Annotated in this window: 43 protein-coding genes, 3 rRNA genes and 1 pseudogene (2 of these 47 only partly in view); 29 read left to right on the plus strand and 18 right to left on the minus strand. The window is 71.6% G+C overall.

Annotation, left to right across the window (positions count from 1 at the left end):
* Positions 1 to 93, minus strand: the 5' portion of a protein-coding gene (locus ACV7NM_RS26670; RefSeq protein WP_463412647.1) for a hypothetical protein. The gene continues 36 nt to the left of window position 1, outside the view; only the first 93 of its 129 coding nucleotides appear in the window; the start codon lies at positions 91 to 93; its stop codon lies off the left edge, out of view.
* On the minus strand, positions 77 to 802 hold the full coding sequence (locus tag ACV7NM_RS26675) for a class I SAM-dependent methyltransferase (RefSeq protein ID WP_463412648.1): 726 nt from the start codon (positions 800 to 802) through the stop codon (positions 77 to 79). Before ACV7NM_RS26675 ends, ACV7NM_RS26670 begins: the two co-directional genes overlap by 17 nt.
* Positions 803 to 1007: 205 nt before the next feature.
* On the opposite strand from ACV7NM_RS26675, the gene ACV7NM_RS26680 reads away from it, so the two are divergent.
* Together ACV7NM_RS26680 and ACV7NM_RS26685 are read left to right on the plus strand one after the other, a co-directional pair.
* Entirely contained in the window at positions 1008 to 2141 is a 1134-nt protein-coding gene (locus tag ACV7NM_RS26680; RefSeq protein ID WP_463412649.1) for a hypothetical protein, read from the plus strand.
* Between the two features lie 75 nt (positions 2142 to 2216).
* Positions 2217 to 3323 (plus strand): phosphotransferase family protein, encoded by a 1107-nt coding sequence (locus ACV7NM_RS26685; RefSeq protein WP_463412650.1) that lies wholly within the window; start codon positions 2217 to 2219, stop codon positions 3321 to 3323.
* 18 nt (positions 3324 to 3341) lie between these two features.
* Here ACV7NM_RS26685 and ACV7NM_RS26690 read toward each other — a convergent pair whose 3' ends face one another.
* Complete coding sequence (locus tag ACV7NM_RS26690; protein ID WP_463412651.1) at positions 3342 to 3764, minus strand: hypothetical protein; 423 nt, start codon at positions 3762 to 3764, stop codon at positions 3342 to 3344.
* 217 nt (positions 3765 to 3981) lie between these two features.
* On the opposite strand from ACV7NM_RS26690, the gene ACV7NM_RS26695 reads away from it, so the two are divergent.
* The 4 genes from ACV7NM_RS26695 (at position 3982) to fxsA (ending at position 7958) form a co-directional block, all read left to right on the plus strand.
* Positions 3982 to 4422 (plus strand): Lrp/AsnC family transcriptional regulator, encoded by a 441-nt coding sequence (locus ACV7NM_RS26695; protein WP_030774701.1) that lies wholly within the window; start codon positions 3982 to 3984, stop codon positions 4420 to 4422.
* A gap of 113 nt (positions 4423 to 4535) precedes the next feature.
* Positions 4536 to 6158, plus strand: a complete 1623-nt coding sequence (locus ACV7NM_RS26700) for an amidohydrolase (protein WP_463412652.1) — start codon at positions 4536 to 4538, stop codon at positions 6156 to 6158.
* 322 nt (positions 6159 to 6480) lie between these two features.
* Complete coding sequence (locus ACV7NM_RS26705; RefSeq protein ID WP_463412653.1) at positions 6481 to 7263, plus strand: polyprenol monophosphomannose synthase; 783 nt, start codon at positions 6481 to 6483, stop codon at positions 7261 to 7263.
* A gap of 119 nt (positions 7264 to 7382) precedes the next feature.
* A complete protein-coding gene (gene fxsA / locus ACV7NM_RS26710) occupies positions 7383 to 7958 on the plus strand; it encodes an FxsA family membrane protein (protein ID WP_463412654.1) in 576 nt (191 codons plus the stop codon).
* 215 nt (positions 7959 to 8173) lie between these two features.
* Here the strand turns inward: fxsA and ACV7NM_RS26715 are convergent, their stop codons facing one another.
* The 3 genes from ACV7NM_RS26715 to ACV7NM_RS26725 all read right to left on the minus strand — a co-directional run bounded on the left by ACV7NM_RS26715 (position 8174) and on the right by ACV7NM_RS26725 (position 11035).
* Positions 8174 to 8548 (minus strand): RNA polymerase-binding protein RbpA, encoded by a 375-nt coding sequence (locus ACV7NM_RS26715; RefSeq protein ID WP_007262928.1) that lies wholly within the window; start codon positions 8546 to 8548, stop codon positions 8174 to 8176.
* Between the two features lie 278 nt (positions 8549 to 8826).
* On the minus strand, positions 8827 to 10197 hold the full coding sequence (locus ACV7NM_RS26720; protein WP_463412655.1) for an MFS transporter: 1371 nt from the start codon (positions 10195 to 10197) through the stop codon (positions 8827 to 8829).
* A gap of 67 nt (positions 10198 to 10264) precedes the next feature.
* Positions 10265 to 11035 (minus strand): glycerophosphodiester phosphodiesterase, encoded by a 771-nt coding sequence (locus ACV7NM_RS26725; RefSeq protein WP_463412656.1) that lies wholly within the window; start codon positions 11033 to 11035, stop codon positions 10265 to 10267.
* Between the two features lie 182 nt (positions 11036 to 11217).
* Here ACV7NM_RS26725 and ACV7NM_RS26730 point away from each other — a divergent pair, with 182 nt between their 5' ends.
* Positions 11218 to 12720: an SCO1417 family PLP biosynthesis transcription factor gene (locus tag ACV7NM_RS26730; RefSeq protein ID WP_463412657.1), complete on the plus strand. Its 1503-nt coding sequence runs from the start codon at positions 11218 to 11220 to the stop codon at positions 12718 to 12720.
* Between the two features lie 48 nt (positions 12721 to 12768).
* Here the strand turns inward: ACV7NM_RS26730 and ACV7NM_RS26735 are convergent, their stop codons facing one another.
* Both ACV7NM_RS26735 and ACV7NM_RS26740 read right to left on the minus strand, forming a co-directional pair.
* A complete protein-coding gene (locus ACV7NM_RS26735) occupies positions 12769 to 14493 on the minus strand; it encodes an ATP-binding protein (protein WP_463412658.1) in 1725 nt (574 codons plus the stop codon).
* 185 nt (positions 14494 to 14678) lie between these two features.
* The gene (locus tag ACV7NM_RS26740) at positions 14679 to 14873 is read right to left on the minus strand and encodes a hypothetical protein (RefSeq protein WP_136210723.1); all 195 of its coding nucleotides are present in this window, start codon (positions 14871 to 14873) and stop codon (positions 14679 to 14681) included.
* 366 nt (positions 14874 to 15239) lie between these two features.
* Between ACV7NM_RS26740 and ACV7NM_RS26745 the strand changes: the two genes are divergently transcribed.
* The gene (locus ACV7NM_RS26745; protein WP_463412659.1) at positions 15240 to 15662 is read left to right on the plus strand and encodes an ankyrin repeat domain-containing protein; all 423 of its coding nucleotides are present in this window, start codon (positions 15240 to 15242) and stop codon (positions 15660 to 15662) included.
* Positions 15663 to 16003: 341 nt separating this feature from the next.
* On the plus strand, positions 16004 to 17401 hold the full coding sequence (locus tag ACV7NM_RS26750; protein WP_463412660.1) for a HEAT repeat domain-containing protein: 1398 nt from the start codon (positions 16004 to 16006) through the stop codon (positions 17399 to 17401).
* Positions 17402 to 17919: 518 nt separating this feature from the next.
* Here the strand turns inward: ACV7NM_RS26750 and ACV7NM_RS26755 are convergent.
* The 3 genes from ACV7NM_RS26755 to ACV7NM_RS26765 are packed head-to-tail and all read right to left on the minus strand — an operon-like array spanning position 17920 to position 20167.
* Entirely contained in the window at positions 17920 to 18783 is an 864-nt protein-coding gene (locus ACV7NM_RS26755) for a 5-oxoprolinase subunit C family protein (RefSeq protein ID WP_463412661.1), read from the minus strand.
* The gene (locus ACV7NM_RS26760) at positions 18780 to 19391 is read right to left on the minus strand and encodes a 5-oxoprolinase subunit B family protein (RefSeq protein ID WP_463412662.1); all 612 of its coding nucleotides are present in this window, start codon (positions 19389 to 19391) and stop codon (positions 18780 to 18782) included. Before ACV7NM_RS26760 ends, ACV7NM_RS26755 begins: the two co-directional genes overlap by 4 nt.
* Entirely contained in the window at positions 19388 to 20167 is a 780-nt protein-coding gene (locus ACV7NM_RS26765) for a LamB/YcsF family protein (RefSeq protein WP_463412663.1), read from the minus strand. The genes ACV7NM_RS26760 and ACV7NM_RS26765 overlap by 4 nt, the downstream gene beginning before the upstream one ends.
* A 107-nt stretch (positions 20168 to 20274) precedes the next feature.
* Between ACV7NM_RS26765 and ACV7NM_RS26770 the strand changes: the two genes are divergently transcribed.
* The 3 genes from ACV7NM_RS26770 to ACV7NM_RS26780 all read left to right on the plus strand — a co-directional run bounded on the left by ACV7NM_RS26770 (position 20275) and on the right by ACV7NM_RS26780 (position 28542).
* On the plus strand, positions 20275 to 21831 hold the full coding sequence (locus tag ACV7NM_RS26770) for a hypothetical protein (protein WP_463414079.1): 1557 nt from the start codon (positions 20275 to 20277) through the stop codon (positions 21829 to 21831).
* A 994-nt stretch (positions 21832 to 22825) separates the two neighbouring features.
* Positions 22826 to 23728 carry a hypothetical protein gene (locus tag ACV7NM_RS26775; RefSeq protein WP_463412664.1) on the plus strand — a complete coding sequence of 301 codons (903 nt, stop codon included), beginning with the start codon at positions 22826 to 22828 and terminating at the stop codon, positions 23726 to 23728.
* Between the two features lie 86 nt (positions 23729 to 23814).
* Positions 23815 to 28542, plus strand: a complete 4728-nt coding sequence (locus ACV7NM_RS26780) for a hypothetical protein (RefSeq protein WP_463412665.1) — start codon at positions 23815 to 23817, stop codon at positions 28540 to 28542.
* A 102-nt stretch (positions 28543 to 28644) separates the two neighbouring features.
* Here the strand turns inward: ACV7NM_RS26780 and ACV7NM_RS26785 are convergent, their stop codons facing one another.
* On the minus strand, positions 28645 to 29124 hold the full coding sequence (locus ACV7NM_RS26785; protein WP_463412666.1) for a hypothetical protein: 480 nt from the start codon (positions 29122 to 29124) through the stop codon (positions 28645 to 28647).
* Positions 29125 to 29522: 398 nt separating this feature from the next.
* Here ACV7NM_RS26785 and ACV7NM_RS26790 point away from each other — a divergent pair, with 398 nt between their 5' ends.
* From ACV7NM_RS26790 to ACV7NM_RS26805, 4 genes are read left to right on the plus strand one after another with little or no spacing between them, the layout of a single operon-like run.
* On the plus strand, positions 29523 to 32384 hold the full coding sequence (locus ACV7NM_RS26790) for a sensor histidine kinase (protein WP_463412667.1): 2862 nt from the start codon (positions 29523 to 29525) through the stop codon (positions 32382 to 32384).
* Complete coding sequence (locus ACV7NM_RS26795; RefSeq protein ID WP_136210705.1) at positions 32381 to 32818, plus strand: roadblock/LC7 domain-containing protein; 438 nt, start codon at positions 32381 to 32383, stop codon at positions 32816 to 32818. The genes ACV7NM_RS26790 and ACV7NM_RS26795 overlap by 4 nt, the downstream gene beginning before the upstream one ends.
* 10 nt (positions 32819 to 32828) lie before the next feature.
* A complete protein-coding gene (locus ACV7NM_RS26800; RefSeq protein ID WP_463412668.1) occupies positions 32829 to 33263 on the plus strand; it encodes a DUF742 domain-containing protein in 435 nt (144 codons plus the stop codon).
* A complete protein-coding gene (locus tag ACV7NM_RS26805; protein ID WP_463412669.1) occupies positions 33244 to 33870 on the plus strand; it encodes a GTP-binding protein in 627 nt (208 codons plus the stop codon). The genes ACV7NM_RS26800 and ACV7NM_RS26805 overlap by 20 nt, the downstream gene beginning before the upstream one ends.
* 169 nt (positions 33871 to 34039) lie before the next feature.
* Here ACV7NM_RS26805 and ACV7NM_RS26810 read toward each other — a convergent pair whose 3' ends face one another.
* The 3 genes from ACV7NM_RS26810 to ACV7NM_RS26820 form a co-directional block, all read right to left on the minus strand.
* Entirely contained in the window at positions 34040 to 35230 is a 1191-nt protein-coding gene (locus ACV7NM_RS26810) for a lipid-transfer protein (protein ID WP_463412670.1), read from the minus strand.
* Entirely contained in the window at positions 35227 to 35691 is a 465-nt protein-coding gene (locus ACV7NM_RS26815; protein WP_463412671.1) for a Zn-ribbon domain-containing OB-fold protein, read from the minus strand. The genes ACV7NM_RS26810 and ACV7NM_RS26815 overlap by 4 nt, the downstream gene beginning before the upstream one ends.
* 154 nt (positions 35692 to 35845) lie before the next feature.
* Positions 35846 to 36529 carry a M15 family metallopeptidase gene (locus tag ACV7NM_RS26820; protein WP_463412672.1) on the minus strand — a complete coding sequence of 228 codons (684 nt, stop codon included), beginning with the start codon at positions 36527 to 36529 and terminating at the stop codon, positions 35846 to 35848.
* 29 nt (positions 36530 to 36558) lie between these two features.
* Between ACV7NM_RS26820 and ACV7NM_RS26825 the strand changes: the two genes are divergently transcribed.
* Complete coding sequence (locus ACV7NM_RS26825) at positions 36559 to 37068, plus strand: NUDIX domain-containing protein (protein ID WP_463412673.1); 510 nt, start codon at positions 36559 to 36561, stop codon at positions 37066 to 37068.
* 48 nt (positions 37069 to 37116) lie between these two features.
* Here ACV7NM_RS26825 and ACV7NM_RS26830 read toward each other — a convergent pair whose 3' ends face one another.
* Positions 37117 to 39462 carry a glycoside hydrolase family 31 protein gene (locus ACV7NM_RS26830; RefSeq protein ID WP_463414080.1) on the minus strand — a complete coding sequence of 782 codons (2346 nt, stop codon included), beginning with the start codon at positions 39460 to 39462 and terminating at the stop codon, positions 37117 to 37119.
* A gap of 221 nt (positions 39463 to 39683) precedes the next feature.
* Between ACV7NM_RS26830 and ACV7NM_RS26835 the strand changes: the two genes are divergently transcribed.
* The gene (locus tag ACV7NM_RS26835) at positions 39684 to 41660 is read left to right on the plus strand and encodes an acetoacetate--CoA ligase (protein WP_463412674.1); all 1977 of its coding nucleotides are present in this window, start codon (positions 39684 to 39686) and stop codon (positions 41658 to 41660) included.
* A 58-nt stretch (positions 41661 to 41718) separates the two neighbouring features.
* Positions 41719 to 42702, plus strand: a complete 984-nt coding sequence (locus tag ACV7NM_RS26840) for a hypothetical protein (RefSeq protein ID WP_463412675.1) — start codon at positions 41719 to 41721, stop codon at positions 42700 to 42702.
* Positions 42703 to 42808: 106 nt separating this feature from the next.
* Here ACV7NM_RS26840 and ptsP read toward each other — a convergent pair whose 3' ends face one another.
* Together ptsP and ACV7NM_RS26850 are read right to left on the minus strand one after the other, a co-directional pair.
* Complete coding sequence (gene ptsP, locus ACV7NM_RS26845; RefSeq protein ID WP_463412676.1) at positions 42809 to 44479, minus strand: phosphoenolpyruvate--protein phosphotransferase; 1671 nt, start codon at positions 44477 to 44479, stop codon at positions 42809 to 42811.
* A gap of 72 nt (positions 44480 to 44551) precedes the next feature.
* On the minus strand, positions 44552 to 45001 hold the full coding sequence (locus ACV7NM_RS26850; protein WP_463412677.1) for a PTS sugar transporter subunit IIA: 450 nt from the start codon (positions 44999 to 45001) through the stop codon (positions 44552 to 44554).
* Positions 45002 to 45748: 747 nt separating this feature from the next.
* On the opposite strand from ACV7NM_RS26850, the gene ACV7NM_RS26855 reads away from it, so the two are divergent.
* The 10 genes and pseudogenes from ACV7NM_RS26855 to ftsR form a co-directional block, all read left to right on the plus strand.
* Positions 45749 to 47273, plus strand: a 16S ribosomal RNA gene (locus ACV7NM_RS26855).
* 283 nt (positions 47274 to 47556) lie between these two features.
* Positions 47557 to 50680 (plus strand): 23S ribosomal RNA (locus ACV7NM_RS26860).
* A gap of 73 nt (positions 50681 to 50753) precedes the next feature.
* A 5S ribosomal RNA gene (rrf, locus tag ACV7NM_RS26865) occupies positions 50754 to 50870 on the plus strand.
* The 16S, 23S and 5S rRNA genes sit together here, the layout of an rRNA operon.
* Before the next feature lie 137 nt (positions 50871 to 51007).
* Positions 51008 to 51598 carry a CDP-alcohol phosphatidyltransferase family protein gene (locus ACV7NM_RS26870; RefSeq protein ID WP_463412678.1) on the plus strand — a complete coding sequence of 197 codons (591 nt, stop codon included), beginning with the start codon at positions 51008 to 51010 and terminating at the stop codon, positions 51596 to 51598.
* A gap of 99 nt (positions 51599 to 51697) precedes the next feature.
* The gene (locus tag ACV7NM_RS26875) at positions 51698 to 54193 is read left to right on the plus strand and encodes a sugar phosphate nucleotidyltransferase (protein ID WP_463412679.1); all 2496 of its coding nucleotides are present in this window, start codon (positions 51698 to 51700) and stop codon (positions 54191 to 54193) included.
* Positions 54194 to 54304: 111 nt separating this feature from the next.
* A complete protein-coding gene (locus ACV7NM_RS26880; protein ID WP_463412680.1) occupies positions 54305 to 55210 on the plus strand; it encodes a DUF881 domain-containing protein in 906 nt (301 codons plus the stop codon).
* A complete protein-coding gene (locus tag ACV7NM_RS26885) occupies positions 55207 to 55539 on the plus strand; it encodes a small basic family protein (RefSeq protein WP_030158423.1) in 333 nt (110 codons plus the stop codon). The genes ACV7NM_RS26880 and ACV7NM_RS26885 overlap by 4 nt, the downstream gene beginning before the upstream one ends.
* A gap of 50 nt (positions 55540 to 55589) precedes the next feature.
* Positions 55590 to 56357, plus strand: a complete 768-nt coding sequence (locus tag ACV7NM_RS26890) for a DUF881 domain-containing protein (protein WP_463412681.1) — start codon at positions 55590 to 55592, stop codon at positions 56355 to 56357.
* Between the two features lie 13 nt (positions 56358 to 56370).
* Positions 56371 to 57374: pseudogene (locus ACV7NM_RS26895) on the plus strand (FHA domain-containing protein).
* A 65-nt stretch (positions 57375 to 57439) separates the two neighbouring features.
* On the plus strand, positions 57440 to 57671 hold the 5' end (the start) of the coding sequence (gene ftsR, locus ACV7NM_RS26900) for a transcriptional regulator FtsR (RefSeq protein ID WP_463412682.1). Its footprint extends 539 nt past the window's final position; 232 of the gene's 771 nt are visible here — the first part of the coding sequence; its start codon is at positions 57440 to 57442; the stop codon falls past the right edge of the window.

The following is a 57671-nucleotide window of genomic DNA, read 5'->3' on the forward strand; positions in this document are numbered from 1 at the left end:
CGCGACGTGGATCTTGAACCCGCAGGGGACGAGCCCTTCCGGCGTCGTCATCTCCCGGACCTCGGTGAAGAAGGCCTCACGCAGCCGTTCCACGCTCGCCCCGTCGAGCGGACCGACCGTAGAGAGTGGAGACGGCGGCCCACACCTCCCGCACCGGGCCGCTCAGATCGATGGGAACGGTCTCCCACTCCACCGCCTCGAAGCCCACCGGTCCGAGGACTTCATCGAGCCCCTCGCGACTACGCGCCCTCCTGTCCCCCAACGCCGGGATCCGCCGCGCGGCGGGCGCCTCCTCGATCGTGCGCCGCAACAGCCCGAGGAACCGCTCATACGCCTCGCCACCGACGGCCCCACCTCCCACCACGCATGCCAGGACCCCTCCGGGGGCCAGCACGCGGGCGACCTCGGCCGCGACCTGCTCGACCTCGCTCATCAACATCAGCGCCATGTGGGAGACACAGGCGTCGAAACTGTCGTCGGCGAAGGGAAGCTCCTGGGCCCGGCCCACTTCCAGCCTCGCCCCGCGAAGCGCCGGTCGGCGCCGTGCCAGTGCCACGGAATGCGCCGACAGGTCCACCCCCGCGAGTCGTCTCCCCTCCCCTCGGGCCAACAGTTCGAGCAGGACGCCGTCACCGCAGCCCAGATCCAGCACTCGCCTGCTTCCCGCCACCCGATCGCACAAGATCTCGTAGCCGGACCGGCCGTCCGGAGCGCGGCCGCGACCGAACGCCTCCGCGGTCACCGCCGGATGCTCGGCGTGGAATGCCTGCAAAAACGCCTCTTGCGCTGCGGTAGTCGTCACCCGACCAAGCTACGGCGCCCGTCCGCCTCACGCGGCGAGCCCGACCCGTCCCCCGCCAGGGGGAGGGCCGTGCCACGGGGAGGGGCCGCGCCGGCCGGGAGTGCCGGCATGTCACGGTGTGCCACAACCCTGGTACGGACGGCGGTTTCTGACGTACCGTCATATCCGCCCGAGCGGAGCCCACCCCGTACGCAGGAGGTTCGTCATGCCCGCCGACCGGCCCGTGCCCCTGGACGAGTACCCCATCCACCAGGCGCCGCTGTCGATGAAGCACCTCGTCAGCGGCGACCGCAACGCCTACGACCGCTGCATCTTCCACGTCTTCGACCACGCCGGCCGTGCCGTCCTCATCCTCGGCCTCGGCGTCTACCCCAACGCCGGCGTCATCGACGCCTACGCCACCCTGCGCCTCGGCGACGAACTCCTCGCCGTCCGCGCCTCCGACGCCCTCGGCGACGACCGGATGAACCTCTCCGTCGGTCCGCTCCGGATCACCGTCGACGAACCGCTCAAGCGGATCACCCTCCGCTGCGACGCCGACCCCGCCGACCCCGAGGGGCTCTCCTACGACCTCACCTGGACCGCCGAGTTCCCCGCCGTGTGGGAGCCGCACCACATCCAGCGGCGCGGCGACCGTCTCATGGTGGAGGGTCGACGTTTCGTCCAGGCGGGCAACGTCTGCGGCACCATCCGGGCCAAGGGCGAGCGGTTCACCCTCGCCCCCACCACCTGGACCGGCACCCGCGACCGGAGTTGGGGCGTGCGACCCATCCCGGGCGAGGACGGCGGTCGCGCCGCGGACGAGTACCGCCCCGAGGGCTTCCACTGGCTCTGGGTCCCCGTCCGCTTCGAGGACCGCTTCCTCATGGTCATCACCCAGGAGGACGCTGACGGCCACCGCACCCTCGGCGAAGCCGTCCAGGTGTTCCCCGAGGGCAGCGGCCGGCGCGACGTCCAGCTCGGCTGGCCGCACACCGACATCCGCTACCGCCCCGGCAGCCGCCACCCCGAGAGCGCCGTCGTCCACCTCACCGATCCGGCGCGCAAACCCCTCGAACTCGGCGTGCAGATCCTGAACTCCTCCCCGCTCGCCGTCGGCGCCGGTTACCCGCCCGCCGCCGACTGGCAGCACGGCACCTGGCAGGGGCGCGGCTGGACCGACCGGCGCGTCTACGACCTCTCGGACCCCGGCGCCCACCCCATGGCCGCCTTCGGCGTCACCGACCACTCGGCCCGCTTCACCCTCGACGGCCGGGTCGGCCACGGCATCTTCGAGCACGGCAGCTTCGGCCGCCACGACCCCGGCGGCTTCGCCGACTACACCTCGGTCGCGCCCTAGCCCCGCGCACCCCGCCGCGCGCATCCGCCCCCGCGCACGAGCCCCCGTACCAGAACCGGAACAGAGGGGTAGTCCATGGCAACGGCACCACGTCCCCGCACCTCCACCCGCGACCCCGAGGAGCTCGGCCGGCGCCTCACGGCCTGGCTCGACACCCGCCTCCCCGGCGCGAAGGTCGTCAACACCTCCGTGCCCGGCTCCAACGGCATGTCCAGCGAGACCCTCCTCTTCGACATCGAGCACCCCGACGCCCCCGACCGGGCCTGCGCCCTGCGCCTGGCCGCCGACCCGGCCGCCTACACCGTGTTCCCCACTTACGACATGGGCCGCCAGTACCGCGTGATGCGGCTGGTCGGCGAACACACCGACCTCCCCGTGCCCCGGGTGCGCTGGCTGGAAGAGGACCCGCGGCCGCTCGGCGCGCCCTTCTTCGTCATGGCCCGCGCCGAAGGGCGCGTCCCGCCCGACGTCATGCCCTACACCTACGAGGGGAACTGGCTGCACTCCGCCACCGACGCCGAGCGCGCCGTCCTCCAGGAGGCGAGCATCTCCCTCCTGGCCCGCCTCCACGACCAGTTCCCGCCCATCGAGGCGCGGTTCCTCCTCCCGCCCGGTTCCGGGACCCCGCTGCGCCGGCACTTCGAGGCCCAACGCGCCTATTACGCCTGGGTGGTGGACGGCGTGCCCAGGTCACCGCTGCTGGAGCGGGCCTTCGACCGGCTGGAGGAACTCTGGCCCGCGGACGAGGGCGAGAGCGTCGTCAACTGGGGCGACGCGCGGATCGGCAACGTGATCTACCAGGCCGACGGCTTCGAACCGGTGGCCGTGCTCGACTGGGAGATGGCGGCGTACGCCCCGCGCGAGGTGGACCTCGGCTGGACCGTATACCTCCACCGCTTCTTCCAGGACCTGACCGTCGGCTTCGGCCAAGCGGGCCTGCCGGACTTCCTGCGCCGCGACGACCTCGAACGCCGCTACGCCGAACTCACCGGGCACACCCCGCGCGACATGGAGTTCCACACCCTGTACGCCGCCCTGCGGCACGGCATCGTGATGCTGCGCATCGCCTACCGGCAGGCGCACTTCGGCGAGGTCGGCGGGCCGACGGACGGCGACCACGCGGACGGCCTCATCCTGCACCACGCCGCTCTGGCCGCCATGGTGCGGGGAACGTACTGGTAGGGCCCTCGGCCCGGCCGGTCAGGCGGCCTGGGCGTGCTGACGCATCTGCGGCGGCAGCACGGCCGCCGTCATCCGCACCGGACGCGAGCCCGGACCGCCGACGTGCGAGAAGGGCTGCGTCCGCCAGTCCAGCCCCTGCGGCAGCGTCAACACGACCACCGCCGGCTCCGGCGCGTCCGACTGGAACGCGCCCACCGTCGGCAGCGCCTCCGAGGCCGGGCGGCCCGTGCCCGCGCACACCGTGAGCCCGAACGGGTTCCACGGGGTCAGGCAGAGCGCGTGCTGCGGCAGGTACTCCTCGTCGGTGGCCAGGGCGATCGACTGCCCGCAGTCGGGGCAGACCGCGTGGTGGATGTCGAACCCGTCGGCATCTTCGAGATAGTCCAAGTCGTCCGCGTACTCGGATTCGCTCATGCGGCCGGCGCCGTTGGTGTTCAGCATGGATGTACTCCCCCTTGGGTGGGCCGGGCGGGCAGATTCTTCGGCCACGGCCACAGCAAGCACTTCCCGTCGCGCGGCACGAGTAACCACGAGAGCCGCGCGTACGCATCCATACCCCTGTGGCCTTGGTCACATGCCCGCCGCAGGTGCCGTTTCCCCGTGGACACCGCTGGGCCTGGAGCGGCTCTGGGCAATAGGTTGAGCGGCTATGAGCGCAATGGAGGAGCTGGACCGCCAGATCGTGGATCTGCTCGTGCGGGACGGGCGGATGAGCTACACGGATCTGGGCAAGGCCACGGGACTGTCCACGTCGGCAGTCCATCAGCGAGTACGCCGGCTGGAGCAGCGCGGAGTCATCCGCGGCTACGCGGCCGTCGTCGATCCGGAGGCCGTCGGGCTGCCGCTGACGGCTTTCATCTCGGTCAAACCGTTCGACCCCAGCGCCCCCGACGACATCGCCGAGCGGCTCTCGGGGGTCCCGGAGATCGAGGCGTGCCACAGCGTCGCGGGCGACGAGAACTACATCCTCAAGGTGCGCGTGGCCACGCCCCTGGAACTGGAAGACCTCTTGGGCCGGCTCCGCGCCCTGGCCCACGTCGCCACCCGCACGACGGTGGTCCTCTCCACCCCCTACGAAGCCCGTCCACCCCGCGTCTGACCCTGCTACGCGGCCTCCGCGCCGCGTAGAGGCCCCGGGCCCCGCCTTCCCCGGCCCGGGCCGCCCGTGGGGGCGTGTGCGGGGGGAGGCGGGCGACCAGCCAAACTGGGGGCATGACTGACCGCACCGCCTCCGCCACCGCCGCCGGAACCCACCGCACCGTCCTGCTCCGCGGCGGCGAGGTGCACAGCCCCGCCGACCCCTTCGCCACCGCCATGGTCGTCGAGCGGGGCCACATCGCCTGGGTCGGCTCCGAAGGCGCCGCGGACGCCTTCGCGCAGGGCGTGGACGAGGTCGTCCACCTCGACGGGGCGCTCGTCACACCGGCCTTCACCGACGCGCACGTCCACACCACGTCCACCGGCCTCGCCCTCACCGGCCTCGACCTCTCCGCGGCCCGCTCACTGCCCGAGGCCCTGGCCCTCGTCCGGGCCCACGCCGCCCGCCGCCCCGCCGACCGGGTGCTCCTCGGCCACGGCTGGGACGCCGCCCGCTGGCCCGAGCGCCGGGCCCCGCACCGCGCCGAACTCGACGAGGCCGCCGGCGGGCGCCCGCTCTACCTCAGCCGTGTGGACGTCCACTCGGCCGTCGTCACCACCGCGCTGCTGGACCTCGTCCCCGGCGTCCACGCGACCGGTGACGAGCCGCTGACCCGCGACGCCCACCACGCCGTCCGCCGGGCCGCGCTCGACGCCGTCACCCCGGCCCAGCGCGCCGAGGCCCAGCGCGCAGCCCTGGACCGCGCCGCCTCCCTCGGCATCGGCTCCGTCCACGAGTGCGGCGGCCCCGAGATCTCCTCACCCGAGGACTTCACCGCCCTGCTGGACCTCGCCACCCAGCACCGAGGCCCGCGCGTCTTCGGCTACTGGGCCGACCGCGACATCGAGCGCGCGGTGGAACTCGGCGCGGTCGGCGCCGCCGGTGACCTGTTCGTGGACGGCGCCCTCGGTTCGCACACCGCGTGCCTGCACGCCCCCTACTCCGACGCGACCCACACCGGCACGGGCTACCTCGACTCCCGCGACGTCGCCGCGCACGTCGTCGCCTGCACCGAGGCGGGCCTCCAGGCCGGGTTCCACGCCATCGGTGACGCCGCGATCACCGCCGTCGTGGAGGGGTTCCGGGCCGCCGCCGAAAAGGTCGGCCTCGCCCGCGTCCGCGCCGCCCGCCACCGCGTCGAGCACGCCGAGATGATGACCCCCGCCACCATCGCCGCCTTCGCCGAGCTGGGCCTGACCGCCTCCGTGCAGCCCGCTTTCGATGCCGCCTGGGGCGGCGAGGACGGCATGTACGCCGACCGGCTCGGTGCAGGGCGGGCCAGGACCCTCAACCCCTTCGCCGCCCTGCTCAAGGCCGGTGTACCCCTGGCGTTCGGCTCGGACGCCCCCGTCACGCCCCTCGACCCCTGGGGGACCGTCCGCGCGGCGGCCTTCCACCGGACCCCCGAACACCGGATCTCCGTACGCGCCGCCTTCGCCGCGCACACCCGCGGCGGGTGGCGGGCGCTCGGCCGGGACGACGCGGGCACCCTCGTCCCCGGCGCCCCCGCCGACTACGCGCTCTGGCGCACGGAGGAACTCGTGGTGCAGGCCCCCGACGACCGGGTGGCCCGCTGGTCGACCGATCCCCGCTCCGGCACCCCCGGGCTGCCCGACCTGACGCCCGGCGCGGACCTGCCCGTGTGCTTGGCGACGGTCGTGGGCGGCCGGGAGGTATTCGTACGGCCACAGGGGTGATCCGGGGGGCCTCGGTTCGGTACCGGTGGCCCGACCCGGATAGGTTCGGCCGGGTCCACCACAGGACGTCCCTTCCGGACGGATCCGTCCGCCCAGCGCACCCGCGCCTCGGGGGCGAGGGAAGGTTTCGCCGGTGCGGGCGCCCCCAGCGGAAGTTGGGGGAGGGTGGCCCCAGGTCGGGGCCCGGCGGTCCAGTAGACAACGGCCACGGTCACCCGCAGCCAGCGGGAGCCTGGCCGGCCCGAAGGACCGCGGGCCCCGATCGCTGTTCTAAAATCGTTCCGCTGTGACGGGACGGACGAGGCGGGGCTGGACGAGAAGCATGCAAGGGGACCTAGTGAGCGACGGCGGACAGCGGACCTACGGGCCCCTCGGGACCACCTTGGTGATCATCCCCACGTACAACGAGGCGGAGAACGTCGCACTGATCGTCGGCCGCGTGCGCGCCGCCGTACCCGAGGCGCACATCCTCGTCGCCGACGACAACAGCCCGGACGGCACCGGCAAGCTGGCCGACGAACTGGCCGCCGCCGACGACCACGTCCACGTCCTGCACCGCAAGGGCAAGGAAGGACTGGGCGCCGCCTACCTCGCGGGCTTCGCCTGGGGCCTGGAGCACGGCTACGGCGTCATCGTCGAGATGGACGCCGACGGCTCCCACCGGCCCGAGGAGCTGCCCCGGCTGCTGACCGCGCTCGCCGGCGCCGACCTGGTGCTGGGCTCGCGCTGGGTGCCGGGAGGTCGGGTCGTCAACTGGCCCAAGAGCCGCGAGATCCTCTCCCGTGGCGGTTCCACCTACTCCCGGCTGATGCTGGGCGTCCCGATCCGCGACGTGACCGGCGGCTACCGCGCCTTCCGCCGCGAGACCCTGGAAGGGCTGGGCTTGGAGGAGGTCGCCTCGGCGGGCTACTGCTTCCAGGTCGACCTCGCCCGCCGGGCCGTCCGCAAGGGCTTCAGGGTCGTCGAGGTCCCCATCACGTTCGTCGAGCGCGAGTTCGGCGACAGCAAGATGAGCAAGGACATCGTGGTCGAGGCCCTGTGGCGGGTCACCCAATGGGGCATCAAGGCCCGTACGGCCAAGCTCACCGGCAGGCCCGAGGCGTAGCCGCCCCTGCCCGGACGTCCCTCCCGGACAACACCCCCAGGGACCTTCAGGGACCCCTAGGGGATGTCCGGTACCTCCGACTGAGGTCGCTTTTACGCCATCCCGGGCACACTGGGGTCATGACGACCGGCACCTCGACTGCTCCCCGGCGGCGCTCGGCCGCCCGCACGTACCTCCCCCTGGCGGTCGCCGCCTGGTTCATCCTGGAGATCTGGCTGCTCAGCCTGGTCGCGGGGGCGGCCGGCGGCTTCACCGTCGCCCTGCTCCTCCTGGGCGGGCTACTGCTCGGCGGTGTGGTCATCAAGCGGGCGGGCCGCCGAGCCTTCCGCAACCTCACCGCGGGCTTCCAGCGGGCACAGCAGGGCGTGGCGCCCGAGGACCGGCAGCCCGGCCAGGGCAATGGCCTGGTCATGCTGGCCGGACTGCTCCTGATCCTGCCGGGCCTGCTCTCCGACGTCGCCGGACTGCTCCTGCTGCTGCCGCCCGTGCGCGCGCTGGCCGGCCGACGATTCACCCGTTCCCTGGAACGCACGATGACCTCGGCGACGGGCGGCGGCTTCGGAGCCGCGTTCCAGCAGGCCCGCATCCACCAGCCCGACGGCAAGGTCGTGCGGGGCGAGGTCATCCGCGAGGACCGGCCGCAGCCCGGACCGGGCGCCGGCCCCTCCGGCCACCGTCCGCCGCTGGCCTCATGAGACCGAACGCCGTAGACACCCATAGACACATAGACCCATAGGCCCGTAGACCCGTGGCCCGGGCGCCGGAGCACCCGGGCGTTCGAGTCCCACGGGCCTACGAGTCCCGTGAGCCTACGACTCCCGCGAGCCCCGAAGCGCCAGGACGCGGGCACGCCGAGGGCCCCCGCCACAGGAAGTGGCGGGGGCCCTCGGCTTTGTTCCCAGTCCGGGTGTCAGGCGGACTTGCGGCTGTCCCGCGGATGCACGGCAATGTTCATGGCGCCGGAACGCAGGACCGCCAGCCTCTCGGCCAGCACTTCCTCGAGTTCCTCGCGGGTGCGTCGCTCCATGAGCATGTCCCAGTGCGTTCGCGCGGGCTTGCCCTTCTTCTCTTCGGGCCCGTCCCCGTCGACCAGGAGTGCCATGGCGCCGCACGCCTTGCACTCCCACTCCGGCGGAATTTCTGCCTCAACCGAGAACGGCATCTCAAATCGATGACCGTTCTGGCATGCGTACTCCACCGCCTGGCGCGGGGCCAGATCGATGCCGCGGTCCGTCTCGTAGCTGGTAACCACGAGCCGCGTACCGCGGAGAGCTCGCTCACTCATGAATCGTGCCTCCCGGGCTTGTCGCCCACAGGACAGGTGTCGCTGTCGTCGTCATCCGGTCAACGTCCGGTCGGCGGTATAGATTCCCGCTCCGGGTCGTGCGTCGCCCGTCGTGCCGCCCCTTGTTGTACCCACCGCTGCCCGTTTTGTCACATCTGGCAGCAGATGTCACCCAGCGCTCATGCTTCTCATGCGCGCAGTAACGGTCCGCCTGGCAGGGCAAAGGCGTACACTACCGGCCCTTTGCTTCAACGTCGAAATTCGTTCCGAATTCGTTCTCAGAGCCGTTCGGGAACAGGATTGCCCGCCGCCTCCACCGCGCGCCGCACCGGCACCCGGGCGAGCAGCACGAAACCCAGTGCGAAGAACGCCACCAACGAGATGATCGCCGTCCGATAGCTGCCGGTGACCTGGTACGTCAGGCCGAACACAAGCGGGCCGACCCAACTCAGCCCGCGGTCGCTCATCTCGTACGCGGAGAAGTACTCGGCCTCCTTGCCCGCCGGGACCAGGTGGGAGAACAGCGAACGCGACAGAGCCTGGCTGCCGCCCAGCACCAGCCCGATCATCGAGGCCAGGACGAAGAACCACGCCGGGGTGTGTGCCGGCAGGAAGTAGCCGGCCGCCAGCGTCAGCGCCCACGCGGCCAGCGAACCGAGGATCGTCCGCTTGGCGCCGTAGGTACGCGCCAGCCGCCCCATCCCGAGCGCGCCGACCACCGCCAGGACCTGTACCAGGAGCACCGCCACGATCAGCGTCGACTGCTCCAGCCCCAGCTCCTGCGACCCGTAGACCGAGGCCTGCGAGATCACGGTCTGCACGCCGTCGTTGTAGATCAGGTAGGCCAGCAGGAAGGACAGCGTCAACGGGAAGCGGCGCATGTCCCGCAGCGTCGCGACCAGCTGCCGCCAGCCGCTGACCGGCGCCGCCGCTCCCGCCTCCCGTATCACCGCCCGGTCGCGCAGCCTGCGCAGCGGGACGATCGTGAAGGCCCCCCACCACAGGCCCGCCGAGGCCAGGCAGATCCGTATCGCCGTGCCCTCGGACACGCCGAAGGAGTCGTGGCCCTGGAACAGCACCAGGTTCAGGACCAGCACGAACGCGCCCGAGGTGTACCCGAACGCCCAACCCCGCGAGGAGACGGTGTCCCGCTCGTCGGGGGTGGCGATCTGCGGCAGATAGGCGTTGTACAGCACCATCGAGACCGCCAGCGAGGCGTTCGCGACGACCAGCAGCAGCCCGCCCAGCAGGTACCGCTCGCCGCTCAGGAAGAACATCCCGGTGGTCGCCGCCGCACCCGTGTAGGCCGCCGCCGCCAACAGGGGCTTCTTGCGCCCGCCGCGGTCGGCCACCGCGCCGGCCAACGGCATGATCAGCACGGCGACGATCACCGAGATCGACACCGAGTACGCGAAGAACGACCCGGCCCGGACCGGGATGCCCAGCGGGTGCACGTAGCCCTCGGCGTCGGCCGCCGCCTTGGCCACCGAGGTCAGGTACGGCCCGAGGAACACCGTGAGCACGCTCGTCGAATAGACCGAGCAGGCGAAGTCGTAGAAGTACCAGCCGTGCTGTTCGCGCTTGCGGGCGGCGGCGGATCTGCCGTCCTCCGCCCCCGGTTCCGCTTCGTCCGTCGTCTGCGCCGTCATCCGGTGTCCCCTCGCTGTCCCCGTGCCGCACCGGCCGACCGGGCCCGCGCACGGGCCCGTCGAGCGGTCAGGCCCAGGCTCCGCGACGGTCCAGCACCGTGCGCAAGATGTCGATCCGGTCGGTCATGATGCCATCCACGCCCAGGTCGAGCAGCGTCTCCATGCGTTCCGGTTCGTTCACGGTCCACACGTGCACCTGGAGCCCGCGCGCGTGCGCGGTGCGAACGAAGCGCCGGTCGACCACCCGTACGCCCGCCTGGGTCTCCGGGACCTGCGCCGCGACCGCGCCCACCCGCAGGGCCGCCGGGATCGCATAGGAACGCAGCCGCAGGCCCAGCACCCCCAGGGCCCCGTACGAGGTCGCCAGCCGGGGCCCCGCGATCCGGTGCGCCCGTGCCACCCGGCCCTCCGAGAACGAACCCACGCACACCCGGTCCCACACGCCGGCCCGGGCGATCAGGTTGACCAGCGGGTACAGCGCCGATTCGGCCTTGATGTCCACGTTCCAGCGGGCGTCCGGGAACTCCTCCAGCAGGTCCTCGAAGAGCGACAGCCGCTCCGTCCCGGCCACCCGCGCCGCGCTCACCTGCTTCCAGGACAGCTCGGCGATCCGACCCTTCGCGTCCGTGACGCGGTCCAGGGTGGCGTCGTGGAAGGCGACCAGCTTGCCGTCGGCTGTGGCGTGCACATCCGTCTCGAAGTACCGGTATCCCGTCGCTGCGGCCCGTCGGAAGGCGGCGGCGGTGTTCTCCAGACCGTCCGCCGCACCGCCCCGGTGGGCGAAGGGGATCGGAGCCGGGTGGTCGAGGTACGGATGGCGAAGGCGTACGTGCGTCACGGCGGCAGTATGCCCGCTGTGACCGGTGGGACGTGAGCGGCCGGACGGACGCGCGGTGAACGATCCGAGACCACTGGCCCGAATGGACCTCTCCATGACACCCTGACCCGGCAGGAGCAATCCAATACCGGCCTGCGAACCGGGCCGGTCGGGGCCAATTCGATGAAGGTGGACCGGACAGCATGGCTCAGTGGACCTCAGCGGTCGGTGCCGCCCAGCTCGCCCGTCTGATCACCTCGCAACAGGACCGGCCTCCCGTACCCGGTTCCCGCAAGCCCCCCGCCTACCGCGTCCTGGCCGACGGGATCAGGCTGCTCGTCCTCGAAGGCCGCGTCCCCGTCGCCGCGCGGCTGCCCGCCGAACGGGAACTGGCCGTCGCGCTCACCTTCAGCCGCACCACCGTCGCCGCCGCCTACGAGGCCCTGCGCGGGGAGGGATTCCTCGAATCCCGCCGAGGCGCGGGCAGTTGGACCGCCGTACCCGCCGGGAACCCGCTGCCCGCCCGGGGCCTGGAACCGCTGCCGCCCGAGTCCCTCGGCTCGATGATCGACCTGGGTTGCGCCGCCCTCCCGGCCCCGGAGCCCTGGCTCACCAAAGCCGTCCAGGGAGCCTTGGAGGAGCTGCCGCCCTACGCGCACACCCACGGCGACTACCCGGCCGGACTGCCCGCGCTGCGCCGGATGCTCGCCGACCGCTACACCGAGCGCGGCATCCCCACCATGCCCGAGCAGATCATGGTCACCACCGGCGCGATGGGCGCCATTGACGCCATCTGTAGCCTCTTCGCGGGCCGGGGCGAGCGCATCGCGGTCGAATCCCCCTCCTATGCCAACATCCTCCAGCTCATGCGCGCCGCCGGGGTGCGCCTCGTACCCGTGGCGATGTCCGCCGGGCTGGGCGGCTGGGACATGGACGTCTGGCGTCAGGTGCTGCGGGACTCCGCGCCGCGCCTCGCCTACGTCGTCGCCGACTTCCACAACCCGACCGGCGCCCTGGCCTCGGACGACCAGCGCCGCGCCATGGTCGAGGCGGCCCGCTCCGCCGGTACCGTCCTGGTCGCCGACGAGACCATGGCCGAACTCCGGCTCGACCCCGACCTCGCCATGCCCCGGCCGGTCTGCTCCTTCGACCCGGCCGGCTCCACCGTCATCACCGTCGGCTCCGCCAGCAAGGCCTTCTGGGCGGGCATGCGCATCGGCTGGGTCCGCGCCGCCCCCGACGTCATCCGCAGCCTGGTCGCCGCGCGCGCCTACGCCGACCTCGGCACCCCGGTACTGGAACAGCTCGCGGTGAACTGGCTGATGCGCACGGGCGGCTGGGAGGAAGCGGTGGAGATCCGCAGGGTCCAGGCCAGGGACAACCGTGACGCGCTGGTCGCGGCGGTGCGCCGGGAACTGCCGGACTGGGAGTTCGACGTACCCCTGGGCGGTCTCACGCTGTGGGCCCGAGCGGGCGGACTGTCCGGCTCGCGCCTGGCCGAGGTGGGGGAACGGGTCGGCGTGCGCGTCCCCTCGGGCCCCCGGTTCGGCGTGGACGGGGCGTTCGAGGGGTACGTCCGGCTGCCGTTCACCGTGGGCGGCCCGGTCGCCGAGGAAGCCGCCGCCCGGCTGGCGGCGGCGGCCCGGCTGGTCGGTACGGGTGCGGGCGGCAGCGGCGCGGAGCCGCCGCGCACGTTCGTCGCGTAGCCCGCAAGCAGGTCGCGGCGGCGGGCTCAGGGCCGGTTCAGGGCGGGCTCAGGGCCCGACGGGCCAGGGGCCGCGGGCCTTCGGCGTCTCCGCCGAGACCTGCCGCTCCTCCCGCGCGTCCTTCTCCTCCCGCCGCTCCGTCTCCTCGCCGCCGTCCTCCTCGGCGTCGATCGACGGCGCCTGCGCCTGGGCCGGCGGCTGGACGATGCGCAGCGGCGTGGCCGGGGCGACGTGCTCCGGCCCCGCCGGCCCGGGCGCGTGCCGCTCCGTCCGCTCCGGCAGCAGCGCCCGCACCGCCTGCCGGTGTGCCGGATGCGCGGCGTCGTCGTACGGGTCTGGCGTGGCCGGTACCTGGAGCCGGTGGACGGGACCCGCGCCCAGGCGGGCGTACCCGCGCCCCGGCGGCACCTGTGGCGTCGGGGTGGTGTGCGGGGGCAGCCCCAGTACCTCGGCGATCTGCCGGCTGCCGGCCGGGCCGAGCACCACCCGGGCCCGCGTGTACTGCCAGACGCAGTCGCCCAGCAGCTCCAACTGCTCGAACTGCTCGGCCACCACCACCGTGACGTGCGCCGCGCGCCCGTGGCGCAGCGGCACCTGGAGCCGCCCCAACGGCTCCGGGCCGCCCTCGGCCGCCGCCAGGTGAGCGAGGACGCCGGGCCGGTCGAGCAGGACCCACAGCGGGCGGCGGGTGTCCTCGGGCATGGCGCTGCCCGCCTCCCGGGCCCGTTGGGCGGCGATCAGCCGCCGCTCCGTCTCCTGCGCCGCCCACTCCAGCGTGGCCTGCGCCCCGCTCGGACCGCACTCGACCGCGAGCACCCCCGCCCGGCCGGCGAGGCAGGCGTACTCGCCGCTGCCACCGCCCTCGACGATCAGTACCTCGCCGCCGTGCCGCAGTGCCTGCAAGGCGATCGAGCGCAGCAGGGTCGAGGTGCCGCTGCCCGGCTGACCGACGGCCAGCAGGTGCGGCTCCGTCGAGCGGGGTCCCGTCCGCCAGATCACCGGGGGCGCGTCACACGGCTCGTCGCCCGCCAGGACGGGCAACGTGCGCTGCACACCGCCGGCGTCGGTGAACCCGAGGACCGTCTCCCCGGGGGCGGTCACGAACGGCTGGGCGGCGATGCCCGTCGGCAACGCCTCCAGTACCCGCAGTTCGAGCTGGTTGCCCTCCTCGTCCCAGTCGAAGAGGTACTCCCGCCCGCGCCCGGACTTGGCGTGCAGCAGGGCCTCGATCCGCGCCCGGGCGGCGGGCTCGCCGTCCGCGAAGTAGGCCGGGTAGCGGATGCGGAGCCGGGTGACGCGGCCCGACGCGTCGAACGCGTGGTCGCTGAACGCCTGGTCCCAGCTCCCGCCGTGGGCGAACAGGGGGCTCGGGTCCTCCGGGACGGAGAAGTAGGGCACGAGGGCCTCGTAGAGCGAGCAGAGGCGTTCGGTCTCGGCGTCGCTGGGACCGGTCTTCACCGGGGTGCGCGGCCGCCCCTGCCAGGCCGCCGCCGCCATCAGGGAGAGCAGGCCGATGAGCGGGCCGTAGGGCATGAGCGCCAGGGCGAGGACGACCGCGGCCCCCAGGAACAGCGCGGGGCCGCGTTTGTCCTTGGGGGTGTCGGCCCACTTGCGGCGCCCCATGGCGGCCAGGACGCGCAGACCGCGCCCGATGACGAGCAGCGGATGGAGGACGTCCGTGGCGCTGTCGGCGGCCGTGCGGGCGAGGTCGCGGCCCCGGGCCAGCGACGTGGTGCCGCCGATGAGGATGCGGGGGAGTGGGCGCCGGGCCACGGGCGTCTCCTGGAGTTGTGGTGTGGCGGGACGGTGCGGTCGCGAGCGGTTCGGGGGGCGGGGCGGGGTGGTCGCGGGCGGTTCGGTCGCGAGCGGGGCGGGTGCGGTGTGGTCTGGCGCGGTGCGGGCCCTGATGGCCCGTCAGGCCGGCCCGGGCCGGCCGGCCTGAACGGCGTACGGCGGGCTCAGAGCTTGATCCCACCGAGGAGGCTCGCGAGGCTCGCCGTGCTCGCCGTGATGCTCGGGGCGATGGCGGAACCGGCGAGGAAGAAGCCGAACAGCGAGCACACGAACGCGTGGGTCAGCTTCATCCCGTCCTTCTTGAAGAAGAGGAAGGCGATGATGCCGAGCAGAACGACGCCTGAGATGGACAGGACCATGACGACTTCTCCTGGTGAGTGGGAGGTGGGGCGGTCACCATCAGTTCTTCCAGGCTCACAGAAAGTATCAATGCGACAAAAGGTGCATAAGAGTGAATCCTGGCGACTTTCACTTGACCGGCCGCGCCCGGCTGGCGCGTCGGCCCCCGAGCGGTCAAGGGGCGCGGTGCGGGGGACGGGGAGGGGTGCTGCGGCCCGGGTGGACCGGGGTCAAGGGTGATCTTTGCCTCGGACCGTCCCCGCCATGTGCGGACCCGGGCGCTACGCTGGCGATTCACCCGTACGGACGCGGTCCCGTACGCCCCCATGCCCTCGCGGCCTGGGGAAACCCTTGCCGACGACAGTGAGTGAAAGGCGGTACGAACGATGAGCGAGCACACCGAGGACGGCGCCGGATCGCATGACGTCCCCGATGAGGACGTCATCGAGCTGGCCACCAAGATCTTCGACCTCGCCCGGCAGGGCGAGAGCGCCACACTGGCCGCGTACCTCGACGCCGGCGTCCCGGCGAACCTCACCAACGACCGCGGTGACACCCTCGTCATGCTCGCCGCCTACCACGGTCACGCCGAGGCCGTCACCGCCCTGCTGGAGCGCGGCGCCGAAGCCGACCGCGCCAACGACCGCGGCCAGACCCCGCTGGCGGGCGCCGTCTTCAAGGGCGAGGAGGCCGTCATCCGCGCGCTGCTCGCCGGCGGCGCCGACCCGTACGCCGGAACCCCCTCCGCCGTGGACACGGCGCGCATGTTCGCCAAGACCGACCTGCTGGCCCTTTTCGGAGCCGAGTAGTCCGTTTCCGGCCGGGACCGGCGCGCTTGCGACCGGTCCCCGACCTCACGGGTTGGCCACGGCGGACGTAAATGTGGTCGCGGCGCACAAACCGCCTGGGTCATCATGGCGTCGGATTCGATTCGCGGACATGACGGACGGGCAGGAGCGGGCTGGACACGAACGCCGTTCCCGCCCACCCCCGCCGAACCGGCCGTACTGATCGCGAAGCACCGACGAGAGTGAGAAGGCAATGGTCAACATCGAGCGGAACAAGACGGCGAACGTCCTCACATGCTGTTACGCGGCCCTGTGAATCCCGATTCCCGGTTGCGTCCCCAGCTTGATTTGAGGCCATTGCCATGTTCGAACCAGTCATAGCGCCGAGCGGCACCCTGCTCGGGCTCCTCCAGCGCGGCCGCGGCGACGGCACGCTGCACGCGCTCGCGGCGCCGAGGGCGGAGGCCCTCGCGGCCCTCGACCAGTGCGTCGTCAGCGATCCGCGCCGGGACTGGCAGGTCGAGAACCGCTCGCTGTACTACGCCCGCCTCTACCTGGACCTCGACGGCCCCCTCGGCGAGATCGAGGCCCACCTCTTCGGCGCCGAGGACGTCCTCGACGAGGACGAGCACCGGACCGGCCTAGCCCTGTCCGTGCTCGGCCACCTCGCCGCCTACGGGCGCGACGACGCGCTCATGCTGCTGCGCCGATACGCCGCCCACGGCGCGAACTGGTCCTGGGCGCTCGACGAACTCGCCCTGCGCGACGACGACGAGGGCCTGCGGTCCCTGGCCGCACCCGTGCTCGCCCGCTTCCCCGCCACGCAGGACGGCGAGGCGCGGCTCGCCGCCGCCGTCCGCGACGCCTACGAGCCGCGGCCCTGGCGGCTGTGGGAGGAGACCGTCGCCCACGGGGAGCGGTTGCGCGCCGCCCGCCAACAGGGCTCCTTCGACCGCTGGCAGCGCCAACTCACCCCCAAGGGCCCCCAGCCCGGCTGGGGCGTCCAAGCCGTCTTCGAATGGGCCGCCGAGGGGCTGCGCCGCGGCACGCCGCTGCACGTGCCGGCCGCCCGCTGCCTCGCCGCCGTCGCCGCGCCCGAGGACCGCCCGACCGTCTTCGCGGCCGCCGCCGGAACGCACGGCGAGGCCGCCCGGGCCACGGCCCTGCACCACCTCGTCCTGGCCGAACCGGACAACCCGGCCGTGCTGGACCTCATCGAAGCCGCCGGGGACGAAGCCGCCGTGGCCGCCTACGAGCGGATGTGCGGCCCCGCGGCCGTCGAGCGAGCCCGCCTGTGGGTCCACCGCCCCGACGCCCTCGGAGCCGCCGCCGGCGCCCTCCTCGCGGCCCGCGGCGGCCCCGAGGACGCCCGGTTCGTCCTCGGGGCCCTCCGCTCCACCGTCCGAGGCCACGGCCCCGACACCCGGCGCCTGTTCGCCCTCGTCGACGGCGCCGGCCGACTGGCGATCGGCTGCGCGGCGCCGGTACTGCGGCACATCTACCGCGAGACGTCCTCCTCGCACCTGCGCGGCCGGGCCGCCCGGGCCCTGGCCGGCACGGACGCGTCCTTCGCCGCGGGCTTCGCCGTCGAGTGCCTGTGGGACTGCGAGGAGACCACCCGAGAGGTCGCCGCCCGTCACGCCGAGACCGCCGACGCACGGGTGGCCCCGCGCCTGCGCCGCCTCGCGGCCGACCCGGCGGAGGAAGAGGACGTCCAGTCGGCCGTCCGCAGCCGTATCGCTCCGGAGTCGACGGTGTAACGGACCGACCGCCCACCTCTCGCCGGGCGGTCATCCGGGGACGCGCACCTCGCCCGGCCGCCGAAGCGGGGCCCTGGAACCGGTACGCGGCCTCGTCGCCCGCTCGGCTCCGCCCCAGGGCCGACAGCCTCGTCGCCCGCCGGGCCTGGGCCTGATCCCGCCTTGCCCGGGCCGGGCGAGGGTGCGGTGCCGGGTGCGCGGCTTTGTCGTCGGATCGGCCGGCGGGCCGGGGCTTGAGCCCGCTGCCCGGCCGGGCAGCGGGCGGGAAGGCGGGGCTCGCAGGCCCGTCGCCCGCCCGGGCCGCCCCGGCACCGGCAGCCTCGTCGTCCGCTCGTCACCCCCTCGGCCCCGGGGCAGCCTCGTCGTCCGCCGGGCCGGGGGCTGACCTCGCCTTGTTCGGGCCGGGTGGGGGCGCGGTGCCGGGTGCGCGGCTTTGGTGTCGGATCGGCCGCGGGCCGGGGTGCGGGCGGGAAGCGGGGGCTCGCAGGCCCGTCGCCCGGCCGGGCCGGGAGTGGGGCCTACGCCCGCACGAAACGCACCACGGTCCCCGGCCCCGCCTGGGCCGCCGCGTCCAGGGGGCGCCCCGGGAGGACCACGCCGAGCACCGGGTAGCCGCCCGTGACGGGGTGGTCGGCCAGGAACAGCACCGGGAGGCCGTCCGGGGGGATCTGCACCGCGCCCAGCACCATGCCCTCGCTCGGGAGTTCCCCGCGCCGCCGCCGGGTCAGCGCAGGGCCGCCCTCCGTGCGCAGACCGATCCGGTTCGACCGGGCCGACACCCGGTAGGGCGAACGCAGCAGCCGTTCGACCGAAGCCGCCTCGAACCAGTCGGCCCGGGGGCCGAGCCGCAGCGGCAGCACCAGCTCCGACGGCGGCCCCGGCACCCCCAGGGCGTCCGCCCCGCGGACCGGGTCGGCCCCGGCCGGCCCCACCGGCAGCACCGTCCCGGCCGACAGGACGGCGGGGCCCAGCCCCGACAGCAGGTCCGTCGAGCGACTGCCCAGCACCTGCGGCACGGCGAACCCGCCCCGCACCGCGACGTAGCTCCGCAGCCCCGAGTCCGCGCGGGCGACGTCGAGCTCCGCCCCCGCCCGCAGCCGGACCGGCGCTCCCCAGGGTGCCGGGCGCCCTGAGACCCGTACCGCGCAGGGCGCCCCCGTGACGGCCACGGTTAACGGGGCCCGCGCGCGCAGCGCCACGCCGTCCATCGTGGTCTCCAGGGTGGCGGCGTCCGCCGGGTTGCCCACCAGTCGGTTGGCCAGCGCGTGCGCCCCCGCGTCCAGGGCCCCCGACCGGGGCACGCCCAGGTGCGCGAACCCGGGGCGCCCCCGGTCCTGGACGGTGGTCAGCGCTCCCGCCCGCACCACCAGCAGCCCGCTCACGCCCTCGCCTCCTCGAACCGCACCCGTACCCCCGGAGCGAACAGCGCGGCCGGCTCCCGCTCCGGGTCCCACACCACCGCGTCCGTCGATCCGATCAGCTGCCAGCCGCCGGGCGAGGAGCGCGGGTAGACGCCCGCGTACTCGCCGGCCAGCGCCAACGAGCCGGCCGGGACCGACGTACGGGGCGTTGCCCGTCGGGGCAGGTGGAAGCGGGTCGGAAGCCCCGTCAGGTAGCCGAAACCGGGCGCGAAGCCGCAGAACGCCACCCGGAAGACGATGCCCTCGACGACCTCCGGGACCTCGTCCGCCGCCACCCCCCACAGCGCCGCCACCTCCGCCAGGTCCGGCCCGTCGTACCGGACCGGGACCCGCACCAGCGGCCCCTGGGACGGCGCCAGGTCGGGCACCTCCCAGCGGGCGATCCGCGCCCCCAAGGCGACCGGGTCCGTCACCCCGTCCAGCAACACCGTCCGCGCCGCGGGCACGATGTCCCGCACGCCGCCCAGCTCCGCGCGCCGCCGCAGCAGTTCCGCGTGCAGCGCGGCGACCTCCGCGGCGGAGTCGGTCTCCAGCAGCAGCGCCCCGGTGCCCACGACGAGCGGCCTCACGCGAACGCCTCCACGCGCACCCCGGCCGCGCCCAGCGCCCCGCGCACCCGAAGCGCGAGGTCCGCGGCGCCCGGGGTGTCCCCGTGCAGGCACAGCGAGCGCGCGTCCACCGGGACCGCCGACCCGTCCGCGGCCGTCACGAACCCCTCGGCCGCCATCCCGACCGCCCGGGCCACCACCGCGTCCGCGTCGTGCAGGACCGCCCCCGGTTCGCCTCGCGGCACCAGCGTCCCGGCCGCCGTGTACGCCCGGTCGGCGAAGGCCTCCCGTACCGCCGGCAGTCCGGCGGCCTCGGCGGCCGCCAGCAGCAGCGAACCCGGCAGCCCCAGCACGGGCAGCCCCTCGGGGCCGGCCGCGAGCAGCACCCCGGCGACGACGGCGCCCGCCTGGGCCACGTCCCGCACGGTGCGGTTGTAGAGCGCGCCGTGCGGCTTCACGTAGGAGACGGCGGAGCCGGCCGCCCGGGCGAACACCTCCAGCGCCCCGATCTGGTAGGCCACCTCGTCGGCCAGCTCGCGCGGCGGCACGTCCATCGCCCGCCGCCCGAAACCCGCCAGGTCCCGGTAGGAGACCTGCGCCCCGATCCGTACGCCGCGCTCGGCGGCCAACTCGCACACCCGGCGCATGATGGACGGGTCTCCGGCGTGGAAGCCGCAGGCCACGTTGGCGCTGGTGACGACCGACAACAGGGCCTCGTCGTCCGTCAACGTCCACCGTCCGAAGCCCTCGCCGAGGTCGGCGTTGAGGTCGATGACGGGTGTGATCACGGGAGCCATGCGGTGAGCGTAGAACAGGCCCGGCGCGGAACGCCCCCACAAGGGGTCGCTCCGCGGCGGGCCGCGCACCCCGCCCGGGGAGGATCGGCCGATCCGTGCCGTTTGGGATGTTGTCCGTGTCAGCGCCTAGTCTTTCCGTCGTGACTCTCCCTGCCCCGGCGAAGCCCCTTACGTCCCCGGCGCCGGGCCCGGCCGCCGACGAGGGCCTGGCCCGGCGGCTGCGCGCCCTCGCCTGCACCGCCCCGCTGCACGACCTCGACGTCCGCAAGGCCAACCTGGCCGGCGAGTACGGGGTCTACGCGATGGCGGAGGTCGCGCTGGCCGCGATCGACCTGGTCACCCTGAACATGGACTTCGACACCGGCGCCGACCACGAGCAGATAGTGGCCCGACTGCTGCCGCGCGTCGCCGCCCAGGCGCCGGACCGGCCCGCCGCCGAGCACGAGCGGGTGGCCCGCTGGGTCCTGGAGAACCTGATCAACGTCGGCAGCGTGGACCGCGGCTTCCGCGCGATCTACGGCACCTTCGGTCCCGACGGCGTCTACGTCCGCAGGGACTACGACTTCAAGCTCATCGAGGAAGTCCCCGGCCACGGCGGCGCGGTGTACCTGCGCACCACCGACGAAGCAGTGAACGTACTCGTCGGCGCCCTGGACACCGACGTCACCAGCGCGCAGATCGCCGCCGAGGTCAAACTGGAGGTGTTGATCAGCCGCGGCCGGCTCGCCGACGCCCAACTCGCCGCCGAGCAGGCCCGCTACCGTACGGTCCAGTACGCGGAGACCCTGCGCCGGACGCTGGACGCGACGCGGCGCAACGTACGGGCGGTGGACTGGCTCGAAGCCGTTCCGGACATGATCGCCGAGGCCCTTGAGCACGTCGCCGACCGCTACCGGCACGAGAACGCCATTCTCACCAACATCCGCAAGGCCCGCGACGAGGCCGAGGCTGTGTACGGTTCAAAGGCAGGCGACAACAAGCGGCGCGCTGCCGAGCTGGTCGACATCGTCAAGGACTGCATCCGCCGCCACACCCAGCTCCAGTCGCGACTGCTGGACGCGGGCCCGCTCTTCCGCGCCGAACAGGACCGCCAGGCCTTCGCGGCCCCGGCGCCGCGCTCGGGCATCGACTTGTACGGGCAGCTGATCGCCCCGGTGCTGCCGCTGCCGCTGGAGCAGGCCACCCGGGTCACCGACGCGTTCTTCGCCCGGGGCACCGGTCTGCGCACCCCCGTCTCCGTGCGGGTCGCCGACCTGGTGGAGATCCTGCTGACGCCGCCCGCGGAGCGGGAGCACCTGGGCGTGGAGATGCCCGAGCCCGACCTGATCGCCACCCCGGACGACAGCCGGTTCAGCGAGGAGCAGCTCGCCGCGGCCATGGAGCTCCTGGACCTCCCGCACGACGCCCCGCGCCGGTTGTCCGGCCTGCTCGCCGAGGCCCGGCGCAGCGACCCCGAACTGCCGTACCTGGTGGCCCTGCTGGCCGTGCACGCGGCGAGCCCCGCGGTGGGCACGGCCTACCGTCAGGGTGAGGAGCGGCTGCTGTTCGCCGTCGACGACGGGACCGAGCTGGACGACCCGGAGTTCGGCGGCGCCGACCTGATCGTCGGCACGGCCCTCCTTGACGCCGCCGCGATGACCGCCGACCGGACGGAGGCGGCGTGACGCCGGCCCCCGTGACCACCACGACGAAACCCGTGCCGTCCGCCGCGGTGTCCCGCGGGCCGTGGGTCGGCGCGCCTGCCGGGGCCGCCCGCCCAGGGCAGGTCCGCGTAGTAGCGCCGGGGCCCGAAGGGCGTGGCCGGCGGCTGCCCCGGCCCTCGCTGCGGTGCACCCCCGGGTGCGGCGCACCGCGTGGCGGGGCAGGCGCAGCTCGTAGTCGCCGCTCGCCCTCGCCCGCCTCGACAACGGGGCGAGGCGCCGTGCCGCGCGTCGCGGGCCGGGTGGGACCTCGCGGCCCCGCCCTGGCACCTCCGGGGCCGCTCGCCGCAGCGCCGGCGGCCCCCGGCCCCGGGCCGCTCGCCGCGGCGATGGCGGGGCGGGCCACCGGCATGACTCCCGCGACCACCCCCGCGCCCTCCGCCGCGCTGCCCTCAGTTCCCTCTGCGGCGCCGGCCCCCGACCTCTCCGCCGTGCTCGGCTCCGAGGCTTTTGCCGCGTCGGCCTCGGGGGTCTGTGCGGCGCCGGGCCCACTGCTTTCTGCCGTGCCGGCCTTCGGGGCCACCGCCGCGCCGGCCTCAGTGCTCTCTGCCGTGGCGGCCTCGGGGGCCTTTGCCGTGCCGGCCCCTGACTCCTCCGCCGTGCTCGGCTCCGAGGCTTTTGCCGCGTCGGCCTCGGGGGTCTGTGCGGCGCCGGGCCCACTGCTTTCTGCCGTGCCGGCCTTCGGGGCCACCGCCGTGCCGGCCTCCGGGCTCTGGACCGCGCTGCCCTTCGGGGCCTCTGCCGCGCTGATCTCCGGTTCGGCGGGCGCGTTGGTCTACGGGCCGGTCGGCGTCACGGTCGCGAGCCCCGGCCCCACGGTCCCGCCATGCCGGCCGCCCGTCGGGCCCGGCTGCCGGGCCGGGCTCCGCCGGGAGCCGCGACGACCAGGCCCTGGCCGGCCGCCGGCCACCCCGGCGACCGCCGCCGAGACCACCGCACACCACGAAAGGCACCACCCGTGAGCGACCACCACGCCGAAGCCCCCGCGTGGGGCGAGCCCGACGCGCCCTCGGGGCCGCCGCCGGCGCCCGGCGCCGCGGCCGTGACCCCGGCCGACGCCGCCGACGCGGCCCGCCTCGTCGCCTTCGGGCTCCAGCCCAAGCTGCTCCCGGCCCGCGACGCCGAATACGCCGAACTGCTGCGCCGCTACCGCGAGGAACCCGCCTTCGGCCGCCTCGCCGACGCCGTCGCCACCGGCCTCGGACTAGTCGTGCTGGAGGTCTCGCCCCGCGCCGGCATGGCGGTGGCAGCCGACGAGGACTCCGTCTTCGCCGTCCGGATGGGCGACTACGCCCGCCGTACCGCCGCCGACGGCGGCGACCGCTTCCTGCACGGCCTCGCCCACCTCGCCGTCGCCGCCCTCGCCTTCCCCCGGCCCGAGGACCTCGCCGACGACGGCTACATCGGCCGGATCACCGTCAACGGCGTCGACTCCTTCGTCCGGCAGACCTGCCGCCGCCTGGAGGAGCGCGCCGAGGAGCTCGGCGAGAACACCGACCCCGCCTCCGACGCCCCGGGCCTGGAGGCCGCCTGGCGGGTCTACGCCCGCCGCAGCGCCACCGGCGCCACCAAGGACGCCCGCCGCCTGGCCGGTTCCACCACCGGCATCGTCGGCAAGGCCGCCGCCTTCCTCACCGAGTCCGGCTTCCTCCAGCGCACCGGCGACGACTCCGGCGGCACCTACCGCACCACCCCCCGCTACCAGCTCCAGGTCCGCGACATGGCCGGCAGCGCGGCCATGGCCGAACTCCTGGAGCTCGGCGTGGTCCCCGTCAGCGACGGCTCCGCCTCCCTCCTGCCGCCGCCCGACGGCGACGACCTGGAGCTCGCCGCCGACGCCGGCCTGCCCTTCCACGCCTGAGCCCCGCCCCCGTACGCACCCCCGATCCCCGTAGACGCACCCCTCATCCCCGTACGCACCACGAGAGACCGCGAGAACCCGCCGCCATGTACGAGCTGTCCCGGATCCGCCTCTACTCCATCGGGCCCGCCGGCGCACGCTACGCCGACACCGTGCTCGACCTGCGCGGAGTCGGCGAGCCGGTGCCCCACCCGGCGCCCGCCCAGGCGGAGTTCTTCGAGGACGAGCCGACGGGCCCGCCCCGCCGGCCCGCGCCCGCGGGCGTGCTCTTCCTGGAGAACGGCGGCGGCAAGTCCGTCCTGCTGAAGCTGATCTTCTCGGTCATGCTGCCCGGCCACCGCAACACCCTCGGCGGTGCCAGCTCCGGCGTGCTGCGCAAGTTCCTGCTCGCCGACGACTGCGGCCACGTCGCCCTGGAGTGGCAACACACCCAGACCGGCGAATGCGTCGTCGTGGGCAAGGTCAGCGAATGGCGTGGCCGGCAGGTCTCCAACGACCCGCGCAAGTTCGCGGAGGCCTGGTACTCCTTCCGCCCCGGACCGGGCCTGAGCCTCGACAACCTGCCCGTCGCCGAAGCCACCGCCGTGCGCCCGCCCGTCGAAGGCGCCTCCGGCGCCCAGGGTCGCCGGCGCACCATGAAGGGCTTCCGCGACTCGCTCACCGAGGCCGGCAAGACGTACCCGCACCTGGAGGTGTACTGGGAGGAGATCCACGACCGCTGGAACGAACACCTCACCGACCTCGGCCTGGACCCCGAACTCTTCCGCTACCAGCGCGAGATGAACGCCGACGAGGGCGAGGCCGCCGGCCTCTTCGCGGTCAAGAAGGACTCCGACTTCACCGACCTCCTGCTGCGCGCCGTCACCGACACCCGGGACACCGACGGCCTCGCCGACCTCGTCCACGGCTTCGGCAACAAACTCGGCCGCCGCTCCGAGCTGATGGCCGAACGGGACTTCACGGCCGGGTCGGTGGAACTCCTCACCAAGATCGTCGAGGCCGCCGAGACCCGCTCCCGGCTGCGCGACGTCCACGCGGGCGCCGAACGCCGTACGCGCACCCTCGCCCGGCGCCTGTCCGCCCGCGCCGCGCAGGAGCGCGGCCGGGCCGCCGAACTCGCCGAGCGGGTGACCGGCGCGGCCCACGCCGTGACCGTCGCCGAGTCCGCGCGCGAGCGCAGCGCCGCCATCGCCGCCGAACTCGCCTACCGGCACGCCTCACTGGCCCTGACCGTCGCCGACAAGGCCGCGGCCGCCCAGCGCCGCGAACTCCTCGAAGCCCGCACCCTGCACTCCGCCTGGCAGGCCGCCGAGACCGTACTGCGCCACCGCGCCGCCGCCGACCGCTCCGCCCGGGTCGCCTCCGCCATCCTGGAGGCCGAGCGCGACGCCGCCCCGGCCCTGGCCGCCCGCGCCACGGCCGCCACCGAACTCGTACGGGCCCTGCACACCGCCGCCGAGCAGGGTGAGGCGCGGGCCAACGAGGAGGAGGAGCGTTCCGCCGTCCTCCAGGCCGCGGGCGAAGCCGCCCACCGCGACGCCACCGCCGCCGCCACGGCCGCCCAGCGTGCCCGCAGCGAGGCCGAACACCTCCGCGCCCGCCTGTCGGAGGTCGAACAGGAGACCGCCGAAGCGGTACGGGCCGGCTGGCTCGACGACTCGGCGCCCAACGCCGACCCGGCCCGCGCGGCCCTCGCCGCGAGCGACGCCGAGAAGAGCGCCGTCGCCGCCTGGGACGAGTCCCGCGAGGCGGCCCATGCCGCCGCCGAGACCGCCCGCGAGGCCGCGGCCGGCGAAGCCCGCGCCGAACTCACCGCCGCCCGCGCGGCGGACGCGGCCGAAGCCGCCGAGGCCGCCCACGCCGCGGAGCAGCGCGCCGCCGACTCCCTCGCCGCCGCCCCACGCCTGGCTGAACTCCTCGGTCTTCCCGCGGTCCCCGACGCCCACGTCCCGGGCCCCCGCGCCGGCGAGGGCACGGCCGACGGGAACCATCCGGCCGACAGGAGCCACCCCGCCGCCGGCCACCGCCCGGCCGAGGGCCACCGCCCGGGCGGTCCGGTGCTGACGGCGAGCGCCGGCAGGCTCACCGCCGCCGACCTCGACCGGGGCGCCGAGGACCTGCGCACCCTGCTGACCGACCAGGTCGCCGCCGCCGAACGCCAGCTGTTCGAGCTGCGCACCGCCGCCGCCGACGACGCCCGCATCCTCGGCGCCCTCGGCGACGGCGGCCTCCTGCCGCCCGGCCCCGACGTGCTCGCCACCGTCGAATACCTCGGCGAACACGGCATCCCCGCCCTCCCCGGCTGGCGCTACCTCGCCCAGGCCGTCGACCCCGCCGACCACGCCGCCGTCCTCGCCGCCCGGCCCGAGCTCGTCGACGGCGTAGTCATCACCGACCCCGACACCCACTCCCGCGCCCGGGAGGTCCTCTCCGGCGCCGCCCTGCTGCCCCGCTCCACCGTGGCCGTCGGCACCGCCGCCGCACTGCTGGCCCCCGTGCCTCCGGCGGGCGCCGGCGACGGCGCCGGGGCGTCCGGCATCTTCATCGTCCCGCCGAACCCGGCCATGCACGACGAACACGCCGCCGACGAGGAACGCCAGGCGCTGCGCACCCGCGCCACCGCCCGGGACACCGAGATCCGCGAACTCGCCGGCCGCCTCTCCGGCGACCGTGAACTCGCCGCCCGGCTCGCCTCCTGGCGCACCGGCTGCCCGCCCGGCCGCCTCGCCGAACTCGCCGAACACGCCAAGGTCGCACGGTCGTTCGCCGAGGAATGCGACGCCGAGCTCGCGGAGGCCCGTACCGTACGCGCCGAGGCAGACGAAGCCGCCGCCGACGCCGCCCGGGTCCGCGACGAGCGCCAGGACGCCGCCCAGCGCGCCCGCCGGGCCGCCGACGCCCTCTCCGGCCTCGCCTACCGCCTGCGCGAGCGCTCAGGCTGGCAGGCCCGGCTGCGGGTACTCGCCGACGAGGCGACCGAGTCCGAGGCCCGCGCCGAAACGTGCCTGGACCGCGCCCGCGCCGCCGACGAGGACCGGCGAGCCGCCCAGCGGGCCGCCGACGACGCCCGGCGCACCGCCCGCGCGCTGCGCGCCGAGCGCGCCGACATCGCCGGCGCCCCCGACCCCCTCCCCGCGGACGACGGCACGCCCAAGGCCCCCCTGCCGGACCTCCGCGAGGCCTACCGCGCCGCCTCCCGGCTCTACGAGAAGGTCGGCGTCGGCGCCGACCTGCGCGCCGAACAGGCCCGCGCCGAAAGCGACGAGAGCGCCGCCCTCGCCGAACTCGACCGGCTCACCAACAAGGTCCGCACCCGCGCCGCACAGCTCCTCGAAGGCACCGACGGCGCCGACGGCCCCTCCCGGCAAGCCGCCGCCGCCCGCGCCGAGGCCCTGGTACAGATGCTGGAATCAAGGGCGTCGGCGGCGAGCGAGCAACTCGGCCGGCTGCGCGGCGAGGCGGAACGGCACGCCCCCGCCGACGGCGAGGCGCACACCGACCTGCCGCAGGAGCTGGTCCCCGGGGACGTCGAGCACGCCCAGAACCTGCTGCGCACCGCCACGGCGCAGGTCGCCGCCCACACCGCCGCCGTCGAGGGCGCCCGCGCCGCGCACGCAGACCTGCTGCGCGCCCACCGCACCGCCGAGGACGGGGCGGGCGGCTTCGACGAGACCGCCGCCATCCTGCGGGACCTGCTGCGCGACCACACGCAGCAGGAGGACGAGCAGGAGCCGGCGCCCCACCGGGGCAGCCTGGAGGAGGCCCGCCAGTCCGCCGCCGAGACCCGTCGCTCGCTGCGCGCCTGCGCGGCCGACCTGTCCGCCGCCGAGTCCGCCGTCCGCGAGGCGAGCGACATCCTGGTCCGCCACGCCAACGCCAACCGCTACGAGCAGGTACGCACCCCCGCGCGCCAGCAGATCCGCGAACTGCCCGCCTCCGCCCTGCCGGAGCACGCGGCGGCCTGGGCCACCGCCTTCGCCCCTCGACTGCGGGTGCTCACCGACGAACTCGCGCAGTTGGAGCGCAACCGCGACAGCATCGTCGACCGGCTGCGCGGCCTGGTCGAATCCGCGCTGGCCACCCTGCGCTCCGCCCAGCGGCTCTCCCAGCTCCCCGAGGGCCTGGGGGAGTGGTCGGGCCAGGAGTTCCTCCGGATCCGCTTCGAGGAGCCCGACCAGGCCACCCTCACCGAGCGGCTCGGCGAGGTCATCGACGAAGCCACCCGCGCCGCCGTCAAGAAGAACAGCGCCGCCTCCTTCGGCGAAGGCCGCCGCGACGGCATGTCCCTGCTGCTGCGCGGAGTCCAGGCGGCCCTGGAGCCCAAGGGCATCGCCGTGGAGATCCTCAAGCCGGACGCGGTACTGCGCGCCGAGCGGGTCCCGGTCGGACAGATGGGCGACGTCTTCTCCGGCGGCCAGCTGCTCACCGCCGCGATCGCCCTCTACTGCACGATGGCGGCACTGCGCAGCAACGACCGCGGCCGCGACAAGCACCGCCACGCGGGCACGCTGTTCCTGGACAACCCCATCGGCCGCGCGAACGCCACGTACCTCCTGGAACTCCAGCGGGCCGTCTCCGACGCGCTCGGTGTCCAACTCCTTTACACCACAGGCCTGTTCGACACCACGGCCCTCGCGGAATTCCCGTTGGTCATCCGGCTGCGCAACGACGCGGACCTGCGCGCGGGCCTGAAGTACATCAGCGTCGAGGAGCACCTGCGCCCGGGCCTGCCACAGCAGTCCACCGACGGCGAGACCATCCACGGCGAGATCACGGCGACCCGCATGTTCCGCCGCTCGACCACGGGCGCCTGACACCCGGCGAGGGGCGACCGTTCCGACGGCCGCCCCGACCGCCCCGGCCCGTCAGCGACCCCGTCCCGTCAGCAGCCTCGCACCGTCGATGGTCCGGTACCGTCAGCGGCCGTGGGCAGCCAGCCGGCCGCCCTCGGCCGCGCGTATGCGGGGCACCCGGCCGGACGCCCCCGCACGGGACTCCCGGCCGACCCGACGTTCCTCCCGACCGCGCGCCGTGCTGCTCGGCTGGGACAGCACCCCGTGCCGCTGGTTCCACATCTGTCGGGTGATCAACACGTCCAGCACGGCCCAGGTGGCCACCACCGTCCCGGCTATCGCGCCGAGCACCATCGGCAGCGCGAGCCAGGAGCCGGTGAGCGCGAGGAAGAAACTCACCGTCGCCTGCATCAGGGTCAGGGCCACTATCAGCGCCGCCCGCACCGCCGAAGCCCGCACCGGATCGGGCATCCGGTACCGGCGCGCCGGCTCCTCCACCCACAACGACCGCCTCGTGGCCGTCGTCCCGGCCCCGCTGTACTCCGCGTACGCCGTGTCCTCCGTCATCGCGTCGTCCATCACTGCGTCGTCCGTCGTGCTCATGGTCCGCTCACTCCCCACCGCACGGTCCGCGTTGCTTACCCCCACCTCATACCCCCATGTGGTGTTTCGACCGTCCTACCTGTCAGACGATCGGCGGGACCGGGAGATTCCCGGAACGGAAAACCGGTTCTCGGCGGCCCGAACCGTCGGCGGGAGGCGGAATTCCAGCCATCCATCCGAGAGCGGGAACCGGTACCCCACCTGCTGTCATGTGCCATATACCGGGCCTGACTTGCCCGGAAGCAAAGGACAACTCATGATCTTCACAAGGGGGGCAGTCCGAAAACGTCCGGACACGCCTTCGAAGCCGCTCCCCGGCAGTAGTAGGCTCACGCCGTTTAAATGACGGAACACCGACCCCCGGCAACGGGGTTGACCTGGGGGAGGCTGGGGAGGCCATGCGCTTTCGCGGAAAGTCGATCCGCAGGAAGATCGTGGCGTTGCTCCTCGTGCCGCTCGTCTCCCTGACCGCCCTCTGGGGCTTCGCCACCTTCATCACCGGACGTCAAGCCGTGCAGCTCCTCGGCGTCGTCCCCGTCATCGCCAAGGTCGGCTACCCCATCGAGGACGTCGTGCGCGTCCTGCAGAAGGAACGCCGCCAGACGCTCGTCGTCATCGGGGACCCCCGAGCCTCGGCCGCCACCGCCGAACTCGCCAGGAGCCGTACCGCCACCGACGCGGCCGTCCAGGACATCACCGCGAACGCCTCCAACCCCAAGGTCGTCGACCAGCTCAGCCCCGCCAACGCTCAGCGGCTGCGCTCCATCCTCGACGCCTTCCACGGCATCGCGGCGCTGCGGCATTCCGTCGACCAGAACAGCCTCGCCCCCGGCCAGGCCCTGGACCTGTACAGCCGGCTCGTCGACCCCTGCTACGAATTCCTGATGAACCTCCACGCCCTGGAGGACGTGGAGATGGACAAGCAGGGGCGCGCCCTCGTCGGCGTCACCCGCGCGCGCGAGACGCTCTCCCGCGAGGACGCCGTCATCGCCTCCGCCCTCGCCGCCCGCAACATCGGCGCCGCCGACGTCCGCAGCGTCTCCGACTACACCGCCAACCGCGCGCTGCTCTACGACTTCAACCTCGCGATCCTCCCCGCCGACGACCGCGACGTCTTCGAGCAGTACTGGTCCGGCCCGGAGACCAAGGCGCTGCGCGACGCCGAGGAACGATTCATCTCCGGCGGCGCGGCCAAGCCCCCGCGCACCCTCACCGCAGGCCAGTGGGACGAGGCCGCCGCCAAGGTGCTCGGCGACCTCGCCGACATGAACACCGCCGCCGGCGACCGCTACCAGGAGCGCGTCAAGCCCGTCGCCATGAAGGTGCTGATCCAGGCGGCCGTCGCCGGCATCCTCGGCTTCATCGCCCTGATCGTCTCCCTCGTCATGTCCGTCCGCATCGGCCGCGACCTCGTCCGCGACCTGTCCCGACTCCGCAAGGACGCCCACGAGGCCTCCGGTGTCCGGCTGCCCAGCGTGATGCGCCGCCTCGCGGCCGGCGAGCAGATCGACGTGGAGACCGAGGCGCCGAGGCTCGAATTCGAGAAGGACGAGGTCGGCCAAGTCGCCCTCGCCCTCAACAGCCTCCAGCGCGCCGCCGTCGAGGCCGCCGTCAAGCAGGCGGAACTGCGCCGGGGCGTCTCCGAGGTCTTCGTCAACCTGGCGCGCCGCAACCAGGTACTGCTGCACCGCCAACTGACACTGCTCGACACCATGGAGCGCCGCACCGAGGACACCGAGGAACTGGCCGACCTCTTCCGCCTCGACCACATGACCACCCGCATGCGCCGGCACGCCGAGGGCCTGGTGATCCTCTCCGGCGCCGCGCCCTCCCGCCAGTGGCGCAAGCCCGTGCAACTGATGGACGTCGTTCGGGCCGCCGTCGCGGAGGTCGAGGACTACGAGCGCATCGAGGTGCGCAGGCTTCCGCGCATCGGCATCGAGGGCCCGGCCGTGGCCGACGTCACCCACCTCGTCGCCGAACTCCTGGAGAACGCGACCGTGTTCTCCCCGCCGCACACCGCGGTCCAGGTCCACGGCGAACGCGTGGCCAACGGCTTCACCCTGGAGATCCACGACCGGGGTCTGGGCATGACCCCCGAGGCACTGCTCGACGCGAACCTCCGCCTCGCCGAGAGCCCCGACTTCGAGCTCTCCGACACCGACCGGCTCGGCCTGTTCGTCGTCAGCCGCCTCGCCCGGCGCCACGGCGTCAAGGTGGTCCTCCAGCCGAGCCCGTACGGGGGCACCACCGCCGTGGTCTTCCTCCCGGTGGAACTGCTCACGGACGCTCCCGACACCAACGGCACCGGCATCCGTCTCGACGGGCTCAAGAACGCCAAGGCCGGCACGAACGCCAAGCCCGGCAAGAACGCCCGGCCGGTGACCTCCGGCAAGGGCGGTTCCGCGGCCCTCGGTGGCATTTCGGCCGGCCGGCCCCTGCCCACCGGGGTGCTGAACGGCCCCGTCGAGCTGGAGGACCCGCTCGGTGTCCTCGGCCTGGACGGGGTCGACGGGCTGGACGACGACCCCGCGGCCCTCGACGAGGCCGCCACCGGCATCACCGGCATCACCGGCCTCACCGGCGTCGGCGGCCGCCCCCCGATGGCCACCCTCGACGACGAGACCCCGCCCGCCGGTATCCCCGGCGCCGTCCTCGGACTCCGCTCCGCGGCCCGGCCGGGCACCGACCGGTACACGGAGCGCTCCGGCGCCCGCAAGGCCGACCGGCTCGGCGAACGCCACCGAGACCGGGGCCCGGACCCGACCGGCGACCGCGAAGGCACCACACCGACCGGCCCCGTCCGCGTGGAGCGCCCGCGCCCCGACTCCGAGAGCCCGCGCCCCGCGGGGGCGATCCCCCTGCCCCGCCGCCGCCCGACCCCGACCCTGGTCGCCGACCACGGACGCCGCGTCGAACCGCGCCCCGTGTCGATGGTCGGACGGGCCGGTCAGGGGCAGGAGACGACCCGCGCCGGGACGGCCGGCGCGAGCACGCCCGCTCCCGGCGGCCTACCCCGGCGGGTCCGCCAGGCCAACCTGGCGCCGCAACTCAAGAACGCCCCGGCCGCGGCATCGGCCGACACCACCGCGAACCCGGTCACCGACCGCGACGCGGAGGACGTACGTACGCGCATGTCCGCCCTCCAGCGCGGCTGGACGGCGGGCCGCAACCAGCACGCACCGCAGCAGTCCGAGGCCGAGGCCGGCACACCCGCCGCCCCGGGCCGCGGATCCGAGAACGAAGGGGACGGTCGATGACCGCACCGCAGACCGGCAACGACACCAGGAGCCGCGGCTCCGGCCCGCTCAACTGGCTCCTCGACGAGCTCGTCGACAAGGTCGGCAGCATCCGCAAGGCGGTCGTCCTCTCCGGCGACGGGCTGCCCACCGGCAGCTCCAAGGACCTGACCCGGGAGGACAGCGAGCACCTCGCGGCCGTCGCCTCCGGCTTCCACAGCCTGGCCAAGGGCGTCGGCCGGCACTTCGACTCCGGCGGCGTCCGTCAGACCGTCGTCGAACTGGACGAGGCCTTCCTGTTCGTCATGGCCGCCGGCGACGGCAGCTGTCTGGCCGTGCTGGCCGACGCCGAGTCCGATGTCGGTCAGGTCGCGTACGAGATGACCCTCATGGTCAAGCGCGTCGGCGACCACCTGGCGACCGCCCCGCGCTCCGGGCTGCCAGCCGGAGGGTGAGACGGACGGCATGAGCGATTCAGGCCGGTACCACCCCGAGCAACCCCCGGGCGGCGCGGACGATCCCGCGCACCCGCACTGGTTCGACGACGAGGCGGGCCCCGTCGTGCGCCCGTACGCCATGACCCGCGGCCGCACCAGCCACGCGGGCCAGCACCGTCTCGACCTGATCGCGCTCGTCGTCGCCGAACCGGCGGCCGACGATCCGGTCTGGGACCTGACCCTGTCCCCGGAACACGCCCACATCCTGGGCATGTGCCGGGAACGCCCCCAGTCCGTCGCGGAACTGGCGGCCGACCTCGACCTCGCGGTCGGTGTCGTCCGTGTCCTGATCGGCGACCTCGTCGACGACGAACTGGTCCACGTGACGCGGCCGGTACCACCGGCCGAACTGCCCGACGAATCCATTCTGCGTGAGGTGATCGATGGCCTTCGGGCGCTCTAGCCGCACCGGCGCCATGCATGCCGTGTCGCCGGTCGAGCCGCTGACCCTCAAGATCCTGGTCGCGGGCGGCTTCGGGGTGGGCAAGACCACCCTGGTCAGTGCGGTGAGTGAGATCAGACCGCTACGGACGGAGGAACGCCTCTCCGAGCCGGGCATCGGCATCGACGACACCGGGGGAGTGGAGGGCAAGAGCACCACGACCGTGGCCATGGACTTCGGCCGCATCACCCTCCGCGAGGACCTGGTGCTCTACCTCTTCGGCACGCCCGGCCAGGACCGCTTCTGGTTCCTGTGGGACGAGCTGGCCCAGGGGGCGCTCGGCGCCGTGGTCCTCGCCGACACCCGCCGCCTCGCGGACTGTTTCGCCGCCATCGACTACTTCGAGCGGCGCGGCATCCCGTTCGTCGTCGCGGTCAACTGCTTCGACGGCGCCGACCGACACCCCGTGGTGACCGTGCGCGAGGCTCTCGACCTCGACCCCGAGGTGCCGGTGCTGCTCACCGACGCGCGCGACCGCGAGTCGGTCAAGGACGTGCTCGTCGGGGTCGTGGAACACGCCATGTCGCTGGCCCGGGCCCGACGCCACAGCCTGACGGCCGGAGCCTGACGCCAGGCGCGAGCGCGCGGAGGCGGCCCGTACCCCCGCCGACTGGGGTACGGGCCGCGGCTCTCATGGGGGGTTCGGGAATCCCGGTCGTGCTCGGGACCGTGGGGGAAGTGTGAACCCGCCGTCGTGGGCCGTCAAGCGTTCGGACAGCACCCGCCGGTCAAGGGGTCTACCGCACCGCGACGACCGCCGAACCGTGGCCGAACAGCCCCTGGTTGGCGGTGATCCCAGCCCTGGCTCCCGGGACCTGCCGGTCCCCGGCGACGCCCCGCAACTGCCATGTCAGCTCGCACACCTGGGCTATGGCCTGCGCCGGGACCGCCTCCCCGAACGAGGACAGTCCTCCACTGGTGTTCACCGGAATCCGGCCGCCGAGCGTCGTCGCCCCCTCCCGCAGCAGCTTGGCCCCCTCGCCCTCGCCGCACAGCCCGATGTCCTCGTACCACTGGAGCTCCAGCGCGGTGGACAGGTCGTACACCTCCGCGAGCGACAGGTCCCGCGGCCCCAACCCCGCCTCCTCGTACGCGGCCCGTGCGATCGAGGCCCGAAACGATCCGGTGGCCGGGGCCCAGGCGGTCACCGCGTCGGTGGCGATGTCCGGCAGGTCCAACAGGGTCCGGGGGTACGTGGGCGTCACCGTCGACACCGCCCTGATCCGCACCGGGTCCGCGATCCCGCGCGAGCGCGCGAAATCCATGCTGGTCAGCACGAGGGCCGCGCCCCCGTCCGAGGTCGCGCAGATGTCCAACAGCCGCAGTGGGTCGGCGACGACCGCCGAGGCCGCCACCTCCCGGGCGGTGACCGTCTTGCGGTAGCGGGCGTACGGGTTGAGCGCCCCCGCCGCCGAGTTCTTGACCTTCACCTCCGCGAAATCCTCGGGCGCGTCCCCGTAGAGCGCCATCCGGCGGCGCGCGTACAGCGCGAAGTACGCCGGGTTGGTGGCCCCCAACACGCGGAACCGCAGCCAGTCCGGATCGTCCGGCCGCTCCCCGCCCGCCGGGGCGAAGAACCCCTTGGGCGCCGCGTCGGCCCCCACCACCAGCACCACCTCGGCCAAGCCCGCCAGGATCTGGGCCCGCGCCGCGCCGACGGCCTGCGCGCCGGACGCGCAGGCCGCGTAGACGCTCGTCACGCGCGCGCCCTGCCAGCCGAGCGCCTGTGCGAAGGTGGCCCCGGCCACGTATCCGGGGTACCCCGAGCGGACGGTGTCGGCGCCGACGATGGACCGTACGTCCGTCCACTCCAGCCCCGCGTCGGCCAGCGCCGCCTTCGCGGCGACCCGCCCGTACTCGACGAAGCCGCGGCCCCACTTGCCCCACGGGTGCATGCCGGCCCCCAGCACGGCGATGTCGGAGCTCACGCGCCCACCCCCGCCGGGGCCGTCGGCCGGAACCGCCAGGTGGTCCACACCGTCGAGGCGTCCTCGTTCAGCACCCCGCCGACCACCTCGACCTCCATCCCGACCGCCAGATCGGCCACCGTCACCCCCGGCGCCCCCTGACCCAGTACGACCATCCCCTCGGCCTCCAGTTCCACCGCGATCAAGGTGTACGGCTCCCAGAGCGCGTCCGGGTCGGACACGTACGGCGCGGGCGGCCGGTAGCGCCCGTCGGTGTACGACCAGATCCGCCCGCGCGGGGACAGCGGCACCTCGGCGAGTTCACCGCCTCCCGCGCAGTGCGGATTGCGGCAGTACGCGTCCTCGCGCGGGAAGAACACGGCCGCGCAGGCGGAACACCGGGTGCCGAGCAGCCGGAAGTCCCCGCCCTCCTCCGTACCGGTGAACCACCCGCTCACGACGGGCGTGCGGTTGCGTTCCAAGGCCCCTCCCTCACTGGCAAACCGATCGACCTGACGGATCGTCAGAATGCGAGTGTGGCACGAGTGCCCCGCCCGGGTCACCGGTTCGGCCGCGCGCAAGCCGTCCAGCGACGCGGGCCGTCCAGCCACGCGGGCCGCTCAAGGACACACGGGTTCAGCGACGTACCGACGCGGCGCCCCGCGCGGCGGAAACCGGAAAGTCGAAGTACGTGTCGGGGAAGGCCTCCGGCGCGTACGTGAAGTGCCACCACTCCTGCGGCAGGTTGACGAAACCCCGCGCGGCGAGCGCCCGACCCAACAACTCCCGGTGGGCCCGCGCCGGCCCGACCACCCGAGGATCGGCCGTATGGGAGAGCGGATCGAAGAAGTCGAAGACCGTCCCCATGTCGAGCGCCCGGCCGTCCCGCAGCGCGACCAGCGTCACGTCCAGCGTGCTGCCCCGGCTGTGCCCCGACTTCGGCGCGATGTACCCCTCGGGGATCAGCCTGCTCTTGTCGACGCGCGGATAGAACTCCGCCTTCGTCGCCTCGTCCCCGGCGTCGCCCGCCCACCGCACGAACGCGTCGACCGCCCGCTGCGGCCGGTAGCAGTCGTAGACCAGCAGCCCGTACCCGAGCCGCGACAGATCCCGCTGCGCCCGCCGCAGCGCCTCGGCCGCGGGCCGGGCGAGCAGACAGACGGGCTCGTCGTAACCGACCACCGGCCGGCCGGTGAAGTTCCGCGCCGACGCGTACCGCACGTCCTGCGCGATGGTCGGATCGACATCCGCCAGCGCCACGAAACCGGCCGGCGCCGACCCGCCGAGCAACACCCACGACAAGGCCACGACGGCCGACATCCTCATTCCCCTTGGCATACCATCGCCGGATGCCGGGACACCTGAGGGACTCGCACTGCTCCACCTGCGGAGCCCTGTTCGACACCACCGACTGGCCCCGCACGTGCACCGCCTGCGGAACCACCGCCTACCGCAACCCGCTCCCCGTGGCCGTCGCCCTCCTCCCCGTCGAGGACGAGCAGGGCACCGGCCTCGTGGTCGTCACCCGCACCATCGAACCGGCACTCGGCGAGGTCGCCCTGCCCGGCGGCTTCATCGACTTCGCCGAGGCGTGGCAGGACGCGGTCGTACGGGAACTCCAGGAGGAGACGGGCATCGAGGAACCCGCCTCGGGAGTGGTCCTGGCCGACGCCCTCAGCTCGTCGGCAGGACACCTGCTCCTCTTCGGCCTCCTCCCGACCCGCCCGGCGGACTCCCTCCCGCCCTCCGCGCCGACCGACGAGACGGACGGCTGGCACCTCCTGCGGGCCCCGGCGGAACTGGCCTTCCCCCTCCACACCCGGGCGGTCGGCGCCTGGTTCGCCGGCCAGTACGCCTGAGAACCCCCAGCCCTTGCCCCCGCCCCGGCGGACCTTCGACGGCGGGTCCTAGAGCCCCCGTACCACCACCCCCTCGACCGGCCCGCCCGCCTCGTCCTCCACCACCACCGACTCCCCGACCCACCGGACGGAGTACCGCTCCACCTCCCCCGGCTCGAAGCCCGGCCCCGGATCGCGCACCACCACCCCGCCACCGGTCCGCCCCCGCGCCGGAGCCCACACCTCCAGCGCCACCGCGCCGTCCACCCCGCGCACCGGCAGCAACGACCCCGCCCGGGCCAGCACCGGCGTCCGCCCGAGCGGGGCGTCCAGCAACACCTGGCCCGGGCCCTCGTGCGCCGCCCCCGTGGCCGTGTCGTACCACCGCCCCCGCGGCAGCCGCACCGCCCGCCGGTCCGCCCCGCACTCCAGCACCGGCGCCACCAGCAGCGCGTCCCCCAACAAGAACGCGTCCTCACAGTCACGCAGCCGCCGGTCCTCCGGCGCCCCCCACCACAGCGGCCGCACGTACGGAGCACCCGTCCGCCGCGCCAGGTGGGCCAACGTTACGAAGTAGGGCCGCAGCCGCTCCCGCTCCGCCAACACCGCCCGCGCCGCCTCCTCAACCCTCGGACCGAACTCCCAAGGCTCCCGCCGGCCCGCCCATATCGCCGCGTGCGTACGGAACAGCGGCAGGAACGCCCCCAGCTCGAACCACCGCAGGAACAGCTCCGGCGACGGCGACCCCCCGAAACCCCCCACATCCGGGCCCGAATACGGCACTCCGCACAGGCCCAGCCCCAGCACCAGCGCGAGGGAGGCCCGCATCCCCTCCCAACTGGTCTCCACATCGCCGGACCACGAGCCCCCGTACCGCTGCATGCCCGCCCACCCCGACCGGGAGAACAGGAACGGACGCTCCGCCGGCCGAAGCCGCAGCAGCCCCTCCCAGCCGGCCCGCGCCATGCCCAACGCGTACACGTTGTGCGCGGCCCGGTGATCCCCGCCCGCCCCCTCCAGCACGTGCCGCGCCGAACGAGGAAGCGTCGCGTCACCGAACGCCGCGAACGCGACCGGCTCGTTCATGTCGTGCCAGAAACCGGCGAAGCCCTGCGCGAGGCGCTCCTCGTACAGACCGCCCCACCACTCCCGCACCGCCGGATCGGTGAAGTCCGGATACGCGCACTCACCCGGCCACACCTCACCCCGCACCTCCCGCCCCCGCGCGTCGCGTACGAACGCCCCCCGCTCCCCGACCGCCAGCCCGGCGGTGTGCAGGGGGTCGCCAGCCTTCACCGCCGGATCGACGATCGACACCAGTCGCACCCCGTCCGCCGCCAACTCCGCCGCCAGGCCGGGCAGGTCAGGGAACCGCTCCCGGTCCACCGTGAACACCCGGTGCCCGTCGTAGTGGTCGATGTCCAGGTGCAGCGCAGCCAGGGGGAGCCCCCGCGACGCGTACCCCGCCACCACCCGCCGCACCTCCGCCTCGCTGCCGAACCCCCAGCGCGCGTGCTGGTAGCCCAGCGCCCACTGCGGGGGCACGGCCGCCGCCCCCGTCAGCCCCGACCAGCCCTGCGACACCCGGGCCGGCGTCCCCACCAGCACCCAGCAGCGCAACGGCCCGCCCTCCGCGCGCAGCTCCGAGCTCCCGGGCCGGTCCGCCCCCGAGCCCGCCCCCTCCTCACCCTCGCGCAGCAACACCTGGCCGTCCCAGGTGTTGTCGTGGAACATCAGGTGCGTCCCCGCGTCCGCGACCACCCACTGCACCGGCATCGTCAGGTACAGCGGATCGTCACCGGGCCCGAAACCACCCTTCGGGTCGGTGTTCCACAACCGGTACGAGCCGTCCCGCAGCCGCGGCCCCGCGGCCCGACCGCCCAACCCGAAGAACCGCGCGTCCGCCGGCACCTCCCCCCGCACCCGCCACCGCGCCCCGCCACGGCCCGGTTCCACCGGCTCCCACCAGCGCGGCGGTGACTCCCGGCGCAGCACCATCCCGCCCGGTGTGCGCACCTCCACCGCCCCCTGCCGGGACACCGCCACCGTCACCCGCTCCGACACCACCCGCCAGCCGCCCCCCGTGTCCGGTTCCAGCACGGCCCGCGAATCCGGCTCCGGGCCGTCGCCCACCACCGCGTACGAGGGCGAGGGCCGCGCCCCGTCCCATCCCCAGAACACCGCCCCGCCCACCGTCACCCGCACCAGCAGCTCCGAGCGCGCGAAGCGCAGCACACCCCCGCCCGGCCTGGGCTCCGTACCCGTCAGTAGTCCCGGCACCCGCGCCCGCTCCGCGCCCCGGCGCGCCGGCCCCTCGGCGTCCGCGCGCCGTCGCCGCCACGCCGCGAGCCAAGTACGCCGTCCGCGCGCCGTACCGATCTCCCACACCCCACGCACCAGATCACGACCGTCCATGGCGCTCACCCTGCCACCGCCCCCCGGCCGAGCGGGCTGCGTTCAGCTTCCGTTCACCCGCCGACCGGACCGGGCGGACGATCACACCACCGCAGGGGGCGGCTCTGGTGCGGATGTCGATCACATGGCATCGTCCCTGTGAGCCGCCGCGCGCCACCGAACGGGCGATGGCAACGTACGCACACGAAGCGCGAACCACACAGTCGACCGGGAGCCGACCCATGACCTCAGCCACCCCGCCGGAACCCCTCTGGACCCCGGGCCCCGAACGGATCGCCGCGGCCCGGATCACCGCATTCCAGGCATGGGCCGCCGAGCACCACGGCGCCCCCGCCGAAGGCGGCTACCCCGCCCTCCACAGTTGGTCCGTCGACGAACTCGACACCTTCTGGCAGGCCGTCGCCGAGTGGTTCGACGTCCGCTTCTCCACCCCCTACGAGTCGGTCCTCGCCGACCGCTCCATGCCGGGCGCCCGCTGGTTCACCGGCGCCACCCTCAACTACGCCGAGCACGCCCTGCGCACGGCCGAAGACCCGGCCCGGGCCCAGGACCCGGCACTGCTGTGCGTCGACGAGACCCACCGGCCCGTCCCCGTGACCTGGGCCGAGCTCCGCCGCCAGGTGGGATCGCTGGCCGCCGAGCTGCGCGCCCTCGGGGTACGCCCCGGCGACCGGGTCAGCGGGTACCTGCCCAACATCGCCGAAGCCGCGGTGGCGCTCCTCGCGACCGCCGCCGTCGGCGGCGTGTGGACCTCCTGTGCCCCCGACTTCGGCGCCCGCAGCGTCCTCGACCGCTTCCAGCAGGTCGAGCCCGTCGTCCTGTTCACCGTCGACGGCTACCGCTACGGCGGCAAGGAGCACGACCGCCGCGAGACCGTCGCCGAACTGCGCGCCGAGTTGCCCTCCCTGCGCGCCGTCGTCCACATCCCGCTGCTCGGCACGCCGACCCCCGAGGGCGCCCTCGCCTGGCCGGAGCTGGTCGAGGCCGACGTGGAGCCGGTCTTCGAGCAGGTCCCCTTCGACCACCCGCTCTGGGTCCTCTACTCCTCCGGCACCACCGGCCTGCCCAAGGCGATCGTCCAGTCCCAGGGCGGCATCCTCCTCGAACACCTCAAGCAGCTCGGCCTCCACAGCGACCTCGGACCGCAGGACCGGTTCTTCTGGTTCACCTCCACCGGCTGGATGATGTGGAACCTCCTCGTCTCCGGTCTGCTCACCGGGACGACGGTCGTCCTCTACGACGGCAGCCCCGGCCACCCCGACACCGGAGCCCAGTGGCGCATCGCCGAGCTGACCGGGGCCACCTTGTACGGGACCTCGGCCGCGTACGTCATGGCCTGCCGCAAGGCGGAGGTCCACCCCGCGCGCGACTACGACCTGTCCGCCGTGAAGTGCGTCGCCACGACCGGCTCGCCGCTGCCGCCCGACGGCTTCCGCTGGCTGCACGACGAGGTCGCCGAAGACCTTTGGATCGCCTCGGTCAGCGGCGGCACCGACGTCTGCAGCTGCTTCGCGGGCGCCGTGGCCACCCTCCCCGTCCACATCGGGGAACTCCAGGCCCCCTCGCTCGGCACGGACCTCCAGTCATGGGACCCGTCCGGCAAGCCGCTCATCGGGGAGGTGGGCGAACTCGTCGTCACCAACCCCATGCCGTCCATGCCGATCCACTTCTGGAACGACCCCGACGGCAGCCGCTACCGCGAGAGCTACTTCGAGATGTTCCCCGGCGCCTGGCGGCACGGTGACTGGATCACGATCACCGACCGGGGCTCGGTGATCATCCACGGCCGCTCCGACTCCACGCTCAACCGGCAGGGCGTCCGGATGGGCTCCGCCGACATCTACGAAGCCGTCGAGCGCCTCCCGGAGATCAAGGAATCCCTCGTCATCGGCCTGGAGGAGCCGAACGGCGGCTACTGGATGCCGCTGTTCGTCCACCTCGCCCCCGGGGCCGCCCTCGACGACGACCTCCGCGCGCGGATCAAGGCGACGATCCGCGAGGAGCTTTCGCCGCGCCACGTACCCGACGAGATCATCGAGATCCCGGCCGTGCCGCACACCCTCACCGGCAAGCGCATCGAGGTCCCCGTCAAGCGCCTCCTCCAGGGCACCCCGATGGACAAGGCGGTCAACATCGGCTCGGTGGACCGCCCCGAACTCCTGGCCTTCTACGAGGAGCTGGGCCGCGGCCGAAGGTGACTGTCAGTGGCCGCGACTACTCTGAGTGAGCAATTCGTTGCGACACCCAGGGGGAGCCATGCCACACACGAACGCCACCGGCGACAGCACCACCGTCGACACCACAGGTACCACCAGCGCCACTGACACCACGCCCACCCGCGCGGGAGCGACCGGCGCCCGCGCCGACCGCCGAACGCTGCGCCGCCGACTGCGCCGCGAAGTCCCCAGCACCCTCGGTCTCCTGGCCGACGCCGGGGACTTCGCGGCCATGCGCCGATACGGCAGCTTCCCCTTCGACGCCCACTGCGGCTACGCCGACTACCTCGGACACGTCGAGGCCCTGCTCCGCTCCCTCGCGGCGCGGGGCGTCCACACCACCGTCGCCCTCTTCGATCCCGAGGACTACGTCGACTACTGCGCGGATCACGGCCTCGACGCCGACACGGCCGAGGCCCGGACCCGCTTCACCGCCGAACTCGCCGGAGCCGGCCTCACCTACAAGGGGCAGCCCGTCGCGGAACTCCTCCCGCTCCTGCTCGACGAGGCCGTACGGCAGGCCACCTGGGAGTACGCCACCACCCTCCTCGCCGGCGTCGGCACCTGCGCGGATTGCGGCGAGGACATCGGCCAGGCCTCCTTCGAACGCGCCACCGGCGCGCTCAAACGCCTCGTCGACGGAGCCGGCCCCGGCCACCACCACCTCGTCTGCAGCGTGCCCACCGACACCGAACAGCTCGTCGCCGTCCTGCACGCCGAGGCGCCCGGAGCAGATTCCCGGCCCCGGATCGAGGGCCGGGAAGGAATGGACTTCGTGACCGTCCTGGCCGCGGGCATCGCCCTCGGGGGCGCCGGAGGACTCGTGCTCCGCACCACGTCGGAGGACTCCCCGGACCGGGTCCACGGCTGGCGTCTCGACCGCGGCCGCCTGGTCGCCCTCTCCGCGGCGGCCGTCTTCAACGCCTACTGCACCGACGCCGACACCGGTGAACCCGTCGCCCCCGAGCCAGGGGTGGAGTACTGCCCCGGCTACGAGGTGGACGATCCGGACCCCCACCACTGAACGCGGACCCCACCGCGGAGCCCCGGGCGCCGATCTGTGCGGGAAACGGTCGAGGGGCCCTCGCCACCGGCGAAGACCCCTCGACCCGACCTGCCGCGAACCGCTCCTACTCGCCCGAGAGGACCGCCTGCGCGGCGACCCGCGCCTCCTCGGCAGTGTCGGCCGCACGCGCCGCGGCCGCGGCACGCTCGCACTGCGCCAACGTGTGCTTGGCCAGCGTCGCCCGCACGTAGGGAATGGAGGCGGCGCCCATCGAAAGGGAGGTGACACCCAGACCCGTCAACACGCACGCCAACAGCGGATCGGCAGCGGCCTCACCGCAGACGCCACAGCTCTTGCCCTCCGCCTTGGCGGCCTCGGCGGACATGGCGATCAGGTCCAGCAGCGCCGGCTGCCACGGATCCTGGAGCCGCGAGACCGCGCCCACCTGACGGTCCGCGGCGAAGGCGTACTGCGCGAGGTCGTTCGTTCCCAGCGACAGGAACTCGACCTCCTGCAGGATCGAGCGCGCCCGCAGCGCGGCGGAGGGGATCTCCACCATCGCCCCGAACTTCGCCCGCAGCCCCGCCTCGCGGCAGGCGTCCGCGAAAGCCCTGGCGTCGATCCGGTCCGCCACCATCGGAGCCATGACCTCCAGGTAGACCGGTAGACCCTCGGCCGCCTTGGCCAGCGCCGAGAGCTGCGTACGCAGCACCTCCGGGTGGTCGAGCAGGGTCCGCAGACCGCGCACGCCCAGAGCCGGGTTCGGCTCGTCGCCCGGCGTCAGGAAGTCCAGCGGCTTGTCGGCGCCCGCGTCCAGTACCCGTACGACGACCCGGCCCTCGGGGAAGGCCTCCAGTACCTTGCGGTACGACTCGACCTGCTTCTCCTCGGACGGTGCCTTCTTGCTGTCGTCCAGGAAGAGGAACTCGGTGCGGAACAGGCCCACACCCTCCGCCCCCGCCTCGACGGCCGCCGGCACGTCCGCCGGACCGCCCACGTTCGCCAACAGCGGCACCTTGTGCCCGTCGGAAGTGGCCCCCGGACCGGAAGACGCAGCGAGCGCCGCCTTCCGCTCGGAGGCCGCGGCCTCCAGCTCGCCGCGCTTTTGGTCCGACGGGTTCACGAACAGGTCGCCCGTGCTGCCGTCGACCGCGATGAGCGTGCCCTCGGCGATCTCACAGGCCCCCGACAGCGCGACGATCGCAGGCACGCCCAGAGCCCGCGCGAGGATCGCACTGTGGCTGGTCGGGCCGCCCTCCTCGGTCACGAAACCCAGAACGAGCGCGGGGTCGAGCAGCGCGGTGTCGGCGGGCGCCAAGTCCCGCGCGATCAGTACGTACGGCTCGTCGCTGTCCGGCACACCCGGCATCGGCACGCCCAGCAGGCGCGCCACGATGCGGTTGCGCACGTCGTCCAGGTCGGCCACCCGCCCCGCCATGTACTCCCCGGCGCCGGCGAGCAGGTCGCGGTAGGAGGCGAACGCGTCGTAGATCCCACGCTCAGCGGTGCTCCCGACGGCGATCCGCCGGTCCACGTCCGCCATCAGCTCGGGATCCGTGGCGATCATCGCCTGGGCCTCCAGCACGTGCTGGGCCTCGCCACCGGCCAGATGGCCGCGCGCCATGAGGTCGGCCGCCACGGCCTCCACGGCCTTGCGGGCGCGCCCCTGCTCGCGCTCCGCCTCGTCCGCGGTGATCTGCTTGGCCGGCGGTTCGAGGACCGCCGTACCCATGTGCCGCACCTCGCCGATCGCCACACCGTGGCTCACGCCGACGCCTCGCAGCGTTGTCTCCATTTCACCCGTCTCCGATTGAGCGGCGGGCCAGGCCGGCCGCGGTGGATGTCCGACGCCCTCGCGGGCGGTGCGTCACTGCCAGCTGAAGAGGACGTCGTCGGCCTTCACGTCCCCGGACTCGACGACACCCGCGAGGGACGCCGCGGAGGCCTCCAGCGCGACGACGGGACAGATGGGCGACTTCCCGGCGGCCTCGACCGACGCGGGGTTCCAGCGGATGACGGCCTGGCCGCGAGTGACGTTGTCGCCCTTGTTGACGAGCAGCTCGAAGCCCTCGCCGTTGAGCTGCACGGTGTCGATCCCGAGGTGAGTGAGCACGCCGTGCCCCTCGCCGTCGACGACGACGTACGCGTGCGGGTGCAGGGAGACGACCACACCGTCCACGGGCGCCACCGCCTCCGATGCCTCACGCACGGGATCGATAGCGGTGCCGGGTCCCACCATCGCGCCGGAGAACACCGGATCGGGCACTGCCGCGAGTCCGATGGCACGCCCGGCAAGTGGGGACGTCACGCTGGTCATGGAGGGCCTCCCAGAGGTGGGGCTTCTTCGAGTCGCCGTCACAATCTGTCAGGACGGCCTACTTTGAGAAGGGTAAGTCATGAGATGTCCCGGTTCTGCACGAAATGGAGCCCACCCGTAGGGGGGCTCGGACGTGCTGCCGCGACACCAACGTAGTGGACTAGACCATAGCCTGGATCGATTTGCCTGGGCACTGCCGCCCCTGTACTGTCGTGAGTCCCGCCAGGAGGTGTCGCGTGAACATCTCGCGAACCACCGATGGACGGGAACCCCCCCTCTGAAGTATTGATCTTGAGCTCCATCCTCTTCGTATGCCTTTCGGCAGAACGGCGAGTGGTCGGAGAGCCGGAAAAGCACTGATAGAGTCGGTCTCGCCGGAAAGGGAAACGCGAAAGCGGAGAACTGGAAAGCGAACCCCGCTTCGACCGGGAATCGGACACGAGAGAGTCTGATAGAGTCGGAAACGCAAGACCAAAACGAAGAACAAAGGAAGCGCCCGGAGGAAAACCCGCGAGGGTGAGTACGAAGGAAGCGTCCGTTCCTTGAGAACTCAACAGCGTGCCAAAAATCAACGCCAGAAGTTGATACCCCGTCCATTTCGGTGGATGAGGTTCCTTTGAAAAAGTCCTGGCCCCGATTCGTTGGGGGCAGGCAATGAACACAGCGAGGACGTTGTGGTCGACCGGTCTTATTCCGACCTTGGTTGACCCGCTCTAAGTGTGTGTTTCACCCGATTACGGGTAAACATTCATGGAGAGTTTGATCCTGGCTCAGGACGAACGCTGGCGGCGTGCTTAACACATGCAAGTCGAACGATGAAGCCCTTCGGGGTGGATTAGTGGCGAACGGGTGAGTAACACGTGGGCAATCTGCCCTTCACTCTGGGACAAGCCCTGGAAACGGGGTCTAATACCGGATAATACTCCTGCCTGCATGGGCGGGGGTTGAAAGCTCCGGCGGTGAAGGATGAGCCCGCGGCCTATCAGCTTGTTGGTGGGGTAATGGCCCACCAAGGCGACGACGGGTAGCCGGCCTGAGAGGGCGACCGGCCACACTGGGACTGAGACACGGCCCAGACTCCTACGGGAGGCAGCAGTGGGGAATATTGCACAATGGGCGAAAGCCTGATGCAGCGACGCCGCGTGAGGGATGACGGCCTTCGGGTTGTAAACCTCTTTCAGCAGGGAAGAAGCGAAAGTGACGGTACCTGCAGAAGAAGCGCCGGCTAACTACGTGCCAGCAGCCGCGGTAATACGTAGGGCGCAAGCGTTGTCCGGAATTATTGGGCGTAAAGAGCTCGTAGGCGGCTTGTCACGTCGGATGTGAAAGCCCGAGGCTTAACCTCGGGTCTGCATTCGATACGGGCTAGCTAGAGTGTGGTAGGGGAGATCGGAATTCCTGGTGTAGCGGTGAAATGCGCAGATATCAGGAGGAACACCGGTGGCGAAGGCGGATCTCTGGGCCATTACTGACGCTGAGGAGCGAAAGCGTGGGGAGCGAACAGGATTAGATACCCTGGTAGTCCACGCCGTAAACGTTGGGAACTAGGTGTTGGCGACATTCCACGTCGTCGGTGCCGCAGCTAACGCATTAAGTTCCCCGCCTGGGGAGTACGGCCGCAAGGCTAAAACTCAAAGGAATTGACGGGGGCCCGCACAAGCAGCGGAGCATGTGGCTTAATTCGACGCAACGCGAAGAACCTTACCAAGGCTTGACATATACCGGAAAGCATTAGAGATAGTGCCCCCCTTGTGGTCGGTATACAGGTGGTGCATGGCTGTCGTCAGCTCGTGTCGTGAGATGTTGGGTTAAGTCCCGCAACGAGCGCAACCCTTGTCCTGTGTTGCCAGCATGCCCTTCGGGGTGATGGGGACTCACAGGAGACCGCCGGGGTCAACTCGGAGGAAGGTGGGGACGACGTCAAGTCATCATGCCCCTTATGTCTTGGGCTGCACACGTGCTACAATGGCCGGTACAATGAGCTGCGATACCGTGAGGTGGAGCGAATCTCAAAAAGCCGGTCTCAGTTCGGATTGGGGTCTGCAACTCGACCCCATGAAGTCGGAGTTGCTAGTAATCGCAGATCAGCATTGCTGCGGTGAATACGTTCCCGGGCCTTGTACACACCGCCCGTCACGTCACGAAAGTCGGTAACACCCGAAGCCGGTGGCCCAACCCGTAAGGGAGGGAGCTGTCGAAGGTGGGACTGGCGATTGGGACGAAGTCGTAACAAGGTAGCCGTACCGGAAGGTGCGGCTGGATCACCTCCTTTCTAAGGAGCACAGTACCGATTGCAGACAAATGTTCTGCACGGTCAGCTCATGGGTGGAACGTTGATTAGTTGGCACCGGATGGTCTGATGGTTCTCGAGTACTGCTTCGGCGTGGAAAGAGGAGACGGAAGGTCTTCGGTGCTTGGCACGTTGTTGGGTGTCTGAGGGTACGGCCGTATGGCTGTCCTTCTGCGATGCCGGCCCCAGTGAACTTGTGCTTCGGTGCAGGGTGATGGGTGGCTGGTCGTTGCTTGAGAACTACACAGTGGACGCGAGCATCTGTGGCCAAGTTTTTAAGGGCGCACGGTGGATGCCTTGGCACCAGGAACCGATGAAGGACGTGAGAGGCCGCGATAGGCCCCGGGGAGCTGCCAACTGAGCTTTGATCCGGGGGTGTCCGAATGGGGAAACCCGGCAGTCGTCATGGGCTGTCACCCACTGCTGAACACATAGGCAGTGTGGAGGGAACGAGGGGAAGTGAAACATCTCAGTACCCTCAGGAAGAGAAAACAACCGTGATTCCGGGAGTAGTGGCGAGCGAAACCGGATGAGGCCAAACCGTATGCGTGTGATACCCGGCAGGGGTTGCGCATGCGGGGTTGTGGGAATTCTTTTGATCGGTCTGCCGGCCGGTCGGCGAGTCAGAAACCGTTGATGTAGTCGAAGGACATGCGAAAGGTCCGGCGTAGAGGGTAAGACCCCCGTAGACGAAACATCAGCGGCTTGCTTAAGAATCTCCCAAGTAGCACGGGGCCCGAGAAATCCCGTGTGAATCTGGCGGGACCACCCGCTAAGCCTAAATATTCCCTGGTGACCGATAGCGGATAGTACCGTGAGGGAATGGTGAAAAGTACCGCGGGAGCGGAGTGAAATAGTACCTGAAACCGTGTGCCTACAAGCCGTGGGAGCGTCGCCGTTGTTCTTCGGAACAACGGTCGTGACTGCGTGCCTTTTGAAGAATGAGCCTGCGAGTTAGCGGTGTGTAGCGAGGTTAACCCGTGTGGGGAAGCCGTAGCGAAAGCGAGTCCGAATAGGGCGATTGAGTTGCACGCTCTAGACCCGAAGCGGAGTGATCTAGCCATGGGCAGGTTGAAGCGGAGGTAAGACTTCGTGGAGGACCGAACCCACCAGGGTTGAAAACCTGGGGGATGACCTGTGGTTAGGGGTGAAAGGCCAATCAAACTCCGTGATAGCTGGTTCTCCCCGAAATGCATTTAGGTGCAGCGTCGTGTGTTTCTTGCCGGAGGTAGAGCACTGGATAGGCGATGGGCCCTACCGGGTTACTGACCTTAGCCAAACTCCGAATGCCGGTAAGTGAGAGCACGGCAGTGAGACTGTGGGGGATAAGCTCCATGGTCGAGAGGGAAACAGCCCAGAGCATCGACTAAGGCCCCCAAGCGTACGCTAAGTGGGAAAGGATGTGGAGTCGCAGAGACAACCAGGAGGTTGGCTTAGAAGCAGCCACCCTTGAAAGAGTGCGTAATAGCTCACTGGTCAAGTGATTCCGCGCCGACAATGTAGCGGGGCTCAAGCGTACCGCCGAAGTCGTGTCATTGCAGCAATAAGCCCCAACGGGTGTTGTGATGGGTAGGGGAGCGTCGTGTGCCGGGTGAAGCAGCAGCGGAAGCTAGTTGTGGACGGTTCACGAGTGAGAATGCAGGCATGAGTAGCGATACACACGTGAGAAACGTGTGCGCCGATTGACTAAGGGTTCCTGGGTCAAGCTGATCTGCCCAGGGTAAGTCGGGACCTAAGGCGAGGCCGACAGGCGTAGTCGATGGACAACCGGTTGATATTCCGGTACCCGCTTTGAAACGCCCAATATCGAATCAGGCGATGCTAAGTCCGTGAAGCCGTTCCGGACCCTTCGGGGAAAGGAAAGTGGTGGAGCCGACGAACCAGACTTGTAGTAGGTAAGCGATGGGGTGACGCAGGAAGGTAGTCCAGCCCGGGCGGTGGTTGTCCCGGGGTAAGGGTGTAGGCCGAGGGGTAGGCAAATCCGTCCCTCATTAAGGCTGAGACCTGATGCCGAGCCGATTGTGGTGAAGTGGATGATCCTATGCTGTCGAGAAAAGCCTCTAGCGAGTTTCATGGCGGCCCGTACCCTAAACCGACTCAGGTGGTCAGGTAGAGAATACCGAGGCGTTCGGGTGAACTATGGTTAAGGAACTCGGCAAAATGCCCCCGTAACTTCGGGAGAAGGGGGGCCATCACTGGTGAAGGAACTTGCTTCCTGAGCTGGGGGTGGCCGCAGAGACCAGCGAGAAGCGACTGTTTACTAAAAACACAGGTCCGTGCGAAGCCGTAAGGCGATGTATACGGACTGACGCCTGCCCGGTGCTGGAACGTTAAGGGGACCGGTTAGTGCGCTTTCGGGCGTGCGAAGCTGAGAACTTAAGCGCCAGTAAACGGCGGTGGTAACTATAACCATCCTAAGGTAGCGAAATTCCTTGTCGGGTAAGTTCCGACCTGCACGAATGGCGTAACGACTTCTCGACTGTCTCAACCATAGGCCCGGTGAAATTGCACTACGAGTAAAGATGCTCGTTTCGCGCAGCAGGACGGAAAGACCCCGGGACCTTTACTACAGTTTGATATTGGTGTTCGGTTCGGCTTGTGTAGGATAGGTGGGAGACTTTGAAGCCGTGACGCCAGTCATGGTGGAGTCGCCGTTGAAATACCACTCTGGTCGTGCTGGATGTCTAACCTCGGTCCGTGATCCGGATCAGGGACAGTGTCTGATGGGTAGTTTAACTGGGGCGGTTGCCTCCCAAAGGGTAACGGAGGCGCCCAAAGGTTCCCTCAGCCTGGTTGGCAATCAGGTGTTGAGTGTAAGTGCACAAGGGAGCTTGACTGTGAGACCGACGGGTCGAGCAGGGACGAAAGTCGGGACTAGTGATCCGGCGGTGGCTTGTGGAAGCGCCGTCGCTCAACGGATAAAAGGTACCCCGGGGATAACAGGCTGATCTTCCCCAAGAGTCCATATCGACGGGATGGTTTGGCACCTCGATGTCGGCTCGTCGCATCCTGGGGCTGGAGTCGGTCCCAAGGGTTGGGCTGTTCGCCCATTAAAGCGGTACGCGAGCTGGGTTTAGAACGTCGTGAGACAGTTCGGTCCCTATCCGCTGTGCGCGTAGGAATATTGAGAAGGGCTGTCCCTAGTACGAGAGGACCGGGACGGACGAACCTCTGGTGTGCCAGTTGTCCTGCCAAGGGCATGGCTGGTTGGCTACGTTCGGGAGGGATAACCGCTGAAAGCATCTAAGCGGGAAGCCTGCTTCGAGATGAGTATTCCCACCTCCTTGAGAGGGTAAGGCTCCCAGTAGACGACTGGGTTGATAGGCCAGATGTGGAAGCCCGGTAACGGGTGGAGCTGACTGGTACTAATAGGCCGAGGGCTTGTCCTCAGTTGCTCGCGTCCACTGTGTTAGTTCTGAAGTAACGACCGTGTTTTCATCCGGTTGGATATCTTCATAGTGTTTCGGTGGTCATAGCGTTAGGGAAACGCCCGGTTACATTCCGAACCCGGAAGCTAAGCCTTTCAGCGCCGATGGTACTGCAGGGGGGACCCTGTGGGAGAGTAGGACGCCGCCGAACAATCATTGTGGGAAAGCCCCGCACCAGCCCTTACCGGCTCGGTGCGGGGCTTTTCTGCGTTCAAGGCCCATCGAGGTCTCCTGTAGGGTCAGTGTGCATCGTTCGACTAGTTCTACCGTCACAGTGGAGGCCCCCGGGTGGAGGTCCAGGAGACTCGGGTTCAGACTGACCGAATTTTCACCATTCCGAACATCCTGAGCATGGCTCGCCTCGTCGGCGTACCGCTGTTCCTCTGGCTGATCCTGGAGAAGCACGACGGGTGGGCACTTCTTGTCCTCATGCTCAGCGGGATCAGTGATTACCTCGACGGGAAACTGGCGCGCCGCTGGAATCAGATCAGCAATCTCGGTCGGTTGCTGGACCCGGCGGCGGACCGGCTGTACATCCTGACGACGCTCTTCGGCCTGACCTGGCGCGGGATTCTGCCGCTCTGGCTGACCGCCGCCCTGCTGGCCCGTGAGCTGATGCTGCTGGTCATGGTGTGGATCCTGCGTCGGCACGGCTATCCGCCGCCGCAGGTCAACTTCCTGGGCAAGGCCGCGACCTTCAACCTGATGTACGCGTTCCCCTTGCTGCTGCTGAGTGATGGCGACGGCTCGTTGGCCTGGATGGCGTCAGTTTTCGGATGGGCGTTCGCCGGATGGGGTACAACCCTCTATTGGTGGGCAGGAATCCTTTACGTGGTTCAAGTCCGCCGGCTGGTCAAGGCGGATGCCACGGCCGATTGAGCTTGCTCGACGCCGGTACACGCGGAGGAGTTGCGGAGTCGCCGTCCGAGACGGGTGAGGTCGGCTTGACCGTCATCTCTCAAGGAGGACTCTTCCGACATGAAGGCCGTCGTGATGGCCGGTGGCGAAGGCACGCGTCTTCGCCCCATGACCTCGAGCATGCCCAAGCCGCTCCTGCCGGTGGCGAACCGGCCGATCATGGAGCACGTGCTCAGGCTGCTCAAGCGGCATGGGCTCAATGAGACCGTTGTGACCGTTCAGTTCCTGGCGTCGCTCGTCAAGAACTACTTCGGTGATGGCGAGGAGCTCGGGATGGAGCTCACCTATGCCAACGAGGAGAAGCCACTCGGGACCGCCGGCAGCGTGAAGAACGCCGAAGACGCGTTGAAGGACGACACCTTCCTCGTCATCTCCGGCGATGCGCTCACCGACTTCGACCTCACCGATCTGATCCGCTTCCACAAGGAGAAGGGCGGCCTCGTCACGGTCTGTCTGACTCGGGTGCCGAACCCGCTGGAATTCGGCATCACCATCGTGGACGAGGAGGGCAAGGTCGAGCGCTTCCTGGAGAAGCCCACCTGGGGACAGGTCTTCTCGGACACCATCAACACCGGCATCTACGTGATGGAGCCGGAGATCTTCGACTACGTCAAGGCGGACGTCTCGGTCGACTGGTCCGGCGACGTCTTCCCGCAGTTGATGAAGGAAGGCCGGCCGATCTACGGCTACGTGGCCGAGGGCTACTGGGAGGACGTCGGCACGCACGAGAGCTACGTCAAGGCCCAGGCCGACGTGCTCGAAGGCAAGGTCCAGGTCGACATGGACGGCTTCGAGATCTCGCCCGGCGTGTGGATCGCCGAAGGCGCCGAGGTGAGCCCCGACGCCGTGCTCCGCGGGCCGCTGTACGTCGGCGACTACGCGAAGGTCGAGGGCGGTGCCGAGATCCGCGAGCACACGGTCATCGGGTCGAACGTCGTCGTCAAGAGCGGGGCCTTCCTCCACAAGGCCGTGGTGCACGACAACGTGTACGTAGGTCCCCACAGCAATCTGCGCGGCTGCGTGATCGGCAAGAACACCGACATCATGCGGTCCGCCAGGATCGAGGACGGCGCCGTCATCGGTGACGAGTGCCTCGTCGGCGAGGAATCGATCGTCCAGGGGAACGTGCGCGTCTACCCCTTCAAGACGATCGAGGCCGGCGCCTTCGTCAACACCTCCGTCATCTGGGAGTCGCGCGGCCAGGCCCACCTGTTCGGCGCCCGTGGTGTGACCGGCATCCTGAACGTCGAGATCACCCCCGAGCTGGTGGTGCGGCTGGCCGGCGCCTACGCGACGACCCTCAAGAAGGGCGCCACGGTCACCACGGCCCGTGACCACTCCCGTGGTGCGCGAGCGCTCAAGCGTGCCGTGATCTCCGCGCTCCAGGCCAGCGCGATCAATGTGCGGGACCTGGAGAACGTGCCGTTGCCCGTCGCGCGTCAGCAGACCGCGAGAGGCAGCGACGGTGGCATCGTGCTGCGCACCTCGCCAGGGGTGCCGGACTCGGTGGACATCATGTTCCTCGACGAGCGCGGCGCCGACCTCTCCCTCCAGCAGCAGCGCAAGCTGGACCGTGTGTACGCCCGCCAGGAGTACCGGCGCGCGTTCCCCGGTGAGATCGGCGACCTGCAGTTCCCCGGCAGTGTCTTCGACGCCTACACGGGTTCGATGCTCCGTCGGGTGGACATCACCGGCGTCGCCGATTCCGGGCTCAAGGTGGTCGTGGACGCCTCGAACGGCAGCGCGGGCCTCGTCCTCCCCAGCCTGTTGGGCCGGCTCGGGGTGGACGCCCTGACCGTCAATCCCGGGCTCGACGAATCCCGGCCGACGGAGACCCGGGAATCCCGGCGGGCCGGTCTGGTGCGGCTGGGCGAGATCGTGGCCTCCTCCCGGGCGGCGTTCGGTGTGCGCTTCGACCCGGTGGGCGAGCGGATCTCGCTGGTGGACGAGCGTGGGCGGATCATCGAGGATGACCGGGCGCTGCTGGTGCTGCTCGACCTCGTCGCCGCGGAGAAGCGCAGCGGCAAGGTGGCGCTGCCGGTGACCACCACCCGCGTCGCCGAGCAGGTCGCGGCGTACCACGGCACCCAGGTGGAGTGGACGACGACCTCCCCCGACGACCTGACCAGGGTCGGCCGGGCGGAGAGCACCATCTTCGGTGGTGACGGCCGCGGTGGGTTCATCGTTCCGGAGTTCAGCAGCGTGTTCGACGGTTCGGCCGCGTTCGTCCAGTTGATCGGGCTGGTGGCGCGTACGCAGCTCACGCTGAGCCAGATCGACGCGCGCATCCCGCGGGCGCACGTGCTCAAGCGGGACGTCCCGACGCCGTGGGCGGTGAAGGGGCTCGTCATGCGGCGGGTCGTGGAGGCGGCCGGCGACCGGCAGGTGGACACCACCGACGGAGTGCGGGTGGTCGAGGCCGACGGCCGGTGGGCGCTGGTGCTTCCGGACCCGGCGGAGGCGGTCACCCACCTGTGGGCCGAGGGCCCCGACGACGCGTCCGCGCAGGCGCTGCTGGACGAGTGGGCCGCGGTGGTGGACGCCGGCGAACACTGACGGCTGCCGCCCCGGAGATGAGCGTCGTCCGGTGGCCGGGAGAGGGAGGGAAAGCCTCCCGTCCCGGCCGCCGGACGACGCATTGGGTGTCGGCGGGGGCGTCATGCGACGATGAGCGACATGTCGCAGCCGCACAACAACCGGAGTTCGGTCACCCGGCCCGCGCGCCCGGACGCTTCCATGTCGCTGCTGACGCACGTGATGGACCACAGTCTCGACGAGGGCTACGCGGAGGCCTCGGCGCGGCGCGAGGCGGACGGCACCTCCGGGCTCCCGCGCACGCTCAAGGCCAAGCTGGCGCTCGCGGGCGGGCTCGTACTCGCCGCGATGGTGGTCACCCTGGGCGCGGCCCAGGCGCGGGTGGCGGCGCCGGTCCTCGCCAAGGAGCGGCAGGAGCTCATCGACCGCGTGGACCGGGCCAACGCCCACGCGGACGGGCTCGAGGGTGAGATCGAGCGGTTGCGCACGGAGGTCGCCGATCGCCAGCGGGCGGCGCTCAAGCAGGTGGGCGGGGACCAGGGTGGTCCCGTGGCGTTGCTGTCCGGGGCGACCGACGTACGGGGACCCGGCGTGAAGCTGGTGGTGGACGACGCCAAGGGCTCTTCCTCGGGCGGTGGTGGGGGCCCGCGCGAGAGCAAGGGGTTCTCGGACACCGGGCGGCTGCGCGACCGTGACATGCAGAAGATCGTCAATGGCCTCTGGCAATCCGGGGCCGAGGCGATCTCGATCAACGGGCAGCGGTTGACGGCGCTGTCCGCGATCAGGGCCGCCGGTGACGCGATACTGGTCGACAACAGGCCGCTGGTGCCGCCGTACGAGGTGCTCGCAGTGGGCGATCCCAAGCGGCTGGGCACCCGGTTCCAGGACGCGGAGGGCGGCCAGTACCTGCACGTCCTCCAGGAGAGCTACGGGATCCGCTACGCCCTCTCCCCGGTGGACGACCTCCGCCTCCAAGCGGCGTCGAGCCTCACCGTCCGTACAGCCACAGCAGAACAGCCGAAGAAGGGTGCATCGTGATCGCGGTACTGGGCCTCGTGGCCGGAGTGGTGGTCGGACTTCTGGTCCGGCCCGAAGTGCCGGCCGTGGTGGAGCCTTATCTGCCGATCGCCGTGGTGGCGGCGCTCGACGCGGTGTTCGGCGGTCTGCGCGCGATGCTGGACGGCATCTTCGTGGACAAGGTGTTCGTGGTGTCGTTCCTGTCGAACGTGGTGGTGGCCGCGCTGATCGTCTTCCTCGGGGACAAGCTGGGCGTCGGCTCGCAGCTGTCGACCGGTGTGGTCGTCGTGCTCGGCATCCGCATCTTCTCCAACGCGGCGGCCATCCGCCGGCACGTGTTCCGGGCGTGAGGCCGATGAGTACGAATGACACCCCGCCCGAGGAACCGAATGTTCCGGAAATGCCTCTTGGAGAGGGGACGCCGGTTGCAGCCGAGGCCCCGGAGGAGAGTGGCCGCCGGCGACTGGCCGCCGGCCTGTGGCCGCCGCGGCTGAGCCGGGCACAACTGGTGGTCGCGCTGCTGCTGTTCGTGCTGGGGCTCGGTCTGGCCATCCAGGTGCGGTCCAACAGCGACGCCGGAGCCCCGCTGCGCGGTGCGCGCCAGGAGGACCTCGTACGGATCCTCGACGAGCTGGACGGGCGCACCAAGCGGCTGGAGGACGAGAAGCAGAAGCTGGAGGACCAGCGCAAGGAGCTGGAGAGCAGCTCCAACCAGGCGGAGGAGGCGCGCAAGCAGACCGTGGAGAAGGAACGCCAACTGGGCATCCTGGCCGGTACCGTGGCCGCACAGGGCCCGGGCATCACGCTACGGATCACCGACCCCAATGGGCAGGTGCAGTCCGACCAGTTGCTGGACACCCTTCAGGAGCTGCGTGCGGCCGGTGCCGAGGCGATCCAGATCAACGGCGTTCGGGTCGTGGCGAGCTCATTCTTCTCGGACGTGGGAGGTGGGGTCGGGATCGACGGTAAGAAGATCACACAACCCTACGAGTTCAGGGTGATCGGCAAGCCCCAGGACTTGGAGCCCGCGCTCAACATCCCCGGCGGTGTGGTGCAGACGCTGGAGAAGGAGCAGGCCACGGTCTCCGTCACACGGTCGGCGAAGATCGTTGTGGACGCCTTGCGGGCTGCGAAGCAGCCTGACTACGCTCGGTCGTCATCGTCGTGAAGCGCGGCGGAGTATGGAGCGGCTCACGTGGGCGGATGCCTGCGGGGGGTCGAGGCGCCGAAGTCGCGGTGCGTGGTGGAAACTGTCTGGTGGTTACGGACGTTGTGAGGATGTCCGGGTCGGCAGGTGTGTGCATGCGGAGTTCGTCCTGCCCCACGGGCGGGTCTGTTTCGGTAAGGGGAATCGCCCGTGAAGTTGTTTGAGAAGTTGTTCGGCAAGAAGAACCGTGAGGAAAGCGGTGCACGGCACCGTGCGGGGAGCGGAGACGCGGAAGGTCAGGGCGACCGCCCTCTCTTCCGGGACGAGGTCGCGGGCGGAGGCGACATTCCGGGCACTCCGGGCGCGTCGACTGTTGACCCCGCCGGTTCCGGACGCATAGGTTTCGGTGACCCATCAACCTCAAGTGCGGGTGGAGGGTTTGCCTCCGACCCGTATGCCACCAATGCCTCCGCGGGGCAGCCGCGGCGCGAGGAGCCGTCCATGTCGGCCGAGCAGGTTTGCAGCAGGTGCGGGCACCGCAGCGATGCGGCGAGCCGGTTCTGCTCGAACTGCGGGGCGCCGCTGCGGGCGGGTCTGACGCCGGAGCGTGCCTCGGAGACCACGTCCACCATCTCGATCTCGGGCCTGGAGGCCTACGAGGCCGAGGTGGCGGGGCACGTACCGTCCTCGCTGTCCCCCGAGGCCCAGGCCGCGGTGGAAGCCCTGCCTCCGGGTTCCGCCCTGCTGATCGTGCGGCGCGGCCCCAACTCCGGCAGCCGCTTCCTGTTGGACGGCGAACTGACCACGGCGGGCCGGCACCCGCAGAGCGACATCTTCCTGGACGACGTCACCGTCTCCCGGCGGCACGTCGAGTTCCGCAGGGGCCAGGAGGGCGGGTTCACCGTCTCCGACGTGGGCAGTCTCAACGGCACGTACGTCAACCGTGAGCCGATCGACTCGGTCGCCCTGCACAACGGCGACGAGGTGCAGATCGGCAAGTACCGGCTGGTCTTCTACGCGAGCCTGCGAGGCATCTGACCTCCCCCGGACACTCTCCGGCCTCCGCCGGGGGGTGCCCCCAGGGGACCGACAGGGAAGGTCCCATGCTGCGTACCCCGACCGGCGGTGCCGTGAAGAACGGCACCGTCGGGACCGCCGGGCGGTTGGTGAGCATCGGCACGGTGCTGACCATGCTGCGCGAAGAGTTCCCCGACGTCACCATCTCCAAGATCCGCTTCCTGGAGGCGGAAGGGCTGGTCGAGCCCAGACGCACACCCTCCGGATACCGCAAGTTCAGCACCGACGACGTCGAGCGGCTGGGCAGGGTCCTGCGCC

The sequence above is a fragment of the Streptomyces sp. Tek67B01 genome, from assembly GCF_055231995.1.

Bases quoted from the DNA above. Each gene is read 5' to 3' on its own strand.
- ACV7NM_RS26680 (WP_463412649.1), top strand. From the start codon at position 1,008: ATGCCCGCCGACCGGCCCGTGCCCCTGGACGAGTACCCCATCCACCAG.
- ACV7NM_RS26685 (WP_463412650.1), top strand. From the start codon at position 2,217: ATGGCAACGGCACCACGTCCCCGCACCTCCACCCGCGACCCCGAGGAG.
- ACV7NM_RS26690 (WP_463412651.1), bottom strand. From the start codon at position 3,764: ATGCTGAACACCAACGGCGCCGGCCGCATGAGCGAATCCGAGTACGCG.
- ACV7NM_RS26695 (WP_030774701.1), top strand. From the start codon at position 3,982: ATGGAGGAGCTGGACCGCCAGATCGTGGATCTGCTCGTGCGGGACGGG.
- ACV7NM_RS26700 (WP_463412652.1), top strand. From the start codon at position 4,536: ATGACTGACCGCACCGCCTCCGCCACCGCCGCCGGAACCCACCGCACC.
- ACV7NM_RS26705 (WP_463412653.1), top strand. From the start codon at position 6,481: ATGCAAGGGGACCTAGTGAGCGACGGCGGACAGCGGACCTACGGGCCC.
- fxsA (WP_463412654.1), top strand. From the start codon at position 7,383: ATGACGACCGGCACCTCGACTGCTCCCCGGCGGCGCTCGGCCGCCCGC.
- ACV7NM_RS26715 (WP_007262928.1), bottom strand. From the start codon at position 8,548: ATGAGTGAGCGAGCTCTCCGCGGTACGCGGCTCGTGGTTACCAGCTAC.
- ACV7NM_RS26720 (WP_463412655.1), bottom strand. From the start codon at position 10,197: ATGACGGCGCAGACGACGGACGAAGCGGAACCGGGGGCGGAGGACGGC.
- ACV7NM_RS26730 (WP_463412657.1), top strand. From the start codon at position 11,218: ATGGCTCAGTGGACCTCAGCGGTCGGTGCCGCCCAGCTCGCCCGTCTG.
- ACV7NM_RS26740 (WP_136210723.1), bottom strand. From the start codon at position 14,873: ATGGTCCTGTCCATCTCAGGCGTCGTTCTGCTCGGCATCATCGCCTTC.
- ACV7NM_RS26745 (WP_463412659.1), top strand. From the start codon at position 15,240: ATGAGCGAGCACACCGAGGACGGCGCCGGATCGCATGACGTCCCCGAT.
- ACV7NM_RS26750 (WP_463412660.1), top strand. From the start codon at position 16,004: ATGTTCGAACCAGTCATAGCGCCGAGCGGCACCCTGCTCGGGCTCCTC.
- ACV7NM_RS26765 (WP_463412663.1), bottom strand. From the start codon at position 20,167: ATGGCTCCCGTGATCACACCCGTCATCGACCTCAACGCCGACCTCGGC.
- ACV7NM_RS26770 (WP_463414079.1), top strand. From the start codon at position 20,275: ATGTTGTCCGTGTCAGCGCCTAGTCTTTCCGTCGTGACTCTCCCTGCC.
- ACV7NM_RS26780 (WP_463412665.1), top strand. From the start codon at position 23,815: ATGTACGAGCTGTCCCGGATCCGCCTCTACTCCATCGGGCCCGCCGGC.
- ACV7NM_RS26785 (WP_463412666.1), bottom strand. From the start codon at position 29,124: ATGAGCACGACGGACGACGCAGTGATGGACGACGCGATGACGGAGGAC.
- ACV7NM_RS26790 (WP_463412667.1), top strand. From the start codon at position 29,523: ATGCGCTTTCGCGGAAAGTCGATCCGCAGGAAGATCGTGGCGTTGCTC.
- ACV7NM_RS26795 (WP_136210705.1), top strand. From the start codon at position 32,381: ATGACCGCACCGCAGACCGGCAACGACACCAGGAGCCGCGGCTCCGGC.
- ACV7NM_RS26800 (WP_463412668.1), top strand. From the start codon at position 32,829: ATGAGCGATTCAGGCCGGTACCACCCCGAGCAACCCCCGGGCGGCGCG.
- ACV7NM_RS26805 (WP_463412669.1), top strand. From the start codon at position 33,244: ATGGCCTTCGGGCGCTCTAGCCGCACCGGCGCCATGCATGCCGTGTCG.
- ACV7NM_RS26820 (WP_463412672.1), bottom strand. From the start codon at position 36,529: ATGTCGGCCGTCGTGGCCTTGTCGTGGGTGTTGCTCGGCGGGTCGGCG.
- ACV7NM_RS26825 (WP_463412673.1), top strand. From the start codon at position 36,559: ATGCCGGGACACCTGAGGGACTCGCACTGCTCCACCTGCGGAGCCCTG.
- ACV7NM_RS26830 (WP_463414080.1), bottom strand. From the start codon at position 39,462: ATGGACGGTCGTGATCTGGTGCGTGGGGTGTGGGAGATCGGTACGGCG.
- ACV7NM_RS26835 (WP_463412674.1), top strand. From the start codon at position 39,684: ATGACCTCAGCCACCCCGCCGGAACCCCTCTGGACCCCGGGCCCCGAA.
- ACV7NM_RS26840 (WP_463412675.1), top strand. From the start codon at position 41,719: ATGCCACACACGAACGCCACCGGCGACAGCACCACCGTCGACACCACA.
- ptsP (WP_463412676.1), bottom strand. From the start codon at position 44,479: ATGGAGACAACGCTGCGAGGCGTCGGCGTGAGCCACGGTGTGGCGATC.
- ACV7NM_RS26850 (WP_463412677.1), bottom strand. From the start codon at position 45,001: ATGACCAGCGTGACGTCCCCACTTGCCGGGCGTGCCATCGGACTCGCG.
- ACV7NM_RS26875 (WP_463412679.1), top strand. From the start codon at position 51,698: ATGAAGGCCGTCGTGATGGCCGGTGGCGAAGGCACGCGTCTTCGCCCC.
- ACV7NM_RS26880 (WP_463412680.1), top strand. From the start codon at position 54,305: ATGAGCGACATGTCGCAGCCGCACAACAACCGGAGTTCGGTCACCCGG.
- ACV7NM_RS26890 (WP_463412681.1), top strand. From the start codon at position 55,590: ATGCCTCTTGGAGAGGGGACGCCGGTTGCAGCCGAGGCCCCGGAGGAG.